Consider the following 57,383-nt stretch of genomic DNA (forward strand, 5'->3'; position numbering starts at 1 on the left):
GGCGACGACCGCCGGGCCCCTAAATGAGGCAAATCCCAAAAAAACCCGTGATCGGATGGCTCATGGTGCTCACCCACACGCTCGACCGTGGCGTACTGGTCGTCACGCTCCACGGCGACGTCATGATCAGTGACCGTGCCACGGTGTCGCAGCAGCTCACAGAGGTCGTCCGGTCCTATCTGCCGCGGGCCGTGGTGATCGAGCTCCGGACGTCCGTGGTGAGCGCGGCGGCGCTCAGCGCGGTGCTGCGGGCGCACCGGCAGTGCGGCCAGGCGGGCGTGACGCTGTCGGTGGTGGCGACGGTGGCGTCGGCCCGGCGACTGCTGAAGGCCGGTACGGACGGCTCCGGCCTGGCCGTCTTCGGCCGCCGGGAGGACGCCGTCACATCCGCCACGACGCCCACGACCCCCACGACGCCTCCGCACACCCCGGCCCCGGCCCCGGCCTGACCGCCGGAACCGGCGCGCGTCGCCCAGGCGTCTCGGACCGCGCCGCCCGGCCCACGGCCGTGGAGGCACGGCGTGCGGCTGCCGGCACTGCCCGGACCGGCGGTGCTCACACCACCGGAGCGCCGGGCAGCGGCGGGAGGAGCTGTTCCGTCCACACCGTCTTGCCCTCCCGCGCATGCCGTGTCCCCCAGCGCTCCGTCAGCTGGGCGACGAGCAGCAGTCCGCGGCCGCCCTCGTCGGTGGAGCGGGCGCGCCGCAGGTGCGGGGAGGTGCTGCTCGGGTCGGTGACCTCGCAGATCAGCCGGTGATGGTGGATCAGCCGCAGGGTCACCGGACCCCCGGCGTAGCGGTACGCGTTGGTCACCAGCTCGCTGACGATCAGCTCCGTCGTGAACGCCAGCTCGTCCAGGCCCCACGCCGTCAGCTGCTCGGCCGTCAGCCGGCGTGCCTTCGAGGGGGCCGTGGCCTCCGCGGTCAGCTCCCACGTGGCGACGAGTTCCGGCGCCAGTGTGCTCGTACGCGCGAGCAGGAGCGCCACGTCGTCGCTCGGCCGCGCGGGCAGCAGCGCGTCGACGACCTCCTGGGCGATGTCGTCCAACGACCGCCCGCCGGACCCGCCGAGTACGGTGCACAGCCGGGCGATCCCGTCCTCCATGTCGTGCTGCTCGCCCTCGACGAGGCCGTTGGTGTAGAGAGCGATCGCGCTGCCCTCCGGCAGCGTCAGTTCCGCGGTCTCGAACGGCAGCCCGCCGAGACCCAGTGGCGGCCCGGCGGGCAGGTCAGGGACGCTCACGACACCGTCCGGAGTCACCACCGCGGGCGGCGGATGCCCGGCCCGCGCGATGCAGCACTGCTGGGCCACCGGGTCGTACACCGCGTACAGACACGTCGCACCCACCACCTGCTCCCCGGGCGTTCCCTCGTCGGCCGGCTCCTGCTCGCCGGCGAGACGGGTGACGAGGTCGTCGAGGTGGGAGAGGACCTCGTCCGGTTCGAGGTCCAGGTCGGCGAGGGTGTGCACCGCCGTGCGCAGCCGGCCCATGGTCGCGGCCGCATTGATGCCGTGGCCCACCACATCGCCGATGACCAGGCCGACCCGCGCGCCGGACAGCGGGATCACGTCGAACCAGTCGCCGCCGACTCCTGCCGCGCCACCGGCCGGCAGGTAGCGATGGGCGACGACGACCGCGGGATGTGCCGGCAATTCCCGCGGCATCAGCCTCCTTTGCAGCGCCAGCGCCGTCCTGCGCTGCTGCGTGAACCGGCGCGCGTTGTCGATGGACACGGCGGCCCGCGCGGCCAGTTCACCGGCGAGCGTGAGATCGTCCGCCTCGAACGGCTCGGGCAGCCGGGAGCGCCACAGGCTCATGCACCCGAGGACGAGGCCCCGCGCGGTGAGGGGCACCACCATCAGGGAATGCACTCCGCGGTGTTCCGCCGCCTCGGGGTAATCCAGACCCGCGAGCGCCTGCGCCACGTCGATGGAGGGTTCGAGGATCGGACGCCGTCCGGACAGACACCGCCCCTGAGGTGTGTGCGGAGGGAACGTGTTGAGCGAGCCCACGGGGAACATCACCCGTTCGGACTCCGGTGCGACGCTGTGCAGCGCCGTCCTGCGCACGGCTCCGCCGCTGCTGCCCGGAGCCGGCTCCTCGCCGCGGCTGACCTGTTCCAGCAGGTCGACCGATACGCAGTCGGCCAGCCCCGGCACGGCCGCCTCCGCGAGCTCGGACGCGGTGGTCCCCACGTCCAGCGTCGTGCCGATCCCGGCGCCCGCGGCGCTGAGCAGCGCCAGCCTGCGCCGGGCCCGGTGCCGGTCGGTGACGTCCTCGACGAGCTGGGTCACGCCGAGCACCCGGCCCGCGGAGTCCTCCATCCGAAATGCCGAGACGTCGACGAACCGTTCCCTGGCGGGCGCGGCGAGCAGCCGGCAGGACTGCTCCGTGAAGATCAGCGGCTCCCCTGTCTCCAGCACCTCCCGCAGCCGGTTCTCGACCGTGTCCGCGTCGACCCGGACCAGGAAGTCCCCGACCCGGAACCCGCGTGCCTGCTCGGCCTCGACGCCACCGACTCGGGCGATTGCCCGGTTGACGCGCAGGATGCTCAGATCGCTGTCGTGGACCGCGAGACCGATCGGGGACCTGCGGAACAGGCCGTCCATCACAGAGCGGTCGATCTCCCACTGGAGGACCTCGTCCGCCGGGGCGCCGACCAGGAACCACTCCTTGTCGCCGCCGTCCCGCATCACGAGCCGGGCACGGACGCCGAGACCCAGCGTGCGCCCTTCCTTGACGCGGACGGGCACCACTCCGAACCAGCCGCGGTCGCGCACGGCCGCGGCCACGGCCCCCAGGACGACGTCCTCGTCCCGCGGGTCCACCAGCAGCTCGGTGGCCTCCCGGCCCAGGGTCTCACGGGCCGAGTATCCGAGCAGCGCCTCGGCGCGGTCGCTCCAGCCGGTGACCCGGCCGTGCCGGTCCAGCACCACGGAGGCGGCGCGACCCAGCGAGAACGGGTCCTCCGGGCTCTCACTGATCAACGTCACGGATCCGGTCATCGCTTCCATCCTCCGCCGGGACCCCGGGCCGCGCACTCGGTGGCCTCCCCGGCAGGCGCGAGGGCGGGCAGCGATGAATTCCGGACGGCCGGGAGGTCTGAACCGGCAGAGACCCGTACGACCCACACGGTCAGGAGAACGACATGCCCCGGATCACGCCCAACCTCTGGTTCGACACGCAGGGCAAGGAGGCCGCCGAGTTCTACGTCTCGGTCTTCCCCAACTCCAAGATCACCAACGTCAGCTACTACGGCGAGGCGGGCCCGCGCGCGGCCGGGACCGTGCTGACCGTGGACTTCGTGCTCGACGGCCAGCCCTGCACCGCGATCAACGGCGGCCCCGAGTTCACCTTCAACGAGGCGGTGTCCTTCCTGATCGACTGCGCCGACCAGGAGGAGGTCGACTACTACTGGAGCAAGCTGTCCGAGGGCGGCCAGGAGGGCCCGTGCGGATGGCTCAAGGACAAATACGGCCTGTCGTGGCAGGTCGTCCCGGCCGTGCTGGAGGAGCTGCTGAATGATCCCGACACGGAGCGCTCCCAGCGCGCGATGAAGGCCATGCTCCAGATGGGCAAGCTGGACGTGGCGGCACTGCGCGCGGCGGCCGACGGGGCCTGAGCGTTGCGGTGGCGGCCGAGGGGCTGTCCGGCGGATCTTGGCCGGGGCCAATATCCGCCGGACAGCCCCCAGGCGCGTGCCGTTCGTCCAACGCCCTTTGCCACAATGGGCATTGACCACGATGCGCGACGGCGCCGCCGACCCGGGGGGACCATGACCACCACAGCCGCACAGGTACCCGGTCCGGCGGGACTGCCGCTGCTCGGGTCGATGCTCGACCTCAAGCGCGACTCCCTCGGCACCTTCCTCGCGGCCCGGCGCGAGCACGGAGACGTCGTCCGCCTCACCGCCGGGCCGCCCGGACTGCGGGCCGAGCTGTACGCCGTGTTCTCCGCCGAAGGCGCGCAGCAGGTGCTCGCCACCGAAGCGGCCAACTTCCGCAAGGACAACGCCTTCTACCAGGAGGTCCGCGAGTCCTTCGGCAACGGTCTGCTGACCAGCCAGGACGCCGACTACCTGCGCCAGCGCCGGCTGGTGCAGCCGCTGTTCACCCGGCGCCGCGTCGACGGCTACGCCGAGGCCGTCACCGCCGAGACGGCGACGATGCTCGCCGCGTGGCGCGCCGCCCCGGACCGGACCGTGGACGTCGTCACCGAAATGACGGGCCTGACCCTGCGCGCGGTCGCCCGCATCCTGTTCGGCGCGGACGTGGAATCCGCAGTCGCCGTCGTCGAGCGCTGTTTCCCGGTCATCGGCGACTACGTCCTGCGCCGGGGCTACTCGCCCGTCAACATCCCGCGCGACTGGCCCACTCCGGGCAACCGCCGCGCCGCTGCCGCGACCGACGAGCTCTACGCGGTGTGCGACCGCATCATCGACAAGCGGCGGGCGGACGCGGACGCGGCGGCAGGCGACGACCTGCTCACCCTGCTCGCCACGGCGCAGAGCGAGGAGGACGGCAGCTTCGACGCCGCCGAGATCCGCGACCAGGTGCTGATCTTCCTGCTCGCGGGCCACGAGACGACGGCGACCTCGCTCGGCTTCGCGCTGCATCTGCTGGCACGCCACCCGGAGCACCAGGAGCGGGCCAGGGCGGAGGCGGCGAGCGTCCTGGCCGGTCGCGTGCCCGGGGCGGCGGACCTGGACTCCCTGCCGTACCTGACCAAGGTCCTCAAGGAGACCATGCGGCTCTACCCGGCCGGTCCGGTCGTCGGCCGCCGTGCCGTCGCCGCCACCGAGATCGGCGGCCACACCGTCCCGGCGGGCGCCGACGTGATCGTGGCCCCCTGGGTGACGCACCGCCACCCGCGGTACTGGCAGGACCCGGAGCGCTTCGACCCCGAACGCTTCACGCCGGAGCGGGAGAAGGAACGGCCGCGCTACGCCTGGTTCCCGTTCGGCGGCGGCCCCCGGGCCTGCATCGGCCAGCACTTCTCCATGCTGGAGTCCGTGCTCGCGCTCGCGATGATCCTCGAGGAGTACGAGCTGACGGCGACCGACGAGACGGTGCCCGTCGACACGGGCATCACCCTGCGCGCCGCCGGTCCGGCACGCTGCGTCCTGCGCCCGGTCTCCTGACGGCAACGGCGGGCGAGGGACCCGCCGGAGCCCGAAATCGGGTGGACCGCGCCCCGTCCGTGCGGGATACGGTCCCGGCATGTCCCCATCAGCCGAAAGCCCGGATCCCTCCACCGTGTCCGCGGACGACGTCGACCGTGCCGTGCGGCTCTGCCTCGACCTCCTCGGCTCCGCGCCGCCCGGCGCCCCGTGGGACGCGCAGGCGGGGACCATCGAGTGGTCCTGCTGGGAGACGGTCGAGCACCTCGCCGACGACCTGTTCGCCTACGCCGTCCAACTCGGCCCGCGCAAGCCCTCCTTGGACCGCGTCGTGCCGTTCGTCTACGACAGCCGCAGGCCCGGCGGCCCCCGCAACACCGTGCACGCCGACCGCGCGGCCGGGCCCGCCGGGCTGCTGGAGGTCCTGGAGGCGTGCGGGGCGCTGCTCGTCGCCATGGTGCGCACGGCACCGCACGGCCTCCGCTCGCACCACGTGTTCGGCAGCTCCGACGCCGAGGGCTTCGCCGCCATGGGCGTCGTCGAGACCCTCGTCCACACCCACGACGTGGCGTGCGGCCTCGGACTGCGCTGGACCCCGCCGGATCGACTGTGCGCGCAAGTGCTCGCGCGGCTGTTCCCGGACGTGCCGGACGGTACGCCGCCCTGGCCCACACTGCTGTGGGCCACCGGGCGGGGCGACCTGCCCGGCCTGGCGCGCCGCACCGCATGGCGCTGGTACGGCGAACCGAGGTCCTGAGACATCCTGGGGGGTGAGCCCTCCCCGACGAGGGCAGGGGGCGACGGGCCGCAAGGAGGACCGTGGACCTGGAGAGCATCCTCGACGAGCTGTACGAACTGCGGCCGCAGGACTTCACCGCCGCGCGCAACGCACGCGCGGCCGAGGCCCGCAAGACCGGCGCCCCCGACCTCGCCGAGCGGATCAAGGCCCTGCGGCGGCCCACCGTCTCCGCGTGGGCGGGCAATCTCCTCGTGCGCCGCGCGCCGGAACGCGTCCAGCCGCTGCTCGGCCTCGGCGAGGGCCTGCGCACCGCCCACCGGGGCCTCGAGGGCGACCGGCTGCGCGAGCTGAGCCGGCAGCAGCACGTCCTGGTCGCCGCCCTCGCCCGGGAGGCACGCGACCTGGCGGCGGCCGAGGGGCAGCAGGTGGGGGAGGCCGCCCTGCGCGAGATCGAGGGCACCCTTCACGCCGTACTGGCCGACCCGGCGGCGGCCGAGGAGTGGGCGGCCGGGCACCTCGACCGGCCGCTGACCCCGCCCGTCGGATTCGCGGCGGCGGTGGCGGACCCGGGGGTCGTGACGAGCCGCGCCCCTGCGCCACGCCCCGGCGGGAAGCCGCAGCCCGCCGGCCCCGGACCCGGCCGGGTGAAGAGCGAGGAGCGGGACCGGGAGCAGCACACGGCTGCACGCGACAAGGCTCGCCGGGACGAAGCTCGGCGGGCCGAGGAGGAGAAAGCCCGCCACGAGGAGCAGGACCGGGCCCGCCGGGAGGCCGAAGAGGCCGAAAGGGACGCACGCGAGCGCGAGGCCGAGCACGCCCGGGCAGCCGAGGAGAGCGCGCGCGCCGAGGCACGGGCCGAGGAGGCCGCCGAACGGGTCGAGGCGCTCGCGGACGAGCTGAAAGAGGCCAAGTCGGATCTGCGTGCCGCCGAGACGGAGGCCCGCGAGGCACGCGAGCGGGCGCGGGTGGCCAACGGCGCGGCCGCGTCGGCGCGCCACCGGGCCCGCCGGGCGGCGCAGCGCGCGGAGCGCCTGACGTCGGGCAGGCGGTGACCCGCGGCCCGTGCGGATGGCGCCCAGCGCGCGCCCAGCTCCGGCGGTCGGCGCTGCGGACGACGCCAGGCCCGGCGACCCGCGCCGCCGACGCTGTGCGGCCCGGGTCCGCCCCCGGCCGGCTCGGTGTCCGCCTCAGCGCTCGCGCGTACGGCGCGGGCCCGGGCCGCCGGCGCCTTCCTGCAGGCCGGGTCGGGCGTCGTCCGCACCCGGCTCAGGGTCGTTCGCCTGCTCGATGCGTGTGTGCTGCTGCCGGGACCGCAGGTAGCCCCACAGCTCGTGCTTCATCTCGTCGTCCATGCGCCGGCTCACACGGTTGCTGCCACGCTCCATCGAGAGAGCACCTCCTTCCATGCGTTCGTACTCTGCCGGGCCCGTACCCAAGGGCGGCAGACCCACACGAAACTCCTTGCTGTTTCTGCCGGCCGCGTGCCCACGGCCGCGCCCGAGCGAAAAGCACTACGGCTTGCACGCCGGATCGCCGATCATGCGGGGTATGTCACCCATCTTCGACGAACTGATCGCCGAGGCCGAGTCGGCGCCGGTGGCCGGCTGGGACTTCTCCTGGCTGGACGGGCGGGCCACGGAGCAGCGGCCCTCCTGGGGCTACCAGCGGCTTCTGGGCGAGCGCCTGGCCTCCGCGTCCGCCGCGCTCGACATCCAGACCGGGGGCGGCGAGGTCCTGGCCGGGGTGCCGGTGCTCCCGCCGACGATGGCCGCCACGGAGTCCTGGCCGCCGAACATCGCCCGGGCGACCGCCCTGCTGCATCCGCGCGGCGCGGTCGTCGTCGCGGATCCCGACGAGCCGCCGCTGCCCTTCGCGGACGCCGCCTTCGACCTCGTCACGAGCCGCCATCCCGTCACCGTGTGGTGGTCGGAGATCGCCAGGGTCCTCGCCCCGGGCGGGACGTATCTCGCCCAGCACGTCGGGCCGGCGAGCGTGTTCGAACTGACCGAGTTCTTCCTCGGACCGCAGCCCGAGGCGCGCACGGCCCGGCACCCCGACGCGGAGTGCGCCGAGGCGCGCGCGGCGGGGCTGGAGATCGTCGATGTGCGGCTCGAACGGCTGCGGATGGAGTTCTTCGACATCGGGGCCGTCGTCTACTTCCTGCGGAAGGTGATCTGGATCGTCCCCGGCTTCGACGTCGGCCGCCACCGCGACCGGCTGCGCGAGCTGCACGCCCGCATCGAGTCCGAGGGCCCCTTCGTCGCCCACTCGTCCCGCTCGCTGATCGAGGCCCGCAAGCCGACGGCATGACGGGGGCACGCGTTCGCCCGGGCAGCGGGGCTGCCCGGGCGAAGCGGACGGACAGGTCGACGGTCGGTCAGGTGCTGCTCGCCGCTCCCGCCGCCCTGGTGCGGTGGACCAGCGCCGAGCCGGCCATGAGCGCCGCGGCCGCCGCGCTGAGCACGGCCGCGGCTCTCGCCCAGGTGAACGACGCGCCGAGGCTGCTGTTCAGCAGGTCGACCGTGCCCACGCTGGCCAGAGCGTGGAGCGCGATGACGCCCACGGCCAGGCCCGCCGCCGCGGCCCACACGATCAGCGTGTCCCGCATCGCGAGCCATACGGCGCACACCAGGCAGAGCACCATGACCGCCACGGACAGCGTCTCCGCGTAGCCGCCGGACCGCAGTCCGGCGAGGTCGGTCGGCAGGTGGATCATCCCGCAGGCGAAGAGCACGACCGCCGCGGGCCAGCGCAGCGCCGAGCGCAGGGCGGGGGAGACGGTGTGACTCCTGGGCCCCGCCGCCAGCGCGCCGTCCAGCGCGGATATCGGCCACTGTGCGGACGCCGACGGTTCCCTCTGCTGCTTCTGCTCCTTCGGCCGCTTCGGCCGTTTCAACTGCTCGGCCTGCGCGGCGAGGGCGGCCGGGGGCACGTTCCCGCCGTCGGCGTGCTCGTCCACGCCCTGCGCGGACCTCAGCTCGGACGCGTCACCGCCCGCCGAGCGCCAGTCGCTGCTGTCGGCGCCCAGGATGCTGACGAGCTGCACCACGTCCTCGATCGGCCGGCCCACGGCCGCGGCACGCAGGGTGGTGTCGGCCTGGTGGAGGTCGCACCCGGACTCGTTGAGAAGGGCGACGAGCTGCCGCACCTCGTCCAGCGGACGCGAGACGGCGGCGGCGCGCAGGGCGACGTCCCCGGGGCTGGACACCTCACCGGTCCGCTTGAGCCGGGCCACCAGCGCGGCCACTTCCTCCACAGGACGTTCCGTGGCGGCGGTCCACAGCAGGGTGTGGATCGGCTCGTCGCCGGACTCGGCCTCCGACGCGGCCTTCAGGTCCGCAGCGGGCTCGCGCTCCTCGACGTCCGGTTGACGAGGCTCCGGTTGGTGACCTTCCGGTTCGTGACGCTCCGGTTCGTGACGCTCCGGTTCGGGTTCATGATTTTCCGCCGCGCGAAGCCGCGCTTCCAAGGTCAGCACCTCAGGAGGCTCAGGCTCACGCAGCTCGGATTCACGCTGTTCCGGCTCAAGATGCTCTGGCTCACGCTGTTCCGGCTCACGCAGCTCAGGCTCACGCTGTTCCGGCTCGAAGCGCGTCGGCTGCCGCAGCTCCGGCTGGTACCGCCCCGGCTCGTACGGCTCGGGCTCATAGAGCTCCGGCTGGTAGCGCTCCGGCCGGTACGGCTCCCGCTCGTACCGCCCCGGCTCGTAGCGCTCCGGCTCGTACGGCTCCCGCTCGTACCGCTCCGGTGCGTCGGTCCGACGCCCGTCGACCTCGGTGAACCGGCGGGGATCGGGCGCGTCGTGCGGGACGGCGGGCTGCTCCGCCGGCACCGTGGCGGCGGCCTGCGGGGCAGGTGGCACGACGGGGGGAACCGTCGGCCGGGGCGGGATGTACGGGGTGCTGGGAGCCGGGTGCGTGGGGACGACGAACTCCGGGTCCGGCGCCGGCGCGGGCCTGGCGGGCTGCTCTATGCCGTGGTCGGCCGGTTCTGGGGTGAAGGGGTCGGGGGTCATGGCGCGGGCTCCGTTCGTGGAACATCCGGTAGGCGTCCACCGTGTCTGTCTCGTGCTGCCTCGTGCTCGTGAGTGGGCGCGCACTTGGTTACATCTAGTGCGCAGTTCCGCGCACTGCGCCATCCGGGATCGGCCCCCGATGGGCCGTCGGGGCGAACGGGACCGTGGACGGCGGGCACCGAGGCAGCGAAGAGGGGCGGGGACACGGTCCCCGCCCCTTGTGGAGCACAACGCGACAAGCGGGCCGCCCGGCCCGCCCCGATCAGCTCCCGCCGCTCCCGTACGGCCGCGTGATGACCTCCATGCCGTGCCCCGCCGGGTCGTGGAAGTACATGCCGCGCCCGCCGTCGTTGCGGTTGATCTCGCCCGGCTGCTTGCCGTGCGGATCGGCGAAATAGGTGACGTCCGCTTCCTCGACGCGCTGGAAGATCCCGTCGAACTCGTCCTCCGAGACCAGGAACGCGTAGTGCTGCAACGGGACTTCGTGGCCGACGGTCGCGAAGTCGAGGGTGACGCCGTTGCCGAGGGCGAGGGGGACGAACGGGCCCCACTCCTGCCCGACTTCGAGCCCGAGGACATGGGCGAGGAACTCGGCCGACTCGCGGTTGTTCCGGGCGAGCACGATGGTGTGGTTGAACTCTACTGACACTGTGGATTGCCTCCGTCGGGCAAACTCACGGGCACCTCCATGCCTCACCCGGTCGGTGACCGACACGCGATGCCGTGCAGGCGAGCGTAGGACGGCTCCCGACTGATTGTCACGCCGTTTCTCCGCCGCGCGGGCAGCTCATGTTGCCTGATGACAGCCGGAGTTGGCGGCCCGGAAGGCGGCATAGGCCGGACGTCGGCGTCGGCCGGTCCGCGGGTTCGCCGCGCGGCAGCGGGCCCGGTGGAGTTCAATGAGAGGCGCGGGGCCGAGCGCACAGCCGTCGCCGGACACGGATGGGACGGGACTTCGGCCGGCGCCGGGCCCGGACCGGCTCCGGGCGGGAACCGACGGATCACGGGAGCGCCTCCTGGGAGTGATCGACGAGTGAGCACCAGCGGCCATGTCCCCGGCAGCGGACCGGACCGCCCGGACGACCGCGCGCTCCTCGTGCTCGACGACGCCGGCACGGTGCTCGCCTGCACCGGAGCCGCCGCCGAGCTGCTCGCAGCCCCCGCCGTCGAGATCAACGGACATGACATCGGCTCACTCCTCGCCGAACCGGGCGACTGGCCGCGGCTGCGGGGGCCCGCACCCGACGACCGCCCCCGCTCCCTGCGCGCCTCGCTGCGCGGGCCCGGCGGTCCGGTGCCCGTACAGCTCGACCTGCTGCCGATCGACGGCATGCTTCCCGCGCGGTTCCTGTTGCGGGTGATGGCAGCGGACCACGCCGACCGGCGGGAGGAGAACGAGGCCCTCGTCGGCGCGCTGTTCTCGCAGTCGGGCATCGGGCTCGCCATCCATGACACGGAACTGCGCCTTCGGCGCATCAATCCGCTGCCGGGGGACGTGCGCCCCGCGTCGGCGCGGCTCGGTCCCTCAGGCGGCGCGCTCGGGCGGCGGATCGGGGAGCTGCTGGTGCCGGAGGACGCGGCGGCCGTCGAGGCCAGGCTCCGCCGCGTCGCCGCCACGGGCGAGCCGCTCATCGACTTCGTCACCTCGGCGCGTCTCGCCAGGGCCCCCGACCGTGACCGCATCATCTCGCTGTCCGCGCTCAGGCTGGCAGGCGCCAAGGGCGCCGTGCGCGGCGTGGCGGTGACGTTCACCGACGTGACAGAGCACGAACGCTCCCGGAAGCGCGCGGCCCTCGTCGGCACGGCCGCCTCCGCGCTCGGCCGGTCGCTGGAGGTCTCGCGCAACGCGCAGGTGCTGGCGGACCTCCTGGTCCCGGCGTTCGCCGACCTGGCCGCCGTGGACCTCACAGAGGCGGTACTCGTGGGCGAGGAACCGGGCGCCTTCGCGACGGGGGCGCCGCTGCGCCGGGTCTCCGCCGTCGCCGCGGACGGGGAGTGGCCCGAAGAGCTGTACCCGTGCGGCTCCGTCATCCGCGTACGGGGCTACGAGAGCGACCGGCTGCGGCTCGGGTCGGCGGTCATCGTCCCCGACCTGGAGGAACTGCGGCCCAGGATCGCCGACGACCCCGACCGGGTGCGTCTGGTGCTCACCGACCGCGCCTCCTCGTACATGGTGGTGCCCCTGCAGGCCCGCGGGCACGTCCTCGGCGCGGTCTCGGTGTGGCGGAGCGGCGAGCGGGTTCCGTTCGACGCGCAGGACGCCGCCGTCGCGGAGGACATCGGCTCCCGCGCCGCGCTCGCCCTCGACAACGCCCGCCGGTACACCCGCGAACGCCGCACCGCCGAGGCCCTGCAGCGCAGTCTGCTGCCGCGCCCGCTGCTGAAGGTGACCGCCGCGGAGACGGCGGGGATCTATGTGCCCGGCAGGACGCTCGCGGGTACCGGCGGCAGTTGGTTCGACGTGATCACGCTCTCCTCGTCACGGGTCGCCTTCGTGGTCGGCAACGTGCGGGGGCACGGTCTCAACGCGGCCGCCGCCATGGGCAGTCTGCGGACCGCCGTGCGCACGCTCTGCGATCTCGACCCGCCGCCGGACGAGCTGCTGACCCACCTCGACGACCTCGTGGTGCGCCTCGCCGAGGACGAGCAGCCGGGCGACGCGGAAGGCACGGTACGCGGGGCCAGCTGCCTGTACGCGGTCTACGACCCGGTCAGCGCCCGGTGCACGATGGCCAGCGCCGGGCACGCGCCGCCCGTGCTGGTGCGGGCATCCGGTGGCGCCGCGCCGGTCGGGCTGCCGGCCGGGCCCGCCCTCGGCAGGGAGGGCGCGCCGTTCGAGCCGGTGGAGCTGGAGCTGCGGCCGGGCGACCTGCTGGCGTTCACCGCCGGATCGCTGTCCGTGGAGGCGGGCGATGCGGGGCATGTGGCCCGGTACCTGGGCGAGGAGACCGTCGGCGGCGGGTCCCGTCCGGTGCCCGAGATCGGGCGGGAGATGCTCGTCCCCTTCCTGGCCGAACCTCCCGACGACGACGCCGCGCTGCTGCTGGCCCGGGTGGCCGTCACCCCCGAAGACGCCGTCGCCACCTGGGAGTTCCCGGCAGACGTCAAGATCGTGGCGGACGCGCGGGCCGAGGTCGCCCGTTGGCTGACCCGGTGGGGGCTCGACGACCTGGTGTTCACCACCGAACTGATCGTCAGCGAGCTGCTCACCAACGCCATCCGGTACGCCGGCGGGCCGGTCGGCCTGCGGCTCATCAGGGACCAGCGGCTCGTGTGCGAGGTGTCCGACCCCAGCCAGACCCAGCCGCACCTGCGCCGGGCGCGCCTGACGGACGAGGGCGGCCGCGGACTGTTCCTGATCGCCCAGCTCACCCACCGGTGGGGGAGCAGGTACACCGCGTCCGGCAAGACGCTCTGGACCGAGCAGCTGCTGCCGCAGCACCTGCGCCCGTGAGCGCTGCCGGTACGGTGCGGGCGACGGCAGGGACGCCGATAGTAGCCATGTACAGTGCCCTGCCATGAGCAAGGCATTCCCGGGCCCGACGCCCGGTTTCCTGGTGTGGCGGCTGTCGATGAAGTGGCGCGTCGCCGTCGACCGCGCACTCGCCCCGGTGGGCCTGACCCACGCCCAGTACTCGCTGATGGGGACGCTGCACGGCCTCGACCGGTCCGGCGTGCGCCCGAGCCAGCGCGAGCTCGCCGACCACACGGGACTCGAAGCGCTCTACGTGTCCAAACTCGCCCGTGCCCTGGAGGCCGACGGGCTGATCGAGCGGGTCCGGGACGCCGCCGACAGCCGCGCCGTACGCCTGTCCCTCACCGATCGCGGACGGGAGGTCACCGGCCGCGCCGTCGTGGTCGTCCAGGGGCTGATCGGCCGGCTCCTCGCCCCGCTCGGCGGCCCGGACAGCGAGCGCACGGACGCGTTCGTCCGCGACCTGACCGCGCTGCTCGACGCCCCGCTGGACCCGCCCGGCGGCTCGTAGTCCGTCGCACCGGGGCCCGTGTGCGTCCTGGGCACCCGGCGTCACGCCGGGGCGGCCGCACGAGCGGTGATCATCCGGTGCATGCGATCCGCCGCGGCCCGGCCGAAGGACGCGCTGTTGATGTCCGCGTCGACGTCGATCACCGTGACCGCGCTGCCCCGCAGCCCGTCGCGCAGCGCGCCGAACAGCGCCGCGTCCGCCGCCGGGTCGTGGTACGGGCCACCCGGGCCGCCCAGCGTCGACAGGCCGCGCAGCGGGACGCACACCTCGGCCGGGCCCGTGGCCGCCCGCAGCTTCGCCGCGATCCGCCGGCCCAGTTCGGCGCACTCCTCCGCCGTCGTGCGCACCACGGTGATCGAGGGGTTGTGCACCAGCACGTGCCGGTCGCGCATCGCGGCCGGAAGCGTGTCCGGCGGGCCGAACTTCACCATGTCCAGTGCCCCCAGGCTCACCACCTGTGGGACACCGTGGCGCCCGGCCGCGGTGAGCCGGTCCGGTCCGGCGGTCAGGATGCCGCCGGCCAGGTCGTCCGCCAGCTCGCTCAAGGTCAGGTCGAGCACGCCGGCGAAGAGCCCCTGCCCGGCCAGCGACTCCAGTGTCCGTCCGCCCGCCCCGCTGACGTGGAACACCAGGACCTCGTAGCCCAGCTCCGTCAGCCGCGCCCGGGCCGCGTCGACGCCGGCCGTCGTCACGCCGGCCATGCTCGTCGCCACCAGCGGCCGCTCGCCCGCGGCCAGATCGGCGGGGCGCAGCGCCCGGCGCCCGGCCGCGAAGCCCGTCGCCATGCCCGCCGCCGCGTCGGCCGCGTTGGCGAGGACCGGGGCGGAGACCGTGTTGATCCCGGCGATGTCGACGACGCTGTACATCATCGTGATGTCCGTGGACCCCACGTACGGCGACACATCGCCCGCCGCCATCGAGGAGACCATCAACTTCGGTATGCCCAGCGGGAGCCCGCGCATGGCGCGGGTCGCGATGGAGGTGCCGCCGCTGCCGCCGATCGCGAGGACGCAGTGCAGACGGCCCGCCTCGTGCAGCCGCGCGACGACCTCCGCCGCGCCGCGGGCCATCGCCGTCACGGCCGTGCCCCGGTCCCCCTGCGCGCGCAGCGCCGCCAGCTCCGTCCCGGCGGCCCGCGCCACCTCCTCGCGCGGGACGTCCGCGGCGAAGTGCGGCTCCCCGATCACTCCCGTGTCGACCACCAGCACATCGACCCCGGCACCGAGCAGCCGCTCGTGCAGCCAGGCGTACTCCACTCCCTTGGTGTCCAAGGTCCCCACCAGCACAACTGTCGCCATGGCACGTACTGTTCGCCACAACGGGCCCGGGGACAAGAGCGCCGCGACGGGTGGGTGGCGCGGGGTGGCGGGCCCCGCCGGGGGGCGATGTGCGCCGCCGTTCGGGCCGCACGGGAATGGATCGACGCGTCGGTGCGCTGATGTACCCGCACAAGATCGGGGTGAGATGCGATCCTCGAAACGGACGCACTCGAAGCCGTTCGCTCAAGGAGGCCTGACCCCCATGTCAGAGAACAGCGGCTGGGCGAATCCGCTGCGGGACCCGCTCGACCGGCGGCTGCCCCGTATCGCCGGGCCCTCCGGACTCGTGATCTTCGGAGTCACCGGGGACCTGTCCCGCAAGAAGCTGATGCCCGCCGTCTACGACCTCGCCAACCGGGGGCTGCTGCCGCCGGGCTTCTCGCTCATCGGCTTCGCCCGCCGGGACTGGGCCGACCAGGACTTCGCGCAGGAGGTCCACGACGCCGTCAGAGAGTACGCGCGCACCCCGTTCCGCGAGGAGGTGTGGCAGCAGCTGGCCGAGGGCATGCGGTTCGTCCAGGGAGACTTCGACGACGACGCCGCCTTCGAGCAGCTGCGGGCGACGGTCGAGGACCTGGACAAGGCGCAGGGCACGGGCGGCAACTTCGCCTTCTACCTGTCGGTGCCGCCCAAGTTCTTCCCCAAGGTCGTCCAGCAGCTCAAGGACCACGGCCTGTCCGGCGCGCCCCGCGGCTCCTGGCGGCGTGCCGTCATCGAGAAGCCCTTCGGCCACGACCTCGCCAGTGCGCGGGAGCTCAACAGCATCGTGCACGAGGTGTTCGCCCCGGACGAGGTCTTCCGGATCGACCACTACCTGGGCAAGGAGACCGTCCAGAACATCCTGGCGCTGCGGTTCGCCAACACCCTCTTCGAGCCCGTCTGGAACCGGTCCTTCGTCGACCATGTGCAGATCACGATGGCCGAGGACATCGGCATCGGCGGCCGGGCCGGCTACTACGACGGCATCGGCGCCGCCCGTGACGTCATCCAGAACCACCTCCTCCAGCTGCTCGCGCTGACCGCGATGGAGGAGCCCGTCTCCTTCGACGCCGCGTCCCTGGTCACCGAGAAACTGAAGGTCTTCAAGGCCGTCAAGGTGCCCGAGGACCTGGGCCGGCACACCGTGCGCGCCCAGTACACGGCGGGCTGGCAGGGCGGCGCGAAGGTCGCCGGCTACCTCCAGGAGGAGGGCATCGCGCCCCGGTCGAGGACCGACACGTACGCCGCGATCAAGCTGGAGATCGACAACCGCCGCTGGGCGGGCGTCCCGTTCTATCTGCGCACCGGCAAGCGGCTCGGCCGCCGTGTCACCGAGATCGCGGTCGTCTTCCAGCGCGCCCCGCACTCCCCGTTCGACTCCACGGCGACGGAGGAACTGGGCCAGAACGCCCTGGTCATCCGCGTCCAGCCGGACGAGGGGGTGACCATGCGCTTCGGCTCGAAGGTGCCCGGCACCTCGATGGAACTGCGCGATGTGACCATGGACTTCGCCTACGGCGAGTCGTTCACCGAGTCCAGCCCGGAGGCGTACGAGCGGCTGATCCTCGACGTGCTGCTCGGTGACGCCAACCTCTTCCCGCGCACCGAGGAGGTGGAGGAGTCCTGGAAGATCCTCGACCCGATCGAGAGCTTCTGGGACACGAACGGCTCCCCGGCCCAGTACCCGGCGGGCACCTGGGGCCCCGAGGAAGCGGACGAGATGCTCGCACGAGACGGACGGAGCTGGCGCAGGCCATGAAGATCGACCTCACGGACACCACGTCCAGCAAGATCAACAAGGCGCTGGTCCAGGCCCGGCGGGCCATCGGCACCCCGGCCGTCGGCATGGTGCTCACCCTCGTCATCGTCACCGACGAGGAGAACGCCTACGACTCCATCAAGGCCGCCGGGGACGCCTCGCGCGAGCACCCCTCGCGCACCCTCGTCGTCATCAAGCGCCACGCCCGCTCCCCGCGCGACCGCCACGACACGCGGCTCGACGCCGAGGTCCGCGTCGGCACCGACGCGGGTGCGGGGGAGACGGTCCTGCTCCGGCTCCACGGCGAACTGGCCGACCGCGCCGACTCCGTCGTCCTGCCCCTGCTGCTCCCCGACGCCCCCGTCGTGGTCTGGTGGCCGGTCGACGCACCGCCGGTCCCCGCCAAGGATCCGCTCGGCGCGCTCGCCCAGCGCCGTATCACCGACGCGTACGCGGTCGAGGAGCCGCTGCGCGAACTGGCCGCCCGCGCCTCCGGTTACGAGCCCGGGGACACCGACCTGGCCTGGACGCGGCTCACCCCGTGGCGCTCGATGCTCGCGGCGGCGCTCGACCAGGCGCGGACGGAGGTCATCGGGGCCGTGGTGGAATCCGAGGCGGAGAACCCGAGTGCGGAACTGCTCGCCCGCTGGTTCGCGGACCGTCTCGCCGTGCCGGTCGAACAGGTCGTCACCGCGGGTCCGGTCGTCACCGCCGTCCGCCTGCGCACCGCCGACGGCGAGATCCACATCGACCGGCCCGAGGGGCCCGTGGCAAGGCTCTCCATCCCCGGCCAGCCGAACCGCGTACTTGCCCTGAAAGTGCGCACCACGGCCGAGCTGATTGCGGAGGAACTGCGCAGGCTCGACCCCGACGAAGCCTACGCGGCAGCACTTCACGCCCAAATCACCCCACCTGAGCCCATGGCCGCCACAGGCGGCTGATTTCCTTCCTTTCCGGCGCGCAGGGCCACTCGGCCCGGCTTGTCCAGAATTTCCTTTCGTCCGAACGCTCCGCAATGGAGCGGTGACGCAATTCATTGTTCGAGGGGTGTGGCGCTCGTGCCGCACCCCTCGGCGCGTGAACGCCCCGTGACGCCCCGTCAAGCGACCTTCGCCTGTCGTGAATCTGCACACCGAATACGCAGGCGGCACACTGTCTCCTCATCGCCGCCCCCGTGCTGACCAGCGATTATCTGAATCTGAGGGGGAATGTCCCCTTCGTCGGCGGGGTACGGGGCGCGCGCATCGGGCCCGCGCAGGGCGATCGTGTGAAGAAGGTGGCACCAATTCATGTAGGGGCGTGCACGCGGCGGTAATACGAGGACCTCTCGCGAGGCGATCCGGCCTTCCGTCCGTCTCCCGCGATTGGCCGCTCAACACGCTTACGTGCTTTGATCCTTCGCACCGCGGGATTCAATTGGGTTCTCGGATCCGGGAATCTCCCCACCCCGCTGGCGGCCGGCAACGCGCTCTTTCCGCGCAACCGGGCGCTGTCATTTCGAAATATCCATCCGAAGGGAAGCTTCTTATGAACTTCGTCCCCACCCAGGAGATCTCCGACAGCGAGCTGGACAACGTGGCCGGCGGTCTGCACAGCGCCACGGTGAGCAACGCCACCGCCGCTCTTGACACGATCGTCCCGGTCTCCGGCACCATCGCCACCGTGACCGGCGTCGTCGAGGGTGCCACCGGCATCAACGCCGCCGCGATCACCGGCCCGGTCAACGGCCTCGTCGCCGGTCTGTAAGACCTCCGCGGCTCGCCGGCCCGCTCTGCCGGCAGCGCCGAGCCGTGTGCCCCGGACCGATCCCGGCTCCGGGGCGCACGGCCGTGCGCAGTTTCCGACCGGGTACATTCGGGGACCCGTACCGTTCAGGCAGTTGAGGGAAGAGTGTCGTGCAGTTCCGCCAACAGGCCCTTTCCAAGCTGCAGTCGCCGGAGGAGATCGACCTTCCGGTGCGCTTCGCCCGGCCGCAGGGCCTGCTCGTCCTGGCCGTGACCGTCGTCGTCATGATCGCCGCCGCCGTGTGGGCCGTCACCGGGACCGTGACCTCCACCGTCTCAGCACCCGGCATCCTCACCCACGGCCAGGGCAGTTACGTCCTGCAGAGCCCGGTCTCCGGGCAGATCACCGAGGTGCTGGCCAAGGAGGGCGAACGCGTCGAGGCCGACGCGCCCCTGCTGGAGGTCCGCACCGCCCAGGGCACCGCCGTCGTCCGCACCATCGCGGCCGGACGGCTCACCACCCTCGTCGCCGCCATCGGCTCCGTCGTCACCACCGGCAGCGACGTCGCCGCCGTGGAACGGATCGACAGGCCCGGCGACCCGCTGATGGCCGTGCTGTACGTCCCCGCGGAGAGCGGCTCGGCCGTGCCCGTCGGCGCCCGCGTCGACCTCACCGTGCAGTCCGTGGCCGCACAGAAGTACGGCGTGCTGCGGGGCCGGGTCAAGGCCGTCGGCCGCACGGCCCAGACCCGTCAGCGCATCACCGCCTTCCTCGGCAGCAGCCAGCTCGGCGAGCAGTTCTCCAAGGACGGCCAGCCCGTGTCCGTGCTGGTCGAGCTGAAGAAGTCCCCCGGCACCGAGTCCGGCTACGACTGGTCCTCCTCGCAGGGCCCTCCGTACGCCCTCGAGTCCATGACCCTTGCCGGCGGCTCCGTCCATCTGGCCGCCCAGCATCCGATCGATTGGCTGCTGCCGTGACCGCACACCGTGACACCGTCCCCGCACAGCGGCAGCTGCCGCCCGCGGGCCGCCGCAGACACCGCCCGGAGCCGGCCCCCAGCGGCCGGCGCGGCGCGCGCCGGGCCGCCCCGCCGCCGCGCCGGCAGCGGAAGCCCAAGCCCGTCCGCACCCCGACCGTCCTCCAGATGGAGGCCGTCGAGTGCGGTGCCGCCGCGCTCGCCATGGTGCTCGCCCACTACGGCCGCCATGTGCCGCTGGAGGAACTCCGCATCGCCTGCGGCGTCTCCCGCGACGGCTCGCGCGCCAGCAACATCCTCAAGGCCGCCCGCAGTTACGGTCTCGCCGCCAAGGGCATGCAGATGGAGGCCACCGCCCTCGCCGAGGTGCAGCCGCCCGCCATCCTGTTCTGGGAGTTCAACCACTACGTCGTCTACGACGGCATGGGCCGCCGTCTCGGCCGCCGCGGCGTGCACATCAACGACCCCGACAAGGGACGCCGCTTCGTTCCGGCGGAGGACTTCGACACCAGCTTCACCGGCGTCGCCCTGGTCTTCGAGCCCGACCGCACCTTCACCAAGGGCGGCCGCCGGCCCGGGATCATGAAGGCCGTGCCCGCCCGGCTGCGCGGCACGACCGGCACCCTGCTCGCCGCACTGCTCGCCAGCCTCCTGCTCGTCGCCGTCGGCGCGGCGGTGCCCGCGCTCAGCCGCACGTACATCGACATGTTCCTGATCGGCGGGCAGACCTCCCTGCTGGGGCCCCTGTTCGCCTCGCTGGCGACCCTCGTGGCGCTCACCGCCGTCCTGACCGGCCTGCAACAGGCGAACCTGCTGCGCGGCCGCATCATCTCGTCCACCCTGGGCAGTGCCCGCTTCCTCAGACACCTGCTGCGGCTGCCGGTCACCTTCTTCGCCCAGCGCAGCCCGGCCGACCTGGTCCAACGGCTCCAGTCGAACGACGCGGTGGCCGAGACCCTGGCCCGCGACCTGGCCGCCGCCGCCGTCGACGGCGTCGTGGTCGTCCTGTACGCCGTCCTGCTGTGGACGTACGATCCCCAGCTCACGGTCGTCGGCGTGCTCATCGCGCTCCTCAACGTGGTCGCCATGCGGATCGTCATCCGGCTGCGGGCCACCCACACGCAGAAGCTGCGCGCCGACAGCGCACGGCTCACCAACACCTCGTACACCGGTCTCCAGCTGATCGAGACCATGAAGGCGACCGGCGGCGAGGACGGCTACTTCCGCCGCTGGGCGGGGCAGCACGCCACCACGCTGGAGGTGCAGCAGCGCCTCGGGGTGCCGAGCGCCGTGCTCTCCGTCGTCGCGCCCACCCTCGCCACCCTCAACAGCGCGCTGATCCTGTGGATCGGCGGACTGCGGGCCGTCGAGGGCCACATCTCCATCGGCCTGCTGGTCGCCTTCCAGGCGCTCGTCGCCCGCTTCACCGCGCCCATCACCCGGCTCAACGGTGTGGCCGGACGCATCCAGGACTTCGCCGCGGACGTCGCCCGGCTCAAGGACGTCGAGAACTTCCCCGTCGACCCGCTGTACTCCCGTGACGAGCCCGACCCGAGCACCCGCAGGCTCAAGGGCCACGTCACGCTGGAGAACATCACCTTCGGCTACAGCCCGCTCGACGCGCCCCTGCTCAGCGGCTTCTCCCTCGCCGTGGGACCCGGCCGTCAGGTCGCCCTCGTCGGAGGATCGGGCAGCGGCAAGTCCACCGTCTCACGCCTGATCTCGGGTCTGTACACCCCGTGGGAGGGCACGATCCGCATCGACGGCGAACGCCTGGAGGACATCTCCCGCAGCGCCGTCGCCGCCTCCGTCGCCTTCGTCGACCAGGACATCTTCCTGTTCGAGGGGACCGTGCGGGACAACATCGCCCTGTGGGACCCCTCCATACCCGACGAGGCCGTGGTCGCCGCGCTGGAGGACGCCGCCGTGCTCGACGTCGTCCGGCGCAGGCCCGAGGGCATCCACAGCCGCGTCGAACAGGACGGCCGCAACTTCTCCGGCGGACAGCGCCAGCGCCTGGAGATCGCCCGCGCCCTGGTGCGCCGCCCGAGCATCCTCGTGCTCGACGAGGTCACGAGCGCCCTCGACGCCGAGACCGAGCGCGTCATCATCGACAACATCCGCCGCCGCGGCTGCGCCTGCGTGGTGATCGCCCACCGGCTGAGCACCGTGCGCGACAGCGACGAGATCGTGGTGCTCGACCACGGCACGGTCGTCGAACGCGGCCGCCACGAGGATCTCGTCGCCGCTCAGGGCGCGTACGCCGAGCTGGTCAAGGAGCACTGACGTGTCAGCCATGCACCCGGACGCCGGGCCGACGGCCGCCACGGGCACGCCGGAGTCGACCGACGCGGTGATCCAGGCATTCGGGGGCCTCGGCGCGCCCGTCGACTGCACCGGTCTGCGCAGCCTCCACCTCGAAGGGCCGCAGGTGCTGTGGCTGGTGGTCGGCGGCTTCCTCGACCTGTTCGCGGTGGACGCCGCCGAGCAGGGCCACTGGCACTTCCTCGGCCGGCTCGAACCCGGCACGCTGCTGCTCGGCCCGGTGGAGGGCCCGCGCCACACCCTCGTCGGCCGCCCCTCCCAGGAGTGCGGGCTTCGCCGCATCGCCCTGCGCGAGTTGTACCAGGACCCCTACGGACAGGACCCGTACGCGACCCAGAGCCTGTACGTGCCCGATCCGTACGCCGCCACCCAGGACCCGTACGGCAACGGTGCCTGGAACCAGCTGGAGCACGCCTTCGCCCTCGGCGTGGGGCGAAGCCTCGGCGTCCTGTTCGAGGCCCCGCTCGACGGCCGCCCCGCCGACGCGGGCGTGACCGACGAGGACATCCTGTGGATGCCCGTCGATCCCGGCAGCGTCCGCTACGGCGCCTCCTACAGCGCGGAGGCGGCGGCCGACCTGCTCGTCGAAGGCGCGATGTGGCAGCGCATGGTCAACCAGCAGTACCGGCTGCTGTCCGCCGTCGACCAGTGGATCGAACAGCTGGAGCGCGCCCACGAGGACCGCGCGGCGGCCGGGATCAAGGCGGGCGAGGACGTCCGTGCACGGGCCGACGAGGCGCTGATCGCCTCCATCGGCAAGCGCGGCGGCACGCGCCGCACGGCCGGCGCGGACGGCGACGACGCCGTGTTCGCCGTGTGCCGTCGGGTCGCCGAGGCCGCCGGGATCACCCTCACCGAGCCGCCGAGAGGCGCCGCCGACGAGGAACGGGTCAGCCCGGTCGAACGCGTGGCGATCGCCTCCCGCCTCCGTACCCGGCCCGTACGCCTCGCCGGGAGCTGGTGGCGCACCGACAGCGGCCCGCTCGTGGGCCACCGCGCCGCGTCCGGCGCACCGGTCGCCCTGCTCTGGCGCCGGGGACGCTACGAGGCCGTCAACCCGCTCACCGGCACCCGCACCCGCATCGGCAAGGACAACGCCGACGACTTCGAACCGCGCGGCGTCATGTTCTACCGGCCGCTGCCCGAACGGCCCGCGAGCCTGTGGCGCCTGATGCGGTTCAGCCTTCGCGGAACGCGCATGGACGTGCGCAACCTGCTGCTCGCCGGTCTGGTCACGGTCGGCCTCGGCGCCCTGGTGCCCGTCGCCACCGGAAAGGTGCTCGGCACCTACGTACCGAGAGCCGAGACGGGCCTGATCGTGCAGATGGCGCTCGCGGTGATCACGGCCGGCGTGGTGTCAGCGGCGTTCATGCTGCTCCAGAACCTCACCATCCTGCGGATGGAGGGCCGGATCGAGAGCGCGCTCCAACCTGCCGTGTGGGACAGGCTCCTCAGGCTGCCGACCCGGTTCTTCACCGAGCGCTCCACCGGCGAACTCGCGAGCGCGGCGATGGGCATCAGCTCGATCCGCCGTGTCCTGTCGGGCATCGGCCCGGTCGCCGTGCAGTCGGGCACCGTCGGCGCGATGAACGTGGCCCTGCTGCTGTGGTACAGCGTGCCCCTCGCACTCGCGGCCATCGGCATGCTGCTGGTGATCGGTCTCTTCTTCCTCGGGATGGGGCTGTGGCAGGTGCGCTGGCAGCGGCGGCTGGTGGAGCTCGGCAACAAGCTCAACAACCAGGCGTTCCAGACCCTGCGCGGGCTGCCCAAGCTGCGGGTGGCCGCGGCCGAGAGCTTCGCGTACGCGGCCTGGGCCCGGGAGTTCGCCCGTTCCCGCGAACTCCAGCAGCGCGTCGGCCGGATCCGGAACCTCACGACCGTGCTGGACGCGGTCTACCTGCCGCTGTGCTCGCTCATCATGTTCATGCTGCTGGCCGGTCCGGCCCGCGGCAGCATGTCGGCCGGCGACTTCCTCACCTTCAACGCCGCCGTGACGATGCTGCTGACCTCGGTCACTCAGCTGACGGGCGTGCTGGTCTCGGCGGTCGCGGTACTGCCCATGTTCGAGCAGGTGCGCCCGATCCTGGACGAGACACCGGAGGTGCGGGGCGCGAGCGCCCAGCCCGGCACGCTGTCCGGCGCGGTCGAGGCGCGCAAGCTGTCCTTCCGCTACACCGACGACGGCCCCGCGGTCCTCGACGACGTGTCGCTCCAGGTGCGGCCCGGCGAGTTCGTCGCGATCGTCGGCCCCAGCGGCTGCGGAAAGTCCACCCTGCTGAGGCTCCTGATCGGCTTCGACCGGCCGGATGCGGGATCCGTGCTCTACGACGGCCAGGACCTCGCCGCGCTCGACCGCGCCGCGGTGCGCCGGCAGTGCGGAGTCGTCCTGCAGAACGCCCAGCCGCTGACCGGATCGATCCTGGACTGCATCTCGGGCGCCGAGACGTTCTCCCAGGAGGAGGTGTGGGCGGCCGCCGAAATGGCGGGACTGGCCGAGGACATCAAGCGGATGCCCATGGGACTGCACACCATGATCGCCAACGGCGGCGCGATCTCCGGCGGGCAGCGCCAGCGGCTGATGATCGCCCAGGCGCTGGTGCGCCGCCCGAGCATCCTCTTCTTCGACGAGGCGACGAGCGCGCTGGACAACGAGACCCAGCGGACGGTGATGGACAGCACCCGCAAGCTGAGCGCCACGCGCCTGGTGATCGCCCACCGGCTCACCACGGTCATGGACGCCGACCGCGTGCTCGTCATGTCCGACGGCCGGATCGTGGAGGAGGGCCGCCCCGCGGACCTGCTCGCGAACCCGAACGGGCGGCTGTACGAGCTGGTGCGGCGTCAGATGGCGTGACAATGGCGGCGAGCCGGCCCCCGGGGACCGGCCAGTGCCTGCGGCGCTGTGGCGGATGTGCGTGCGGGGGACCGGCCCGTTCCTGCGGCGGTGCCGTGGCGGGTGCGTGGCCCGGGGGACCGGCCCTGCCCGCGACGGCTACGACACGCGCTGGGCGGGAGTGCGCCTGCGCGGCGCCGTGCCGGTGCCCTCGGCGAGCAGCGCGTCGGTGATGAGCCTGACGCCGCGCGCCAGGCGGCCCAACTGGTCCAGCTCGACGGCGTACATCCGGATGGTGTTCTCGATGACCGCCTCCGCGACGCCCAGCGTCGGCAGTTCGGCACGGGCGGTCTGCAGCGCCGTGCGCACGGCGCGCGCCTCGTGCTGCAACTGGAACTGCGCGTGCCGCGCGAGCAGCACGGGATGGCGGGTGAGCGGCGAGTATCCCGCGTAGCGGGCCGGCAGCAGGTCCCTGAGCCACCGGGCGGCCGTGCGCTCCCAGTCGCGCGTGCCGGGGGCCTTGACCTGACAGGGCCAGTCCGGTCCGAGCGTGGTGAGGGTCTGGGACATCGTCGTCGCTTCCGGGTCATGCCGATCGGCTCTGATCGAGAGGCTTGTGGCGGTCCCGGCCCAGGGGTTGACCGGGACCGCCAGGGGCATCCGCGGTACGGCGGGTGCCCGGATTGAACATCAGAGTCCGGCGCGAGGAGGGAGCACCGGGCTCAGGATGTTCGGTTCACGGGGCAGGAGGTCGTGCTCGTGGTTGCCGACGACCCGGCTGCCACGAGCAGTAAATATATATACCGTCGAGTAAGCAAGGGTATGAAAAATTTCATGCATACCCGGCCGTGAAAATGTCCGGGAAACAGGCAGGTCACACGGAAAGTCGTCGGCCGCGGCCGTCAGTCCTCGATGAAGAAGTCGTGCTGCTCGGCAACCTGCTCGTACCCCTCGAGACGGGACTGCGTACGCTCCGGATCCGCGTCCGCCATCGCCTGGAGCACGGCGGCCGACAGCACGCCCGGCGCCGAGTACGAGTCGAAGACGAGCCGTGAACCGGTCCCCGCCGTCAGCGACACATCGGCCTCGTCCACGAGCGGGCCGAGCGTCAGGTCCGTGATCAGCGCGACGCGCAGTCCCGTGCTGCGCGCGGCCCGCAGCGCCGCGAGCGTCTCGTTGGCGTGCCGCGGCATCGCGTACGCCAGCACCCACGTCCCGCCCGCCTCGCGCGACTGGAGCAGCGCGTCGTAGGCGACGCTGCCGCCACGTGTCACCAGCCGCACATCGGGATGGATGCGGCGCGCCGCGTACGCGAAGTACTCGGCGAGCGACACCGAGATCCGCAGGCCCAGCACGGTCAGCGGCATCGAGCGGGCCAGCTCGCGGCCGACGTCCAGGACCCGGTCGGTGTCGGCGAACACCCGGCGCAGGCTCTCCAGATTCGCGATCTCGGCGTCGACGGCCGCCTGGAGCTCGTTGTGGCGGATCTGCTTCCGCGTCTCCTGGGCGCCCGCCACCGCGCTCAGCGCGATCGGCTGCAGTGCCTCCCGCAGCGCCGGGAAGCCGCTGTAGCCGAGGGACGTCGCGAACCGGGTCACCGACGGCTGGCTGACGCCCACCCGCTCGGCGAGGTCCGTGATCGACAGGAACGCCGCCTCGGTCAGGTGGTCGATCATGTACTGGGCGATACGGCGCTGCCCCGGCGACAGCCGGTGGCTTCCGAACAGGGCCCGGACCCTGTCCGCGGGCGCGGCCTCGGGCACCGGCGACTGCCGGCCGGGGGTGATCGCCGCCGCCTGCGCCCGTGCCTGCTGCCCTGATGGCACCGTGTGCCTCCTTGTTGTCCGGATCGGGCTCAAATCTAGCTCAACCGCCCAGAGCCGATGCCGGCCTCGCGACCCGGCCCGCGGCCGGGCCGCTGCGGAGGCCACGGAGATGCGGAGCACGGCCGCCGGGGAGCATCCTGGCTAGGTGACCTGGTACGGCGCGGGCCGCCGCCACCCGTCCGCCCGGGCCGGAGCGGGACCCGCGGCGGCGGATGAGGGCGGCCCGGCGCCGGAGGACCTGCCCATGGTGCTGGCCCAGGCGGAAGTGAGCGGCATCGAGTCCGTCGGCGGCTTCGCCGGCGGACTGTACATGCGCTCCCGTACACCCGAGCTGCTGCGTCTCGCCGTGATCGCCGGACTGCCCTCGAAGCTCTTCGGCCAGTGGCGCAACATGCATGTGAACCGGCCCTTCCCGCACTCCGACGTCTACCGTTCCGGGCAGCCCGTCTACCTCCACGACGCGGAGGAGGCCATGCGCCGCTACCCGCAGCTCATGGCCGGCCTGCCCTTCCCCTTCGCCTCGCTGTACGTGCCGATCACCCATGAACGGGAGACGTTCGGGGTGCTCGCGGTGCTGCGCCCCGCCACCCCCGGCCTCCCGGTCGACGAGGCCGACCGCCGCCGCCTCCATGAGGTGGGGGCGAACCTCGCCACCACGCTCGCCGCCATGGCGGCCGACGGGCCGCCCATCGTGTGGGACGACGAGCCGATGTCGGTCACCCTGCCCTCCGTGACCTCGCCCCCGGTACGGATCGGCTCGTTCGACTGGAACCTCGGGGAGGGCACGGTCACCGGCGACGAGGGCTGGTGCGCCATCCTCGGCACCACTCCCGACGAACTGCCCGTCACCGTCGAGGCGCTGGCCGCCCGGATCGAGCCCGAGGACGCGTACGGGCTGTGGGCCCTGGCCCGTCAGGCGGCCGCGTCCGACCGGCCGGTGAGCCGCCGGATGCGATTGCAGGGGGCCGACGGCCGGCCGCATCTGCTGGAACTCACCGGCCGTCGCGGACGCCGGCCGGGCGGCCCGCCGGGCACCCACCTGACCGGATTCCTCATCGACCTCGGCGCCGGACCCGTCGTGGCCGAGTCCGCGGACCGGCTCCCGCACGGCGTGTGCAACATCGACCGCCTCGGCCGCATCACCTACCTCAACCACCGGGCCGAGACGCTGCTCGGCCGGCCGCGGACCGAACTCATCGGCCGCGTCCTGTGGGAGGCCGTGCCCTGGTTCGGACAGGGCGCCTACGAGGACCACTACCGGGCCGCCCTGCTGTCCACCGATCCCGTGCACTTCCTCGTGGGCCGGGGCGCGGACTGGCTCTCGGTCTCCCTGTTCCCCGGGGTCGACGGGGTGACCGTCACGCTCAGCCCCGGCGAACGTCCCGCCTACGCCCCGGAATCCCTCGTCGCCCCCGGCACCGGCCTCGGATCACCGGCCGACCGGGCCGTCGCCCTCTACCGGCCGGTCGCACTCGCCATCGCGCTCACCGAGGCGGTGACGGCACGTCAGGTCTCGGCCGTCGTCACCGAGGAACTGCTCCCGGCCTTCGGCGGCCGGCAGCTCGCCATCTACCTGCTGAGCAGCCGTCACCTCAATCTCGCCTGGGAGACCGGTTTCCCCCGCGGCTTCCTCAACCGGTTCGACGGCGTGGGCCTCGACGCCAAGCTCCCCGGTGTCGAGACGCTGACCTCCGGGCGGCCGCTCTTCTTCGAGTCCATGCAGCACCTGGCCGACGCCTATCCGGGCATCCCTCTCGACGCCCACGTCGGTGCCCGCGCCTTCCTGCCGCTGATCGCCTCCGGCCGGCCCGTGGGCTCCTGCATCCTCGGCTTCGACCAGCCCCGCGGCTTCAGCCCGGAGGAGCGCACGGTCCTCACCGCCCTCGCCGGCCTCATCGCCCAGGCCCTCCAACGCGCCCGGCGCTACGACTCCGAGGCCGCACTCGCCCGCGGGCTCCAGGACGCGCTGCTGCCGCACCGGCTGCCCGTGGTGGACCAGCTCGACACCGTTGCCCGCTACCTCCCCGGCACCCAGGGCATGGAGGTCGGCGGCGACTGGTACGACGTCGTCGAGACGGGCCAGGGGCTCGCCCTCGTCATCGGCGACGTCCAGGGACACGGCGTCTCGGCCGCCGCCACCATGGGCCAGCTCCGCAGCGCCGTACGGGCCCTGGCCGTCAGCGGACACAGCCCCGAGGAAGTGATGAGCGGCACCAACCGGCTGCTCATGGACCTCGACCCCGGCCAGTTCGCCAGCTGCTGCTACATCGTCCTCGACCCCGCCACGGGCAGCGCCCGGGCCGTCCGCGCCGGCCACCTCCAGCCCCTGCTGCGGCACCCCGACGGCCGCACGGACGTGCTCGACCTGCCCGGGGGCATCGTGCTCGGCGTCGACGAGGACGCCGTGTACCCCGTCGAGGAACTCACCCTGGCACCCGGCGCGGTCCTCGCCCTGTTCACGGACGGGCTGGTCGAACAGCCCGGCCTCGACATCGACCAGGGCATCGAACGCCTGCGCCAGACCCTCTCGGACGTGGGCTCGTCCCCGCTCGCCGACACCGCGGACCGACTCATCAACGAGGCACGCCGGAACCCCGACCGGCCCGACGACATCGCCCTCCTCCTCTCCGCGCGCTGGTCCGAACCGTCGGGGACACGGCCTGCCCGGGGCGCCAGGTGACACCCGGGGACAAGCGGCCCCGGCCCGCGGTCGAGGACCCGGACTTTCCCGCCCGTACGGCTCCGCACTGCGCCGATCTCGACGACCTGGACGCGCAGGTCGCACGGTGCCGGGCCTGCCCGCGGCTCGTCGCCTGGCGGGAGGGCGTCGCCGACGAGCGGCGCGCCGCGTTCCGGGACTGGGAGTACTGGGCGCGGCCCGTCCCCGGATTCGGGCCCGACGACGCCGTCCTGGCCGTCGTCGGACTCGCCCCGGCCGCCCACGGCGGCAACCGCACCGGCCGGATGTTCACCGGCGACGACTCCGGGGACGTCCTGTTCGCCGCGCTGCACACCGCCGGACTCGCCTCGCAGCCCACCTCCACCCACCGCGGTGACGGGCTTCGCCTGCGCGGCGTGCGCGTCACCGCCCCCGTCCACTGCGCGCCGCCGCAGAACCGGCCCACACCCGGGGAACGGGACACCTGCCGTCCATGGCTGGCGGCGGAACTCGGGCTGCTGACCGGGCTGCGCGGCGTCGTCGTCCTCGGTGCCTTCGGCTGGCAGGCGCTGCTCCCCGTCCTCGCCGCCGCCGGGTACCGGGTGCCGCGCCCGCGCCCCCTGTTCGGCCACGGCGCCCATGTGAGGCTGCCGGCCGGGGACGGGCCCGGCGAGCTCCACCTCTTCGGCTGCTACCACCCGAGCAGGCGCAACGTGTTCACCGGGCGCGTCACCCTGCCCATGCTCGTCGACGTGTTCCGTCGCGCAGCCCGCGTCACCGGCCTGGACCCGGCACCGTCGCGCTCCGGTGCAGATGGGCCAGGACCTTGTCCGGAGTGAGCGGCGGCTCCCGCAGCCGCACGCCCAGCGCATGGTGGACCGCGTTGCCGATCGCCGCCGCCGTGCCGACGATGCCGATCTCTCCGATGCCCTTGCTCCCCATGGGGTTGAGGTGGGGGTCGTCCTCCTCGATCCAGTCCGCCTGGACCACGGGCACGTCGGCGCTCACCGGCACGTGGTACAGGGCCAGGTCGCACTCGGCGAAGTCGCCGAAGCCGGGGTCCATGGTGCTGCCCTCCGTCAGCGCCATGCCCAGCCCCATCGTCATGCCGCCGATGAACTGCGAACGGGCCGTACGGGGGTTGAGGATGCGCCCGGCGGCATAGATGCCGAGCAACCGCCGTACCCGTACCTCGCCGGTCACCGCGTCGACCTGCGCCTCCGCGAAGACCGCGCCGAACGCGTGCCGCGCGTACGGCGGTTCCTCGGCCGTCTCCGCCTTGGTGTCGGCCGCGACCGTCAGCCCCTCGTCGGGCAGGCCGCCCGGCAGTGAGACGAGCCGTTCCCCGAGCGCCGTGGCCGCCTTGTGCACCGCCCATCCCCACGACGCCGTACCCGCCGAGCCGCCCGCGAGCATGGCCGCGGGCAGGTCGCTGCTGCCGATGTCGATCCGTACCGCGTCGAGCGGCGCATCCAGCGCGTCGGCCGCGATCTGGGCCAGCACGGTCCGGGCACCGGTGCCGATATCGGTCGCGTTGACGGCGATCCGGTACGTGCCGTCGGCGGCCGCGTGCGCGGTGGCGCGCGAGGGAGCGATGTAGACGGGGTAGGTGCTGGAGGCGACGCCCGTGCCCAGCAGCAGATCGCCCTCCCGCCGCACGCCGGGCCGTGGATCGCGGTCCTGCCACCCGAAGCGGCGCGCCCCCTCGCGCAGGCAGGCGACGAGACCGCGGCTGCTGAAGGGACGGCCGCTCTCGGGCTCCGTGTCCGGCTCGTTGCGGATCCGCAGCTCCACCGGATCGATCCCGGCCGCCGAGGCGAGTTCGTCCATCGCCGACTCCAGCGCGTACATCCCGGACGCCTCTCCGGGGGCCCGCATCCACGACGGGGTGGGCACGTCGAGGGCCGCGACCCGGTGCACCGTACGGCTGTTGGGGGAGGTGTACATGACGCGGGCGGGCACCGCGGCCTGCTCCACGAACTCCCGTACGCGCGACGTGTGCGTGACCACGTCGTGGTCCAGCGAGGTGATCACCCCGTCGGCCCCGGCCCCGATCCGCACCCGGTGCAGCGTGGGCGCCCGATGCCCGACGACCGCCGCCATTTGCCGCCTCGGCAGGGCGAGCGTCACCGGCCGCCCCGTGTGCCGGGCGGCCATCGCGGCCAGCACCACCTGGGGGCGCGGTGTCCCTTTGGAGCCGAAGCCGCCGCCCACGTGCTCGGAGATCACCGTGATGTCGTGCCGGTCCATCCCGAACATCCCCGCCAGCACATCGCGCACCACCCCGGCGCCCTGGCTGGAGTCGTGCACCGTCAGCCTGCCTTCGCTCCACTCGGCGGTCGAGGCGTGCGGCTCCATCGGGTGGTTGTGCAGCGCGGTGAGCGCGTACGTGGCATCCACGCGCACCTCGGCCGCCGCGAACGCGCCGTCGGCGTCGCCGCGTTCGCTCGCGCCGGCATAGCCGCCGTTGGCCTCCTTCGGGACGTACAGGTCCGGACGGTCGCGCGTGAGCCGTACGTCGTGGTCCTCGGCCGCGTACGTGATCCGGACGGCGGCCGCTCCGGCGCGGGCGTTCTCCAGCGTGTCCGCCACGACGAGGGCGACGTACCAGCCGCGGTGCGGGACGCGTGCGTCCTGGAGGACGGAGAGCGTCGGGTCGTCGGAGGGCGTCAGCCGGGGCGCGTTCTCGTGCGTGAGGACGGCGAGGACCCCGGGCAGCGCCCGTGCCCGGTCGCTGTCGATCGCCGTGATGCGTCCGCACGGGATGCCCGCCGCGACGGGCCATGCGTACGCCCGGCCCGGAGGATTGGCCTCCGCCGCGTAGCGCGCCCGCCCGGTGACCTTGTCCCGTGCCTCCCTGCGGACGGCGTCCGCGCCCAGGGCGCGCCCGGACCCGTTCATGACTCCTCCTCCGACGGCACGAGACGTGACAACAGGTCGACGGCCAGGTCGCCCGCGAGCCGCACCTTGAAGGCGTTGTCGCGCAGCGGCTCGGCGGCGTCCAGCTCCGCCTCCACCGCGTGCTCGAAGGCTGCCGCCGAGGCCGGCGCGCCGAGCAGCCGTTCCTCGGCCGTCCAGGCCCGCCACGGCCGGTGCGCGAGGCCGCCGAAGGCGAGCGCCGCATGCCGGATCCGGCCGTCCTCCACGGCGAGCACCGCCGCCACGGAGACCAGCGCGAAGGCATACGAGGCACGGTCGCGCACCTTGCGGTACGCGGAGCGGGCACCGTGCGGCGGGGGCGGCAGCTCCACCCCGGTGATCAGCTCGCCGTCCTCGATCTCGGTGTCCCGCTCGGGACGGTCGCCCGGCAGCCGGTGGAAGTCCGTGACGGGGACGGTGCGTTCGCCGCCCGTACCGCGCAGCCGGACCGAGGCGTCGAACACCGCCAGGGCGACCGCCATGTCGGAGGGATGCGTGGCGACGCAGTGCGCGGAGTGCCCGAGGACGGCGAGATCGCGGTGCACCCCCTCCCGCGCCGGGCACCCGGTCCCCGGCACCCGCTTGTTGCAGGGCTTGGAGACGTCCTGGAAGTACGTGCACCTGGTGCGCTGCAGCAGGTTGCCGCCGGTCGTCGCCGCGTTGCGCAGCTGCCCCGAGGCGCCGGCGAGCAGCGCCTGCGACAGGGCGGGATAGCGGGAGCGCACGGCGCGGTGGGCGGCGAGATCGCTGTTGCGGACGGTCGCGCCGATCAGCAGACCCCCGTCCGGTGTGTCGTCGACGGTGTCCAGCGGCAGCCGCCGGACGTCCACCAGCACGTCGGGCGCCGTGACGCCGAGTTTCATCAGGTCGACGAGATTGGTGCCGCCGGCGAGGTACTGGGCCCCGGGACGCGCGGCGTACGCCTCGACGGCCTCCTCGGGGCTCGTGGCGCGCACATAGCCGAACGGTTTCACGGCCTCACGTCCTCGACGACGTCCTCGATCGCGGCCACGATGTTCGTGTACGCACCGCAGCGGCACACGTTGCCGCTCATCCGCTCGCGGATCTCCTCGCGCGTGAGCACGACGGCGCCGCCGGCGTGGTCGGCCGCCGTCACCTGGGAAGGGTGACCGGCCGCGGCCTCGGACAGCATGCCGGCGGCGGAGCAGATCTGGCCCGGCGTGCAGTACCCGCACTGCAGGGCGTCGCGTGCCACGAACGCCTCCTGGAGCGGATGCAGCCGCTCACCGCCGGCCAGCCCCTCGGCCGTGGTGATCCGCGCCCCGTCCCAGGCCACGGCGGGCAGCAGACACGGGAGCATCCGCCGGCCGTCGACCAGCACCGTGCACGCCCCGCACTGGCCGTGGTCGCAGCCCTTCTTCGGCCCGATCACGTCCAGCTGCTCCCGCAGGGCGTCGAGCAGGGTCGTGCGATGGTCGAGGGCGATCGTGTACGCGACGCCGTTGACATGGAGGGTGAGGACGGAGCTCTGGGTGTCCGCACCGGCGGCCGCGGCCACGCTCCCCTGTGGGCTGCTTCGATCCACGCCTGGCGCCTTTCCGTGTCCCGTTCACCGAACCGAGCGCCGCCGACGGCGGCTCTTCCAGCGTGTGGCGGATCGCGCCGTCCCGCTCGTCGAACGCGCCGGGGGGTGCCCCCGCCCGGGTCAGGTCTCCTCCGTGCCCGGCGTCTCCGGGCCGTCGACGTCACGCTGTTCGAGGGGGCGTACGGCCGGTCCCTGGAGCACCGATCCGTCGACGCCGAAGCGGGAGCCGTGGCACGGGCACTCCCAGGTGCGTTCCACGGAGTTGAACGACACCAGACAGCCCAGGTGCGTGCAGCGTGCCGAAACGGCGTGGCACGCGCCCGCGTCGTCGCGGTACACGGCGCTGCGCCGTCCGTGGAGGCGTACGACCGCTCCGGTGCCGGGCGGGATGTCGTCCACCGAGTCCACATGCGTCGTGCGCAGCCGGTCGCCGACGAAGTGCTGGGCGACCTCGGCCTGCTGGGAGAGCATGGTCGGTGCCTCGCGCAGGGCGCTCCACAGCCTGCGGGGGTCGTACAGCCGTGTCCAGGGGGGAGTGAGGGCGCAGATCAGATCGGTGATCAGCCGTCCGGCCATGACGCCGCTGCTCATGCCCCATCCGCCGAAGCCGGTCGCCACGAAGGTGTGGCGGGCGCCCGGATGGAAGGCGCCGACCAGCGGGACCGAGTCGCTGGGATCGTTGTCCTGCGCGGCCCAGCGGTAACGCGTCTCGGTCACCGGGAAATGGGCGTGCATCCAGTCGTCCAGACGGCGCAGTCGCTCGCCCGTGTCGGCGGTGCCGGGCGTGAAGCTCTCCCCGGTCACGATGAGCAGCCGGCCGCCGTCGGCGAGCGGCGCGGTGCGTACGGACCGCTTGGTCCCCTCATCGCAGATGTACATCCCACCCGGATCGCGGTCGGCGGGGAGGGGACCCGCGACGACCAGTTCCCGGCGCGGTGACATCCGGGCGAACAGCAGCGCCCGGTCGAACACGGGGAAGTGGGTCGCGACCACGACGTCGCGTGCCGTGACCGTGAAGCCGCTCTCCGTCGTGACCTGGCACGGGGTTCCCTCCCGCAGCCCGGTCACCCGCGTGCGCTCATGGATGGTACTGCCGTACGCCGTGAGATCGGCGGCCAGCGCGAGCAGGTACTTGCGCGGGTGGAACTGGGCCTGGCCGTCGATCCGCACGGCGCCGGCCAGCGTGAACGGCAGATCCGTCACCTCGACGTACGAGGCGTCCAGACCGGCCTCCCGGGCGGCCTCGGCCTCGGCCCGCAGCGCCGGGCGCTGCGCGTTGTCGCGGGAGTAGGCGTACGCGGGGACGCGCTCCAGCTCGCACTCGACGTGCAGTTCCGCGCAGATCTCCGCCACGCGCTCGACCGCCGCCTGCTGCGAGCGCGCGTACAGTGCGGCGCCCTCGCGTCCGCGCGTGCGGCGCAGCCGGTCGTAGCGCAGCCCGTGCTGGGAGGTCAGCTTCGCGGTCGTGAAGCCGGTGACCCCGGCGGCGATGCGGTCCGCCTCCAGGACGGCGACCGAGCGCCCGGCCCGGGTCAGCTCCCAGGCGGTGCTGAGCCCCGCGATCCCGCCGCCGACCACGACAGCGTCCACCGTCGTGTTCCTTGCCAGCGGTGGGTACGCGGTGGTGCCGGTCGTGCGCAGCCAGTGCGATTCGGTGGTGCGCGGCGGGGAGGTCGGCGGCGGGGTGGTGCGTGCGTCGTTCGGCATGCCGGGCGAGTGCCCCGTCCCGGGCGGCCGATACGTCTGTACAGCCTTTCGTCCCGCCCGCGGGACTGACGCGCCGCGTTCCGGGTACCCGCCTTCCACGGGAAACGACCATGCGGCGCGCCGCTGGGGCTCGCCGGTACCGAGGGACCAAGGAGGTGTCAGTCGTGGACCCCCACGTCGACACCGAACCGATGAGCAGCGACATTCCCGAGCACGAACGGGTGCGCACCTGCCGGCCCGCCGTCGTCCGACAGGACGGCGAAGCGAAGGGCGGCGACAGCGGCACCGAGATGACCATCGTCCGGGGCGAGGACTGACCCCCGGGAAACCGCGTGACTGCGTATGGGAGGCGCGGGCCATGGACGGACCGGGACTGTCGCACAGGGAGCGCGCGATACTCGCCGGAATCGAACGGGACCTGCGAGCCGACGAGGGACTCGACCGCCGCCTGCGGACGATGCGCCCCGGACCGCCGCTCACAGAAGCCCCGAGCCTGCTCCGCGGGCATTTCCTCGGTACCGGCACCTGCCTCGCAGGCGCCGTGACGGCGGTGCTGCTGGTGATGGCCGCATCGTCCTCGTCGCCCGGCCTGATCTGGGCGTTCGCCGGATCATGGGTGCTGACGCTGACCGGGCTGGGCCTGCTGGTATGCCGCTGGTCGCAGCGGTTCGCCGCCGGGCACCACGGCACGGACCGTCCGGCGGACGAGGGAAAGGGCGATGACGGAATGGGCGGAGCCCGCTGATCAGCCCTCGACGCCCGTCGATCAGCCCTCGACGCCCGTCGCGTCGTGGGACGACCCCACCGGCTTCGACTCCGGTGAACCCCGCTGGCGGAGATAGACGGACAGGATCACCATCGACGCCACCGCCAGCAGCTCCGACTGCCAGTTCTGCAGCGTGCGGTCCCAGAAGTCCGCCGACAGGACGTACTGTCCCCAGCTCATCGGCGCCTGCAGCCCGCGCAGCTGCTCCTCGTTGTAGGCGACCAGGCCCGTGATCGACTGGGCGGCCCACGAACCCAGGAAGATCGTGCCCATGACGAGGCCCAGTGAGCGCGAGTACAGCAGCTGGCGCAGACCACCGGTGAAGGCCGAACGCGGCGAGTCCGGCCGCGCGAAGGCGCCCATCCGCTGCTCCCGGTCCGATTCGGTGCCCGCCTTGTGGAGCTGCTTGGACTCGGGCGATCCCAGTTGCAGCAGCCACACCGTGAGGAAGATGAAGAGGAAGAACTGGAGGTACTCCGACTGCCAGTTCTCCGTCACGTCCACCGCGAACCGCGACGAGGCGATGTACTGCCCGAATCCGATGGGGTGGAGGTGTTCGGCGGTGAGTTCGCTGTTGAACTTGGCGTGTCCCGCGAAGGCCTGGCCCACGAGGGTGATCAGGAACGCGCCGCCGAACACCAGGGTCAGACCGTTCTGCTGAAGGGTCCTGAGGAAGGTGCCGCGCGAGGCGGACGGCCGAGCGGTCACCGGTGCAGCACCCCCAGCGCGGTGAAGTACACGAGTCCCAGCCCCACCACGGCGAGGCAGAGGATGAACAGGATCCGTGTCATCGGCTCATTCCCCCTTGACCTCGCACGTGTAGGGCAGGCCGCCCGTCCGGGGTTCGCAGCCGGCCGCCGTGATCCGCCAGCCGCCGGGGAACGTGGACAGGAAGAGGGTGTCGTGCCGCAGGACCACCATGGCCTCGCGGCCGTAGACGTCGACCCGCTCGACGGCGCCGCCCGCGGGCAGCCCGGCTTCGCTCAGCGCGGTGGGACACGCGGTTTCCGCGGAGTCCTCGAGTTCCTCCAGGGTCCCGGGCGCGAGCAGGGCGCAGGCGCGCTCCGCCGCGCCCGAGCGCAGCGCCTCCTCGAACCGCGCGACCGCACCGGACGCGGAGCTCTCACGCTCGGTGACCGATGCGCACCCGCTCAGCAGCAGCAGTCCCACGACAGCGGCGGCGGGCAGCAGGACCGCACGGTACTGCACCGTCAGCCGCCGTGGCCGCCGCTGCCGAAAGCGCCGCCGCCCTGGTCGGAATCGCGCGGCGGTTCCTTCTCGGGGGCGGGCCGGGACGGCATGTTCCCGTAGCCGTGCAGTTCGTGCGGTGTCAGGCGGCCGGGGGCCTGGTGGCCCTGGGTGGGATCGATCTCGTCGGGCTCGAGACGGCTCTCGTAGTGGGTCTGGTGCGCGGGCGGAACGGGCTGCTCCTCCCGCGTGGGAGGTGTGTCGCGCCGCCTTCGGGCGCCCACCTGCCAGACGATCCACACGAGCAGGATCAGCAGGCCGAGCACCACGAGGCTGAAGACGATGACCGCCGGCGCTCCCTCGCCCGCGGCGAGCACCGTGGCGGCGTCCTGAGCCGTTTGACTGTAAGTAGCCATGGCTATCGGGTACCCATTCTGGCCGTGTTATGAGCCAGTATGGACCCGGACGCCCTAATTGACGCTGCCGCAGGGCGGGACCCCCGCCTCGTGAGGTGGGTGCGGCCGGGCGCGGACGCTCCGCCGGCGGCTTCCGTGCCGGTCAGGGCCGGGGCGGGCGGGCCGGCGCCGTACTCTCCCGCTCGATCAGCTCCGGCAGCGGCACCTGCACCGAGCGGGCCGTACCGCCGTCGAGCAGCGCCCCGAGCTCCTGCGCCGCGATCCGTCCGAAGACGACCGGATCGCGGGAGAGTGCGGTGAGGAAGGGGTGCACCATGCGGCAGAGGACGGAGTCCTCCCACGACACGATCGACACGTCCGCCGGCACGGCCAGGCCCAGGCCCGTGACGGCGGCGGCCCCGGCCGCGGCCATCACGTCGTTGTCGTAGACCAGCGCCGTGGGTGCGGCCTCCGACGCCAGGACGCGCCGGGTGACCGCGGCGCCTTCCGTGTCGGAGTAGTCCGTGGTCACCGACCGCACGCCCGTCAGCCCGCGCCGCTCCGCCTCGTCCCGCAGCGACCGGATGCGCCGGTCGGTGTGGGCCAGCGAGGGCAGGCCCGCGATGTGCACGATGCGGCGGTGGCCGAGGTCGTGCAGGCGGCCCACCACGTGCGCCATGGCGCCGCTGTCGTCGGCCCGCACCTCCGAGAGGTTGGGGTGCCGGTCGGGCAGCCCGCCGATGACCACGCCCGGCAGACCCAACTCGTCGAGGAGGGCGGGGCGGGGGTCGTCCGTACGGGGGTCGACCACCAGGACGCCGTCGACCCGGTGCTCGGCCCACCAGCGGCGGTAGACCGCGCACTCGGCGGTCACGTCGTCCACCATCTGGAAGAGCAGGCCCAGCTGACGCTCCGCCAGGACCTCCTGGATGCCGGAGATCAGCTGGAGGAAGAACGAGTCCACCCCGAGCGTGGTCGCCGGGCGGGCCACCACCAGGCCGACGGTCGCCGCGCCTTCCCCCGACAGGGCGCGCGCGGCGGTGCTCGGCCGCCAGCCGAGCTGCGCGGCGACGCGGCGGACGCGGTCGCGGGTGATCTCCGAGACGCCCGGGCGGTCGTTGAGCGCGAAGGACACGGCGCTCTCCGAGACGCCGGCGCGCTGCGCGATGTCCTTCATCGTCGGCCGCCGGGCGGGAGTGCGCCTCGGCTGCGAAGTGTCCCTGGCGGACGGGGTGTTGGCAGTCACCCGGACCCCTTCCCAAGTCTCCGTGCCTGCGTGGGCAGGCCGGTACAGCGGCATCCTATGGCCTGCGCCGGGCCGGTCGAAACAGTTGCCGATCGATCACTAAAGCGCTTGAGCCCACCCATCCTAAAGCGCATTAGTCGCTCTCGACAAGAAGGCATTTTCACCTCGCTGACCTGGCCTGATGGCAGCAGGGTGGAATTACTTCGGCGAATCTGTTGACTTAATCCCGCGGGTCCGTGCAAGGTCTGCTGGGCGTGCGCAGCCGGCCGCCTTGCGAAGCCGGCCGCCGTGTCCCCCCGTGCGTCTGTGCCGACCAAAGGAGCCGTTCACCGTGCGCATCAACCGCAGGGCCATCGCCGCTGCCGCCGTCATCGCCGTCGTCCTGCCGCTGAGTGCGTGCGGCGGCGGTTCCGGTACGGACGCGGCCGACGCCTCGGGCAAGGTCGAAGGCAAAATCGAAGGCGAGATCACCTTCCAGACCTGGAACCTCCAGGCCAACTTCAAGGACTACTTCAACGGGCTCATCGCCCAGTTCGAGAAGGAGAACCCCGGCACCGACGTCAAGTGGGTCGACCGGCCGGCCGAGGGCTACGCCGACAAGATCAGCGCCGACGCGGCCGGCGGCACCCTGCCCGACGTCGTCAACGTCTCGCCGGACCTCGTCGCCCCGCTCGCCAAGGCGGGCCTCGCGCTCGACCTCGACAAGGCGGCGCCGCAGTACAAGAAGGAGTACCTGCCGGGCGCGTGGCAGGCCCACGAGGTGCCGGGCGTCGAGGGCACGTACGCCTTCCCCTGGTACCTCAACACCGGGCCGCTCTTCTACAACAAGCGCCTCCTCAAGGAGGCCGGGCTCGACCCGGAGAAGCCGCCCACGACCTACGACGAGGTCTTCGACTACGGCCTGACGATGGCCGAGCAGAGCAAGGGCAAGGTCGCCACCCTCGCGAACGTGCCCACCATCGAGGACTTCGGCCGCTACGGCGTCCCCCTGATGAACGCCGAGGGCACCGGCTTCGCGTTCAACGACGCCAAGGGTGTCGAACTGCTCACTCTTTACAAGGAGTTGTTCGACGCGGGCGCCCTGGACCCGCAGGCGCTGACCGCCACCCCCGAGTCGTCGGGCCACAAGTTCCTCACCGAGTCCGTGGCCATGAACCCCGGCAGCGCGCTCGACCTCGCCAAGTTCAAGAAGGAGGCCCCGAGCCTCTACAAGAACATCGGCATCACCGACCAGATCACCAGCACCGGCAAGGCCAACATGTACGTCATGGGCGTGATGGTCAACGCCCAGACGAAGCAGAAGCCGGCCGCGGTCGCCTTCGCGCACTTCGTCACCGACGCGACCCGCCAGATGGAGTTCGCCAAGCAGGTCGCCATCTTCCCGAGCACCGCCGGCTCCCTCGACGACCCGTACTTCACCAAGGAGGACGGCACCGACGAGACGCGGGTGCGGATCGCGGCGGCCAACTCCCTGAAGACCGCGGTCAACTACACGCCCGTGCTGTTCAGCGAGCAGATGAAGACCGAGCTGCGCAACGCGGTCGCCCGCGCCCTGCAGGGCAAGCAGAGCCCCCAGGAAGCGCTTGACAACGCTGTCAAGGCGTGTGACCGGCTGCTGAAGCAGAGCTGATCGGCACCTGCCATGAAGACTTCCACCGCCTCCGAGGCGATCTCGTCCGACCCGGCCGGCTCCGGCCCGGCGCCCGGGAGCCCCGGCTCCCCGGAGCGCCGGCCCGGCGGCGCGGTCCGCCGCCACCTGCCGTCCAGCCCCTGGCTGTTCGCGGCGCCCGGCCTGCTGGTCATCGGCGCGTTCGTCCTGTACCCGTTCCTCAGCACCCTGGTCAACGCGTTCACCGACCGGCGCACGCTCGTCCCCGGCCAGTTCGTGGGTCTCGCCAACTTCCGCGAACTGCTCGACGACGAGATGTTCTGGATCGGCCTGCGCAACAGCACCCTCTACGTCCTCGGTGTCGTGCCCGCGCTGGTGATCCTGCCGCTGCTCCTGGCGATGCTCGTGCAGCGCCACATCCCCGGCATCACCTTCTTCCGCTCCGCCTTCTACACCCCGGTCGTCGCCTCCATCGTCGTGGTCGGCCTCATCTGGGTGTGGATGCTGGACGACCGCGGCCTGGTGAACGCGGCACTGGAGGCGGTGGGCGTCGGCCGTATCGGCTTCCTCAGCGACCAGTGGCTCCTGCTGCTGAGCGCGATGGCCGTCACGGTCTGGAAGGGCCTCGGCTACTACATGATCATTTATCTGGCGGCGCTGGCCAACGTCCCGCGCGAACTGCACGAGGCCGCCGCCGTCGACGGAGCGGGCCCCGTACGCCGCTTCTTCTCCGTCACCGTCCCCGCCGTCCGCTCCACCATGGTCCTCGTCGCGGCGCTCTCCGCCGTCGCCGCCTTCAAGGTCTTCTCCGAGGTCTACCTGATGGCCGGGCCCACCGGCGGCCCCGCGGGCGAGGACACCACCCTGGTCATGCTCGTCCAGCGCGTCGGCACGGGGCTGTCCGGCCGCGTCGGGTACGCCTCCGCCATCTCCGTCGTCGTCTTCGTCGTCACCGTCGCGCTCATGCTCCTCGTGCTGCGCGCCGACCGGAAGGAGGACGCGTGAGCAACCGGGGCATCACCGACGCCGAGGGCAAGCGCATCCCCGCCACCCACCTCGTCCTGCGCTACGTCCTGCTGCTCGCCGTGCTCGCGCTGACCGTCGGGCCGTTCCTGTGGCAGCTGTCCACCTCGCTCAAGGGTCCGCACGAGGACATCTTCAGCTCGCCGCCGCGGTTCCTGCCGAGCGACCCGACGTTCGGCAACTACACGCGCGTCGCCGAGACGATCCCCGTGTGGGACTACGCGTTCAACTCGCTCAAGGTCGCCGTCGCCAACGTCGTCACCAACTGCGTCGGCGCCGCCCTCGCCGGCTACGCGCTCGCCCGCCTGCGCTACCGCGGCCGCAGGGCCGCCACGCTGGCGTTCATCCTCGCCATGCTCGTCCCCGTCGAGGGCATCATCATCGCCCAGTTCACCACCATGCGGGACCTCGGTCTCAACAACACCCTGCTCGGTGTACTGCTGCCCGGATCGATCGCCGCGCTGAACGTCCTGCTGATGCGCAACGCCTTCCTCAACATCCCCCAGGAGGTGGAGGACGCCGCCTTCGTCGACGGCGCCAACGTCTGGCAGCGGTTCGTGCGCATCGCGCTGCCCGCCGTCAGGGGCACCCTCGCCGTGGTCGCGATCTTCGCCTTCATGGGCGCCTGGGACGACTTCCTGTGGCCCCTGATCGTGCTCAGCGACCCGGAGAACTTCACCCTCACCATCGGCCTCAACTACCTGCACGGCACCTTCGCCAACGACGAACGCCTCGTCGCGGCGGGCACGATCATCGCCGTGCTGCCGCTGATCGTCCTCTTCGCCTGCCTCCAGCGGTTCTTCTTCCGGGGCGTCGGCGAGGGCGCCGTCAAGGGCTGACCGACACCACGACGAGACTTGGGACACCGCCTCTCCATGAGCTCCGCCCCCCTGCGCTTCGGCGCCAACTACACGCCCAGCGAGGGCTGGTTCCACCACTGGCTGGACTTCGACATCGACGCCGTGCGCGCCGACCTCGACTCCATCGCCGGCCTCGGCCTCGACCACATCAGGGTCTTCCCGCTCTGGCCGCTGTTCCAGCCCAACCGCACCCTCATCCGCCCCCGCGCCGTCGAACAGCTCGTCCGGCTCGCCGACGCCGCCGCCGAACGCGGCCTCGACGTCAACGTCGACGGACTCCAGGGACACCTGTCCAGCTTCGACTTCCTTCCCGCCTGGACCCAGACCTGGCACCGGCGCAACATCTTCACCGACCCCGACGTCGTCGCCGGACAGGCCGCGTACCTGCGCACCCTCGCCGAAGCGCTCGCCGACCGGCCCAACTTCATCGGCATGACCATCGGCAACGAGATCGCCCAGTTCGCCGCCGGGCCCCACCCCGACCCTGACCGCGTCACCCCCGAACAGGCCGGCGACTGGCTCGAGCGGCTGCTCGCCGCCTGCGAGGAGGGCGCGCCGGGCCGGATGCACCTGCACGCCGAGTACGACGCCTCCTGGTACCAGGACGACCAGCCCTTCACCCCCGCCCACGCGGCCCGCATCGGGCCCGTCACCGCCGTCCACTCCTGGGTCTTCAACGGCACCGCACAGCGCCACGGCCGCACCGGCACCGCCACCGAGCACCACGCCGCCTACCTCATCGAGCTGTCCAAGGCGTGGGCGCTGGACGCCCGCCGGCCCGTGTGGCTCCAGGAGGTCGGCGCACCCGCGCCGCACATCCCGGCCGAGCACACGGCCGCCTTCACCGAGGCGACCGTCGCGGGCGCACTGGACTGCCCCGGCGTGTGGGGCGTGACCTGGTGGTGCTCCCACGACGTCTCGCGCTCGCTCGCCGACTTCCCCGAACTCGAGTACAGCCTCGGCCTGCTGAGCAACGACCGGCAGGTGAAACCGGCCGGGCAGGCCATCGCGCGCATCGCCGCCGCCTGGCGCGGCCGCGAGCACCGCCCCGCCCCCCGTACGACCGCACTCGTCGTCGACGCCGGTGACGAGGACACCGCCCCCACACGCTCGGTGTGTGCACCCGGCGGTCCCGTCTTCGAGGCCTTCGCGCGCCTGACGGCCGACGGGGCACGCCCCACCACCGTCCTCGCGAGCCGCGCCGGAGACCGGGCGCATCTCGCCGCCCGCGGCATCACCGAGGTCGTCACCCCCGAACAGGCCGGCGTCACCGCCGAGCCCGTCTCGCGCACCGCACCGTGAGCCGAGACCGCACCGCAAGCCGCACCGCCCGCTACCGCACCGCACCGTAAGCCGTCCACGACACGATACGGAGCACAGCCATGACCCCCCGCCTGAGCAGACGAGCCGTCCTCGCCGCATCCGCGGCGGCCGCACTCGCCCCGGTCCTCGTCCCGGTCCTCGTCCCCGGCACGGCCGCCGCCGCGAGGAAGAAGGCGCTCGGCGCGCCGTACGCCTCCTACTGGTACCCGGACTCCCTGCCCTCCGGCAGTCCCGGCGAGGGCATCACCTGGCGCAGCCTGAAGTCCTGGCGCGCCGAGCAGGACAGGGACCTGCCGTTCAACAGGTCCGCCGTCCCGCTCGCGCGCCGGTTCACCCCGACGCCGGTGAACCGCACAGCCCGCGCCCGCCAGGCCCGCATCCAGTCCCTCGTCTCCTTCGCACCCACGGCCTCCAACCCCTCCCAGGGCGCGCCCACCGCCGACTACTACGCCACCGCCCACTGGGGCTACGTCGACGAACTGGTCTTCTGGGGCGGCTCGTCGGGCGAGGGCCTGATCCTCGCGCCCAACGCGCCCGTCGTGGACGCGGCGCACCGCCACGGCGTGCCCGTACTGGGCAACGTGTTCCTGCCGCCCGTCGCCTACGGCGGCCAACTCCGCTGGACCCGCGACCTCGTGCAGAAGGACGCCTTCGGTCGCTACCCGCTGGCCGCGCAGCTCGTGGCAGTGGCCGTGGCGTACGGCTTCGACGGCTGGTTCGTCAACGCCGAGACCGACGGCGGGGACCGTGCGCTCGCCGCCGACATGCGGGGATTCCTGGCGGAGTTGAAGAGCCTCGGCACCGCGAAAGGTCTGCGCGTCACCTGGTACGACTCGATGACGGTGGACGGGTCGGTGAACTGGCAGGACGCGCTGAACGACCGCAACCGGACGTTCTTCGAGGCCGCCGACTCCATGTTCCTCAACTTCAACTGGACGCGCACCGACCTGACCTCCTCCGGGCAGCTGGCCCAGCAGATGGGCCGCAGCCGCTACGAGCTGTGGGCCGGCGTCGACGTGGAGGCCAGTGGCTGGAACAAGTCCGTCGACTGGGACGCCGTCCTCCCCGAGACCGAGGACGACGTCGTCTCGCTGGGCTTCTACCGGCCCGAGTGGACCCTGCGCCACCTGCCGTCCGGCCGCACCCCGGCCCAGTTCCACGCCGCCGACGACCGCTTCTGGAGCGGCCGGTCGCTCGACCCCTCCCGGCCGGACACCTCCGACACCTGGCGCGCCCCCGCGCTCGCCGTCGCCGACCGCTCGACCGTGACCGGCCTGCCGTTCGCCACCACCTTCAACACCGGGCACGGCCTGCGCTGGTACGAGGCGGGCACGGTCGTGTCGGACACGGCATGGAACCACCTCGGCCTCCAGGACCGGATGCCGTCCCGCCAGTGGGTCGTGCGCACCGACGGCGCCAGGCCCTCGGTCGGCTTCGACTTCGCCGACGCCTGGCACGGCGGCAGCAGCCTGAGGGTCGAGGGCGCCCTCGACGCCCCTGCCACGCTCGACCTGTACGCGACCCGGCTGCCACTCGCCGCGGACACCGTCGTCGAGCTGACGCACCGAGCCGACGCCGGCGAGGTCACCGTCGAACTGGCCGTTGCCACGGCCGAACCCGCGGGACCGGGCGAGCCCCAGCCGTACACCTACCTTCCCCTGGGCACCGCCGGAGGCGGATGGACCACCCGGACCGTACGGCTCACGGGCCTGACCGGGACCGTGCACGCGCTCGGCGTACGGCTCACCGGCAGCGGCGGCCCGGTGACCTGGCGCCTCGGCGCCCTCGCGGTGCGCGCCGCCGGGACCGTACCCCGGCCCGCCGCCCCGACGGCCCTGCGCGTCACCGACGCCTCGGCGGCGGGCCTGCGCTTCGCCTGGCAGCCCGCGCCCGGCGCCGTCCGCCACTACACCCTGCACCGCATCCTGCCCGACGGGACGCGGCGCTTCATCGGCGCCACCTGCCAGCGGGCCTTCTACGTCCCCGGCCTGAAGCCCGAACAGGGCGAGCGGGCGGCCCGGTTCGAACTCCGCGCGGTGGGGGAGCTGTACAGCGTGTCCACCGCCGCGACGACCGACCACCCCTGGTAACTCACCACCGACCCCCGGAGCACCCCTCATGCATGACGACCGCACCCTCGTCGAAGGCCGTCTGAAGCGTGTCCTCGACGAACGCATCCGCCCCGCCGTGTACCCCGCATCCGTGCCGCTCGACATCGCGGTGTGGAACGCGCCGGGCGAGCCCGTCCCGGTCGCCGAAGGACTCGCCGCGACGCCCGCGCCGATCGCGGCCGGCGACCGGTGGGGTGCTCCGTGGGGCACCAGCTGGTTCACCGTCACCGGGACCGTGCCCGACGAGTGGGCCGGCCGCACGGTCGAGGCGATCCTCGACCTCGGCTTCGACGAGAACATGCCCGGCTTCCAGTGCGAGGGTCTCGTCTACCGCCCCGACGGCACCCCGGTGAAGGGGCTCAACCCGCGCAACCAGTGGGTCCGCATCGGCGCGCCCGTCGCCGGCGGCGAAGAGGTCAGGCTGCACATCGAGGCCGCGTCCAACCCGGTGATCCTCGACTACCACCCCTTCGTGCCGACGCCGCTCGGCGACAAGGAGACCGCGGGCAGCGAACCGCAGTACCGGCTCGCCCGCATGGACCTCGCCGTCTTCGACGAGACCGTATGGCAGCTCGTGCTCGACCTGGAGGTGCTCGGCGAGCTCATGCACGAGCTGCCCGTCGACAGCGCCCGACGCCACGACATCCTGCGCGCCGTGGGCCGAGCCCTGGACCGCGTCGACCTCCAGGACGTGAACGGCAGCGCCGCCGCCGCCCGCGCCGAGCTCGCCGGCGTCCTCGCCACCCCCGCCCAGCCCTCCGCCCACCGCATCAGCGCCGTCGGCCACGCCCACATCGACTCGGCGTGGCTGTGGCCGCTGCGCGAGACCGTGCGCAAGGTCGCCCGCACGACGTCCAACATGACGGCACTGCTGGAGGACGAGCCGGACTTCGTCTTCGCCATGTCGCAGGCACAGCAGTTCGCCTGGATCAAGGAGCACCGGCCCGAGGTCTACGCCAAGGTCAAGAAGGCGGTCACGGACGGCCGGTTCGTGCCGGCCGGCGGCATGTGGGTCGAGTCCGACACCAACATGCCCGGCTCCGAGGCCATGGCACGGCAGTTCGTGCACGGCAAGCGGTTCTTCCTCGACGAGTTCGGCATCGAGAACGACGAGGCCTGGCTGCCGGACACCTTCGGCTTCGCGGCCGGACTGCCCCAGATCATCAAGGCCGCGGGCTCCAAGTGGCTGCTCACCCAGAAGATCTCCTGGTCCCAGACCAACAAGTTCCCCCACCACACCTTCCTGTGGGAGGGCATCGACGGCACGCGCATCTTCACGCACTTCCCGCCCGTCGACACCTACAACTGCTCGATGAAGGGCAGCGAGATCGCCCACGCGGCGAGGAACTTCAAGGACAAGGGCGTCGCCCGCCACTCGCTCGCGCCGTCCGGCTGGGGCGACGGCGGCGGCGGCACCACCCGCGAGATGGTCGCCAAGGCGGCCAGGCTGCGCGACCTCGAAGGCTCGGCCACCGTGACGTGGGAGACCCCCAAGGAGTTCTTCGCGAAGGCCGAGGCCGAGTACCCCGCTCCGCCCGTGTGGGTGGGCGAGCTCTACCTGGAGCTGCACCGCGCCACCCTGACTAGCCAGGCGAAGACCAAGCAGGGCAACCGGCGCAGCGAGCACCTGCTGCGCGAGGCCGAGCTGTGGGCCGCCACCGCCGCCGTACGGACCGGATTCGCCTACCCCTACGAGCAGTTGGACCGCATCTGGAAGACCGTCCTGCTGCACCAGTTCCACGACATCCTGCCCGGCTCGTCCATCGCCTGGGTGCACCGCGAGGCGGAGAAGACCTACGCGGCCGTCGCCGGTGAACTGAACGGCATCATCGACGCGGCGCAGCGGGCCCTCGCAGGGGACCCGGCCGCCGGCCGCGAACTGGTCTTCAACGCCGCCCCGCACCCACGGCACGGCGTCGCCGCCGGCGGTGCCGCCGTGCCCGCCGAGTCCGGCAGCACTGGGATGACCGGCCGCGCCGGCGGCGGCTTCGTCCTCGTCAACGGGCTCCTGCGGGTCGGCATCGACGCCCGGGGCCTGGTCGTCTCCGTGTACGACATCGCCGCCGAGCGCGAGGCCGTCGCGCCCGGCCGGGCGGCGAACCTCCTCCAGATCCACCCCGACTTCCCGAACATGTGGGACGCCTGGGACGTCGACGCGTTCTACCGGAACACCGTCACCGACCTGACCGACGCCGACGAGGTGTCCCTGGCCGACGCCGGGTCGTCCGCCGCCGTGCGCGTCGTGCGCACCTTCGGAGACTCGAAGGTCACGCAGGTGCTCACCCTCGCTCCGGGGACGAAGCGCCTCGACATCGACACCGAGGTCGACTGGCACGAGACGGAGAAGTTCCTCAAGGCGTCCTTCCCGTTCGACATCCACGCCGAGCGGTACGCCTCCGAGACCCAGTTCGGCCACTTCCACCGGGCCACGCACACCAACACCAGCTGGGAGGCCGCCAAGTTCGAGGCGTGCAACCACCGCTTCGTCCACATGGAGGAGCCGGGCTGGGGCATCGCGCTGGTCAACGACTCGACGTACGGCCACGACGTGACCCGCACCGTCCGCGCCGACGACTCCGGCACCACGACCACCCTGCGGGTCTCCCTGCTGCGGGCGCCCCGCTTCCCCGACCCGGAAACGGACCAGGGTGTGCACCGCTTCCGCCACTCCCTCGTGCCCGGCGCGTCGATCGGCCACGCCGTCCGCGAGGGCTACCGCATCAACCTGCCCGAGCGGCGCGTCACGGGTGACACCGCGGTCGCACCGCTCGTCACCGTCGACAACGACGCCGTGGTCGTCAGCGCCGTGAAGCTCGCCGACGACGGCAGCGGCGACGTGGTGGTGCGGGTCTACGAGTCGGCGGGCGGCCGTGCCAGGGCGCGGGTGGTCCCGGGCTTCACAGCGGCCTCCGTCACGGCGACGGACCTGCTGGAGCGGCCTCTGGCCGATGCGCCGCGGCACGAACTCGAGGACGGAGCGGTCCGGTTGACCCTGCGTCCCTTCGAGCTCGTGACGCTGCGTCTGACGCGCGGCGCCTGACGGCCGCGCGCACGGCCCGCCGCCTCACGCTCCCTGGAGAGCCGTGAGGTGGCGGGCCAGTGTGTCGGCCGACTGGAACGTCGCCCCGAACAGGCCCACGTGCTTCCAGTGCAGCGTCCCGTCGGCGGCCACCAGGAACACCGCACGGCGCAACCCGATCCCCGGTGCCGCGATGCCGAACGCCCGCGCCACCGCCCGGTCGGTGTCGGCGAGCAGCGGCATCCGCAGCCCGTGCCGGCGGGCGAACGCCTCGTGGCTGTCCACGTCCTGCGGGCTGATCGCCCACACCTCGGCGCCGACGTCGGTGAACGTCTCCAGACCGCTGGAGTACGAGCACAGCTGCTTGGTGCACACGGGGGTCTCGTCCCCGGGATAGAAGGCGAGGACCAGCGGCCGCCCGCGCTGCTCGCTCAGGGTGAAGTCGCGACGTGCGAACGTGCCGTCCGCGCCGCCGGTGAGGACCCCGCCAGGGAGGGTGAAGTCGCCGACGGGGGCGCCGATGTCGGGTGAGGATGCCATGGGCAGCATTCTTACCCCCCGGTAACCATCGGCGCCAGAGGCGCGAGCCCCGCTCAGCCGCCCAGTGAACAGCGGCTGACCAGATCGCGCCCGTCGCCCTCGCCCGCCCTCGGCAGCGGCACGGTACGGCTCGGCGCGGGCGCCCTGCCCTCCCCGATCCAGTCCTCCAGGGCGGTGAACGCCGAACGGTGGCACGGCGTCAGCGGACGCAGCCGGTCCGGGAACGCGTCGTACAGCGAGTCCACATGCGTGCCGCCCTCGACGCGGTAGTACCGCATCAGCTTCCCGCGGCCCGCGTCGCGCACCATCCCCGCGTACACGTCGGAGTCCTTCGAGATGGGCAGCAGCACGTCGAGCGTGCCGTGCAGGGTGATCAGCGGCTTGCCGATCCGGCCCGTCAGCGCGATCCGCTCGACCGCGTCGGTCACCTCGCGGGGCCGGTCCCCGTACACGTAGTCGGCGTCGCACGCGGGTGTGCCGGGAGCGCAGAACGGGGTGCCCGCCTCCGTCGCACCGTCGAAGTGCGGATCGAGCTCCTCGCGGTAGATACGCTGGGTCAGGTCCCAGTAGTACCGGTGGTGGAACGGCCACAGGAACTCGGAACCCGCCGGGTACCCGGCGGCCACCATCCGGCGGTGCGCCTCCTCGGCCCCCGCGCCGCCCGCCGCGTACACGGGATAGCTGCGCATTGCCGGGGGCAGGAAGGTGAGCAGGTTCGGACCCTGCGCACGCCACAGATTGCCCTCCCAGTCCACGCCGCCGTCGTACAGCTCCGGATGGTTCTCCAGCTGCCAGCGCACCAGGTAGCCGCCGTTGGACATCCCGGTGGCCAGCGTCCGCGACGGAGGCCGGTGGTAGCGCTGGGCGACGACCGCGCGGGCGGCCCGGGTGAGCTGGGTGACCCTCTCGTTCCACTCGGCGATCGCGTCGCCCGGACGGTCGCCGTCGCGGTGGAACGCCGTGCCGGTGTTGCCCTTGTCCGTCGCGGCGAACGCGTAGCCGCGGGACAGCACCCAGTCCGATATCGCCCGGTCGTTCGCGTACTGCTCGCGCACACCCGGCGAACCGGCCACGACGAGACCGCCGTTCCAGTGGTCGGGCAGCCGGACGACGAACTGCGCGTCGTGGCCCCACCCGTGGTTGGTGTTGCCCGTGGAGTCGTCGGGGAACCAGCCGTCGATCTGGATGCCCGACACCCCGCTCGGCGTGGGCAGCCCCGCCGGGGTGAGGCCGGCCCAGTCCGCCTCGTCGGTGTGACCGGACGCGATCGTGCCCGCCGTCGTCAGCTCACCGAGACACGAGACCTCCTGATGCCCGGCTCCCGGTACGCGCAGGGCGCCGACCCCGGCGCAGTGTCCGCCGCCCGAGTCCTGGGCGGCGGTGGCCGGGACGGCGGTGGACCCGAGCAGCAGCGTGGCCACCGCCGCCGCGCGCACGACCCGGTGGGGCAGCGCGGGCGCGCGGCGGCGCGAGCGGACGGACGCGGTGCCTGGCGGTGGAGCGGACAGCACGAGGGACCTCCTGCGGGGTCGGGGGGACTCAGGGACAGGAGCCGTCGGCGAGGACGAAGTACCCGGCCGGCGACTCCTTGAGCGTGTGGGTGACGAACGTGTTGTTGAGGCCCATGTACTGGCCGGCCCCCTTGGCGTAGGCGTGGCCGCCGGACGTGGTCGCCCGGCCGGCCTGGACGTGCGCGTAGTTGCTGCTCGTCCAGCAGGCCGCGGTCTGCCCGGTGGTCGACGCGGTGACCGCGCCGGAGCGCGCCCCCTCGGCGCCCTGCGCATCCCGTGCGGCCACGCTGTAGGCGTACGTGGAGCCGGGCGCCAGACCGGTGTCGGTGAACGCGGTGCCCGCGGGGGCGGCGACCCGGACGCCGTCGCGATAGAGGGCGTAACCGGCCGCGCCGTCGACCGCGTCCCAGCGCAGCGACACCGAGCGGTCGTCCGCCCCCGTGACCACCAGCCCGGCCGGCGCGGGCAGACCGCCCGGGTCCGGATCTCCGCCGCCCGTCAGGCCGAAGAACTCGCTCACCCACAGGCTGGAGCAGATCGAGTCGATGAAGTGCGGTGTGCCGGTCGCCCCGCACTGCTCTGTGCCGCCGCCCGGGTCCACCGGCGTGCCGTGCCCGATCGCCGGTACCCGGTTCACCTCGACGACGGCCTCGCCGCCGCCCAGGTACTGCTCGCGCCGCGTCCCGTTCGGCCCGATGACGGCGGTCCGGTCCGGGACCTGGCCGAGCCCGTGCACGGCCGTCCACTGGTCCCTGAGCTCACGGGCGTTCATCGGGGCGACCGTGGTGTCGTCGTCCCCGTGCCAGATCGCCACCCGCGGCCACGGCCCGGTGTACGACGGGTACGCGTCGCGCACCCGCTGCGCCCACACCGCGGGCGTCCGGTCGGTACCGGGGCTCATGCAGGTGAACGGCCCCGTGTCCCGCGTGCAGTCGTACGGGATCCCGGCGATGACCGCCCCCGCCTCGAACACGTCCGGGTAGGCGGCGAGCATCACGGCGGTCATCGCACCGCCCGCCGACAGCCCGGTGACGAAGGTGCGGGACGGGTCGGCGCCGTAGGCGCTCTCGGCGTGCGCGACCATCTGCCGGACGGAGGCGGCCTCGCCCTGCCCGCGGCGGTTGTCCGCCGCCTGGAACCAGTTGAAGCAGCTGCTCGCGTTGTTCGCCGCCGTCGTCTGGGGGAGGACCAGCAGGAAGCCGTGGCGGTCGGCGAAGGTCGCGAGCCCCGAGTTGTCGGCGTAGACCTGGGCGCTCTGCGTACACCCGTGCAGGGCCACGACGACCGCGGGGTTCACCGGAAGGGACGCGGGCCGGTGGACGTACATTGCGAGACTGCCCGGGTTGCTGCCGAACGACGTGACGCGTTCCAGGGGCACGGCGGCGTGCGCCGCGGGGACCGACCACAGGCAGCCGAGCAGCACGGCGAGCACCGCGACGAGCCGTGCGGCGGACACCGCGCCCCCGTGCCGAGGACTCCTGCGCAGCGACATCGGAACCTCCCACCGGTCGGTTGATGCAGGTCACCGTAGAAACGGCCGCGCGCGGGAGGAATGGTGAGGCGGCCCATAGCCACGCCCGCCGACAGCGGCTCACGGCCCCTTGCGTGGAGGGCAGTTGTGCTCTACGGACGGGGACCGGGCGGTACGGGAAGCCGGGCGCGGCCTCCGCTCGCTCACCGAGCGGCCGGCACCTCGCCGCGCCGGTGGAGCCGAGAGGCGAGCAGGCCCCCGATGAACCCGGCCACGAGCCCCCAGCCCGCGCCGAGCCCGACCGTCTGCCACAGGTGCGGCCGCAGGAACACCTCGCCCGCGAGGTCGCCGCCGAGGTCCCCGATGCCGAGGAGCGACAGCCCGTAGTGCGCGGACAGGCGTACGAGCAGACAGACACTCAGGACCGTGAGCGCGAGGGCGAAGGCCATGTGCAGGGCGTGCTCGACGGGCCGCATCCGGGCCGGTGAGCGCACCGCCATCAGGACCGAGGCGGCCAGGACGAGCATGGCGGCGACGACGAGCAGCCACCAGGCGCGGCCGTCGCGTTCGGTGAGCGCCCCGAGATCGAGGGCGGAGACGTCCCCCCTGCGCAGCACCTCGTCCAGGAGCCTCGGCATCGGCAGCCCGAACGGGCCCTGCACCGTGCCCTCCCACGAGCCGCCGAGGCCGATGGTGAAGGCGAGCCACATGAGGTTCGGCAGGCCGAGCAGGATCACGGCGAAGGTGTCGGCCGGATGACCACGGGTCGCGGCGACGACCAGACCGGTGACCACGCCGATGGCGAGCGTCGCGAGCAGCAGGGCGACCATCGCGTACGCGGCAGGGCGCACCGCTTCCTGGTAGCGCAGCAGACGGGCGGGCAGCGGCGCGCCGCGGGAGACGAGCAGGGCCAGGGCCAGCACGCCCAGGAGCCACAGCAGTCCGATGACCAGGGTCTGCGGCACCTCGGTGCGGAAGCCGACGCGTGGCGTCGCGTCGAAGAGGTCCTCGATCAGGCCGCCGATGGGGTCCTCGATCGGGATGGTGAAGGTGTGCCGGGCCAGTGCCGCGAGGCCGATGAGGGCGAGGAGCCACGGAACGGCGAGCCGCAGCGCCCAGCCGGCCAGCTCGGGCGCCGAGGCGACGGCCCGGTGGCGCAGGGGCCGCACGAAGCCGGCGCCGACGGTGAGGGCGCCGACGACCGTCACGGACAGCGGCACGGCGGTGACGGCGGCGTCCGTCTCGGCGATCGTCCCGGCCTCGCCTGCGACCTCGATGGAGCCGCCGACGGCCATGACGACGGTGGCCGCGAGGACCTTGACGAAGGCGCCGTCGGGCAGGTCCGCCGCACCGGCCGCCCACAGCCCGAGGGCGGCGGTGACGACCATGGCCACCAGGCCGCCGACCACGACCAGGAGCGCGTGCAGCCAGCCGTGGGCAGCGCGACCCGTGCCGGCCGCCTTCGTCGTTGCTTGCTGACTCACGCTGCCACGCTAAGCAGGGCGGGACGGGTGCGCGCCCCGGGTGGGCCGACCGCGTCGGCCTGCCGGACCGCGTCGAACGGACGTACTGGCCCGAGCAGGTGGGGGCCGGTTCCGCAAGCGGCCCCGCCGCGCGCTACCCCCAGCCGGCGCAGTGGTCCGGCGGAACGGGGCAGGCCGTGGGCGGGCTTGCGCCGAGCGGGCGCCCGCCGCGCGTGTTGCGGGGTGCGCCGGGTCCAGGCACCCTGATGGTGACCCAGAAGCGACAAAGGCTCACTCTTCGTACTCGGGGGTCCATCCTGCGAATGAAGGGCCGTCGCGGTGAGGAGCCACGGTCATGGATGTTCCTGTTGCCTGTCACTACAGAGTCGAAGTGGCGGCATCGTCAGAGCGCATTCCCCAGATCCGGCGCATTCTCGCGGCGCATCTGCGGTACTGGAGTCTTGAGCACCATGTGAAGCCCGTCTGCCGGGCCGTCGACGAACTCGTCGACAACGTCGTGCAGCATGTCAGCGGCGACAAGACCTGTGTGGTCGAGCTGCGCATGACCGGCCGCCGGCTGATCGCGTCCGTCTCGGACCGGGACCGGCGCCTGCCGCCGGTGCGCACCTCGTCCCCGTCGCGGGGAGGACTTGCCCAGGTCGCCAAACTCAGCGACAGCTGGGGCACCTGCGGTACGGACGAGGGCAAGGTCGTCTGGTTCAGCAGGCGGGTCAAGGAGGCCGAGCGCATCCTGACCGGCCCCCGTGCCCCGAGGCGGCCCGTCGTGGAGTTCAGGCCGCTGCCGCTGTCCCTGCCCGCGCACCGGTCGGACGTGCCCGTCCTCGAGGTGGACGCCGTGCGGTGAGCCGCCCCTGTCACTCCGGCCGGCGCGTGCCCGTGCCGGGCATACGCGCACCGGCCCCGGCGCCGGTCCCGCGTATCCGCACGCGGGACCGGCCGCCGGATGGGGTGACGGGGCGTCTCAGGCAGCGCTCCTGTTCGGCCGGGCGGCCGTGTGCAGGTCCGCCACCAGGCGGAAGAATCCGGCCTCGTTGCCCGCCAGTCCGGCCGCGCTCAGTGCCTCGTCCGCCTCCGTCATCGGCGCGGACAGCACCGGCAACGCCATCGGGGCCCGGTGGGGATCGGCGAGCACGGCTCTGGTGGTCTGCAGAAGCCGTACGTACGCCTGCGCGGCGGCGAGCTCGGGATCGTTCATCTCGCGGTTCCCCTCGTGAAGGTGTCGTACCGTCAAGCATCTCGTGAGGCACTGACAACGCCCTCGCGCCCATGCTTCCCGGGACCCGCGAACACGACCGGCGACCCGCCCGGAGGCGGGCCGCCGGCCCGGATGACGTGCTGAACCGCCGTACGGCGGCGGGTATCAGAAGACGCTCACGCCGTACGCGCTCAGCGCCTCGGTGACCGGCTGGAAGAACGTGGTGCCGCCCGAGGAGCAGTTGCCGCTGCCGCCCGAGGTGAGGCCGAGCGCCGTGCTGCCGGAGAACAGCGCGCCGCCGCTGTCGCCGGGCTCGGCGCAGACGTTGGTCTGGATGAGGCCGTAGACGATGTCGCCGTTGCCGTAGTTGACGGTCGCGTTGAGACCGGTCACCGTGCCGCCGCGCAGGCCCGTGGTGGAGCCGCTGCGCTGCACGGACTGGCCGACGTACGCGTTGCCGGCCGACGTGATGTCGCGGTAGCTGCCGTTGTACAGGTACACGCGGCCGTCCGCCGCCGAGGCGTTGGCGTGGCGGATGATGCCGTAGTCGTTGCCCGGGAAGCTGGACCCGGTCCGGGTGCCGAGCAGCGTGGTGTTGGACGAGTTGGTGTACCAGGTGCTGCCGATGTTGGTGCAGTGACCGGCGGTCAGGGCGTAGTAGGTGCTGCCGCTGCGGACGTTGAAGCCGAGCGAGCAGCGTCCACCGCCCGCGTAGATGGCCTGGCCGCCCGCGATGAGCTTGCTGAAGGTGCCGGGCGTGCGCTTGATCTCGAGGGTGTCGGCGGTGTCACCCGCGGCCTTCTTGATGCCGGCGATCTCGGCGGCCGAGACGGTGGAGTCCGCCGTGACGACCACCTTGCCGGTCGCCTGGTCGGTGTACCAGGCGGTGCCGGGCACGTCGGCGTCGAGCACCGCGCCGTGCGCCCGGGCGAGCTCGGTGGTGGTGGCCTTGGCGGCCGGCGAGGATTCGGCCACGGCCGAGGGGGCCGCAAGCGCGGAGACGGCCAGGAGGGCCGACGCGACGGCGATCAGCCGCGCACCTCTCGCCACGCCGCCGAGGGGGGACAAGCGCTTGATGTTCACTGCATCCTCCGGTGGGGGTATCCGGGGTCCGCTGGGTGGGCGGGCCCGTGGGAGCAAGGGCTGCCGGGCGGGCGACGGAAGCGCTTCGACGTCATGTGCCTGTCAACTCTTGTGGAAGGAATCCTGGTCTGCGGCCGGTGCCGGCGGCAAGATCGGCTTTCGGCCGCTCTATGCGCGTCCATCGGGAATGAGGACCCGGCGGTCGACTGCACGCGGAGGCGCGGTGCGCAAGGGGGCGGGGGAGCGGGCGAGTGATCCAGCGTGCTGCAAAGTCCTGCATTCGTTTGCTGATCAGGCGTCAGGTGGCCGGCGGTGGAAAGCGCTTGCGTCCTTGTCGGGGGGCGTCTCGGGTGCGTAAGCGGAATAGGTGATGCCGTTTTGGCTGTTCAGCGCCGGGCCCGGCGGGGGCGCCCGTCCGCACGGTCCACCGGGGCGGGCGGCCCGGCCGCCCGCCTTCGCGGCGCCGCGTTGCAGTGGCGCTCGCACACACCGGGCCGCCTGCCCGCCGCCGCGCGCAGCCCGCGCAGGCCCATGCCGGCCCATGCCGGTCACCGTGCCCAGCGGCCGGCGTCCTCCCGTCGGCCCACCACGCGGCGCCCTTATGCCGCGATCACTCCCGTTCGCCCAGCGCGATCCGGTGTCCGGATCACGACCGTCCGTACGGCGACCCGTGTGCTGGAGTGCCCCGGCCGACCTCACGGCCGGTGCGCCGTAGGGGGCCGAGCGGCCGGCCGGTCAGCCGCGTGCCGGTGACTGTCAGGCGCGGCCGTGGGGCGGCACATGCGCGTCGAGCACTCGGCCGCGGTGCCCGTCGGCCTTGCGCGTGGCGAACGGCCCGCGGGCGCAACGGCCCGCCGCCGCTGCCCTCCGGCGGAGGCTTGTCATCCGCCCGCGGGGATACCCGGCCGTGCTCGGGCCCGTAGCGCAGTGCCCGAGGCATCGAGCACTCGGCCGCGGTGCCCGTCGGCCTTGCGCGTGGCGAACGGCCCGCGGGCGCAACGGCCCGCCGCCGCTGCCCCCCGGCGGAGCCTTGTCATCCGCCCGCGGGGATACCCGGCCGTGCTCGGGCCCGTAGCGCAGTGCCCGAGGCATCGAGCACTCGGCCGCGGTGCCCGTCGGCCTTGCG

46 protein-coding genes are annotated in these 57,383 nt (G+C 72.8%); 25 read left to right on the forward strand and 21 right to left on the reverse strand.

The window, feature by feature from the left end; translation table 11 throughout:
• Positions 1-47: 47 nt before the first annotated feature.
• Positions 48-449 (forward strand): STAS domain-containing protein, encoded by a 402-nt coding sequence (locus tag ACF08N_RS28085; RefSeq protein ID WP_392327486.1) that lies wholly within the window; start codon positions 48-50, stop codon positions 447-449.
• Between the two features lie 106 nt (positions 450-555).
• Here the strand turns inward: ACF08N_RS28085 and ACF08N_RS28090 are convergent, their stop codons facing one another.
• Positions 556-3,006, reverse strand: coding sequence for a SpoIIE family protein phosphatase (locus ACF08N_RS28090; protein ID WP_392327487.1), 2,451 nt, complete (start codon positions 3,004-3,006; stop codon positions 556-558).
• A 143-nt stretch (positions 3,007-3,149) separates the two neighbouring features.
• Between ACF08N_RS28090 and ACF08N_RS28095 the strand changes: the two genes are divergently transcribed.
• The 4 genes from ACF08N_RS28095 (at position 3,150) to ACF08N_RS28110 (ending at position 6,911) form a co-directional block, all read left to right on the forward strand.
• The gene (locus ACF08N_RS28095; protein ID WP_392327488.1) at positions 3,150-3,623 is read left to right on the forward strand and encodes a VOC family protein; all 474 of its coding nucleotides are present in this window, start codon (positions 3,150-3,152) and stop codon (positions 3,621-3,623) included.
• A 153-nt stretch (positions 3,624-3,776) separates the two neighbouring features.
• On the forward strand, positions 3,777-5,141 hold the full coding sequence (locus ACF08N_RS28100; protein WP_392327489.1) for a cytochrome P450: 1,365 nt from the start codon (positions 3,777-3,779) through the stop codon (positions 5,139-5,141).
• Between the two features lie 79 nt (positions 5,142-5,220).
• A complete protein-coding gene (locus ACF08N_RS28105) occupies positions 5,221-5,877 on the forward strand; it encodes a maleylpyruvate isomerase N-terminal domain-containing protein (protein WP_392327490.1) in 657 nt (218 codons plus the stop codon).
• Between the two features lie 62 nt (positions 5,878-5,939).
• On the forward strand, positions 5,940-6,911 hold the full coding sequence (locus ACF08N_RS28110) for a hypothetical protein (RefSeq protein WP_392327491.1): 972 nt from the start codon (positions 5,940-5,942) through the stop codon (positions 6,909-6,911).
• Between the two features lie 135 nt (positions 6,912-7,046).
• Here ACF08N_RS28110 and ACF08N_RS28115 read toward each other — a convergent pair whose 3' ends face one another.
• A complete protein-coding gene (locus ACF08N_RS28115) occupies positions 7,047-7,244 on the reverse strand; it encodes a hypothetical protein (RefSeq protein ID WP_392327492.1) in 198 nt (65 codons plus the stop codon).
• Positions 7,245-7,407: 163 nt separating this feature from the next.
• On the opposite strand from ACF08N_RS28115, the gene ACF08N_RS28120 reads away from it, so the two are divergent.
• Complete coding sequence (locus ACF08N_RS28120; protein WP_392327493.1) at positions 7,408-8,169, forward strand: class I SAM-dependent methyltransferase; 762 nt, start codon at positions 7,408-7,410, stop codon at positions 8,167-8,169.
• A 67-nt stretch (positions 8,170-8,236) separates the two neighbouring features.
• Here ACF08N_RS28120 and ACF08N_RS28125 read toward each other — a convergent pair whose 3' ends face one another.
• Together ACF08N_RS28125 and ACF08N_RS28130 are read right to left on the reverse strand one after the other, a co-directional pair.
• Positions 8,237-9,874 carry a hypothetical protein gene (locus ACF08N_RS28125; RefSeq protein ID WP_392327494.1) on the reverse strand — a complete coding sequence of 546 codons (1,638 nt, stop codon included), beginning with the start codon at positions 9,872-9,874 and terminating at the stop codon, positions 8,237-8,239.
• Between the two features lie 262 nt (positions 9,875-10,136).
• Positions 10,137-10,523, reverse strand: coding sequence for a VOC family protein (locus tag ACF08N_RS28130; protein WP_392327495.1), 387 nt, complete (start codon positions 10,521-10,523; stop codon positions 10,137-10,139).
• A 384-nt stretch (positions 10,524-10,907) separates the two neighbouring features.
• Here ACF08N_RS28130 and ACF08N_RS28135 point away from each other — a divergent pair, with 384 nt between their 5' ends.
• On the forward strand, positions 10,908-13,328 hold the full coding sequence (locus ACF08N_RS28135; RefSeq protein WP_392327496.1) for a SpoIIE family protein phosphatase: 2,421 nt from the start codon (positions 10,908-10,910) through the stop codon (positions 13,326-13,328).
• 64 nt (positions 13,329-13,392) lie between these two features.
• Positions 13,393-13,860 carry a MarR family winged helix-turn-helix transcriptional regulator gene (locus ACF08N_RS28140; RefSeq protein ID WP_392327497.1) on the forward strand — a complete coding sequence of 156 codons (468 nt, stop codon included), beginning with the start codon at positions 13,393-13,395 and terminating at the stop codon, positions 13,858-13,860.
• Positions 13,861-13,901: 41 nt separating this feature from the next.
• Here the strand turns inward: ACF08N_RS28140 and ACF08N_RS28145 are convergent, their stop codons facing one another.
• Positions 13,902-15,158 (reverse strand): Tm-1-like ATP-binding domain-containing protein, encoded by a 1,257-nt coding sequence (locus ACF08N_RS28145; RefSeq protein ID WP_392327498.1) that lies wholly within the window; start codon positions 15,156-15,158, stop codon positions 13,902-13,904.
• Positions 15,159-15,381: 223 nt separating this feature from the next.
• Here ACF08N_RS28145 and zwf point away from each other — a divergent pair, with 223 nt between their 5' ends.
• The 6 genes from zwf to ACF08N_RS28175 all read left to right on the forward strand — a co-directional run bounded on the left by zwf (position 15,382) and on the right by ACF08N_RS28175 (position 24,797).
• Positions 15,382-16,917 (forward strand): glucose-6-phosphate dehydrogenase, encoded by a 1,536-nt coding sequence (zwf, locus tag ACF08N_RS28150; protein ID WP_392327499.1) that lies wholly within the window; start codon positions 15,382-15,384, stop codon positions 16,915-16,917.
• The gene (gene opcA, locus ACF08N_RS28155) at positions 16,914-17,858 is read left to right on the forward strand and encodes a glucose-6-phosphate dehydrogenase assembly protein OpcA (RefSeq protein ID WP_392327500.1); all 945 of its coding nucleotides are present in this window, start codon (positions 16,914-16,916) and stop codon (positions 17,856-17,858) included. Before zwf ends, opcA begins: the two co-directional genes overlap by 4 nt.
• Before the next feature lie 586 nt (positions 17,859-18,444).
• A complete protein-coding gene (locus ACF08N_RS28160) occupies positions 18,445-18,663 on the forward strand; it encodes a type A2 lantipeptide (protein WP_392327501.1) in 219 nt (72 codons plus the stop codon).
• Positions 18,664-18,812: 149 nt separating this feature from the next.
• Positions 18,813-19,619, forward strand: a complete 807-nt coding sequence (locus ACF08N_RS28165; protein ID WP_392327502.1) for an HlyD family efflux transporter periplasmic adaptor subunit — start codon at positions 18,813-18,815, stop codon at positions 19,617-19,619.
• Between the two features lie 167 nt (positions 19,620-19,786).
• Positions 19,787-21,904, forward strand: coding sequence for an NHLP family bacteriocin export ABC transporter peptidase/permease/ATPase subunit (locus tag ACF08N_RS28170; RefSeq protein ID WP_392327565.1), 2,118 nt, complete (start codon positions 19,787-19,789; stop codon positions 21,902-21,904).
• A 10-nt stretch (positions 21,905-21,914) separates the two neighbouring features.
• Positions 21,915-24,797 carry an NHLP bacteriocin export ABC transporter permease/ATPase subunit gene (locus tag ACF08N_RS28175; RefSeq protein ID WP_392327566.1) on the forward strand — a complete coding sequence of 961 codons (2,883 nt, stop codon included), beginning with the start codon at positions 21,915-21,917 and terminating at the stop codon, positions 24,795-24,797.
• A gap of 138 nt (positions 24,798-24,935) precedes the next feature.
• On the opposite strand, the gene ACF08N_RS28180 is transcribed toward ACF08N_RS28175, so the two are convergent.
• Positions 24,936-25,346, reverse strand: coding sequence for a hypothetical protein (locus ACF08N_RS28180; RefSeq protein ID WP_392327503.1), 411 nt, complete (start codon positions 25,344-25,346; stop codon positions 24,936-24,938).
• Positions 25,347-25,678: 332 nt separating this feature from the next.
• Positions 25,679-26,602 carry a MurR/RpiR family transcriptional regulator gene (locus tag ACF08N_RS28185; protein WP_392327504.1) on the reverse strand — a complete coding sequence of 308 codons (924 nt, stop codon included), beginning with the start codon at positions 26,600-26,602 and terminating at the stop codon, positions 25,679-25,681.
• Between the two features lie 145 nt (positions 26,603-26,747).
• Here ACF08N_RS28185 and ACF08N_RS28190 point away from each other — a divergent pair, with 145 nt between their 5' ends.
• Positions 26,748-29,282: a SpoIIE family protein phosphatase gene (locus ACF08N_RS28190; RefSeq protein ID WP_392327505.1), complete on the forward strand. Its 2,535-nt coding sequence runs from the start codon at positions 26,748-26,750 to the stop codon at positions 29,280-29,282.
• The gene (locus ACF08N_RS28195) at positions 29,279-30,100 is read left to right on the forward strand and encodes a uracil-DNA glycosylase (RefSeq protein ID WP_392327506.1); all 822 of its coding nucleotides are present in this window, start codon (positions 29,279-29,281) and stop codon (positions 30,098-30,100) included. Before ACF08N_RS28190 ends, ACF08N_RS28195 begins: the two co-directional genes overlap by 4 nt.
• Here the strand turns inward: ACF08N_RS28195 and ACF08N_RS28200 are convergent.
• The 4 genes from ACF08N_RS28200 to ACF08N_RS28215 all read right to left on the reverse strand — a co-directional run bounded on the left by ACF08N_RS28200 (position 30,036) and on the right by ACF08N_RS28215 (position 35,433).
• Positions 30,036-32,162, reverse strand: coding sequence for a xanthine dehydrogenase family protein molybdopterin-binding subunit (locus ACF08N_RS28200; RefSeq protein ID WP_392327507.1), 2,127 nt, complete (start codon positions 32,160-32,162; stop codon positions 30,036-30,038). The genes ACF08N_RS28195 and ACF08N_RS28200 overlap by 65 nt on opposite strands.
• Positions 32,159-33,154 carry an FAD binding domain-containing protein gene (locus ACF08N_RS28205; RefSeq protein WP_392327508.1) on the reverse strand — a complete coding sequence of 332 codons (996 nt, stop codon included), beginning with the start codon at positions 33,152-33,154 and terminating at the stop codon, positions 32,159-32,161. The genes ACF08N_RS28200 and ACF08N_RS28205 overlap by 4 nt, the downstream gene beginning before the upstream one ends.
• Positions 33,151-33,726, reverse strand: coding sequence for a (2Fe-2S)-binding protein (locus ACF08N_RS28210; RefSeq protein ID WP_392327509.1), 576 nt, complete (start codon positions 33,724-33,726; stop codon positions 33,151-33,153). The genes ACF08N_RS28205 and ACF08N_RS28210 overlap by 4 nt, the downstream gene beginning before the upstream one ends.
• 120 nt (positions 33,727-33,846) lie before the next feature.
• Entirely contained in the window at positions 33,847-35,433 is a 1,587-nt protein-coding gene (locus tag ACF08N_RS28215) for an FAD-dependent oxidoreductase (protein WP_392327510.1), read from the reverse strand.
• Between the two features lie 164 nt (positions 35,434-35,597).
• Between ACF08N_RS28215 and ACF08N_RS28220 the strand changes: the two genes are divergently transcribed.
• Both ACF08N_RS28220 and ACF08N_RS28225 read left to right on the forward strand, forming a co-directional pair.
• Positions 35,598-35,750, forward strand: a complete 153-nt coding sequence (locus ACF08N_RS28220; protein ID WP_392327511.1) for a hypothetical protein — start codon at positions 35,598-35,600, stop codon at positions 35,748-35,750.
• Positions 35,751-35,791: 41 nt separating this feature from the next.
• A complete protein-coding gene (locus ACF08N_RS28225) occupies positions 35,792-36,178 on the forward strand; it encodes a hypothetical protein (protein ID WP_392327512.1) in 387 nt (128 codons plus the stop codon).
• A 21-nt stretch (positions 36,179-36,199) separates the two neighbouring features.
• On the opposite strand, the gene ACF08N_RS28230 is transcribed toward ACF08N_RS28225, so the two are convergent.
• The 4 genes from ACF08N_RS28230 to ACF08N_RS28245 form a co-directional block, all read right to left on the reverse strand.
• Positions 36,200-36,907 (reverse strand): DUF6766 family protein, encoded by a 708-nt coding sequence (locus ACF08N_RS28230; RefSeq protein WP_392327513.1) that lies wholly within the window; start codon positions 36,905-36,907, stop codon positions 36,200-36,202.
• Between the two features lie 87 nt (positions 36,908-36,994).
• A complete protein-coding gene (locus tag ACF08N_RS28235) occupies positions 36,995-37,408 on the reverse strand; it encodes a hypothetical protein (RefSeq protein ID WP_392327514.1) in 414 nt (137 codons plus the stop codon).
• A gap of 2 nt (positions 37,409-37,410) precedes the next feature.
• On the reverse strand, positions 37,411-37,803 hold the full coding sequence (locus ACF08N_RS28240; protein WP_392327515.1) for a DUF6479 family protein: 393 nt from the start codon (positions 37,801-37,803) through the stop codon (positions 37,411-37,413).
• Between the two features lie 142 nt (positions 37,804-37,945).
• A complete protein-coding gene (locus ACF08N_RS28245; RefSeq protein WP_392327567.1) occupies positions 37,946-38,959 on the reverse strand; it encodes a LacI family DNA-binding transcriptional regulator in 1,014 nt (337 codons plus the stop codon).
• A 400-nt stretch (positions 38,960-39,359) separates the two neighbouring features.
• Here ACF08N_RS28245 and ACF08N_RS28250 point away from each other — a divergent pair, with 400 nt between their 5' ends.
• From ACF08N_RS28250 to ACF08N_RS28275, 6 genes are all read left to right on the forward strand, one after another.
• Positions 39,360-40,658 carry an ABC transporter substrate-binding protein gene (locus ACF08N_RS28250; RefSeq protein WP_392327516.1) on the forward strand — a complete coding sequence of 433 codons (1,299 nt, stop codon included), beginning with the start codon at positions 39,360-39,362 and terminating at the stop codon, positions 40,656-40,658.
• Positions 40,659-40,670: 12 nt separating this feature from the next.
• Complete coding sequence (locus ACF08N_RS28255) at positions 40,671-41,642, forward strand: carbohydrate ABC transporter permease (protein WP_392327517.1); 972 nt, start codon at positions 40,671-40,673, stop codon at positions 41,640-41,642.
• A complete protein-coding gene (locus tag ACF08N_RS28260; protein ID WP_392327518.1) occupies positions 41,639-42,499 on the forward strand; it encodes a carbohydrate ABC transporter permease in 861 nt (286 codons plus the stop codon). The genes ACF08N_RS28255 and ACF08N_RS28260 overlap by 4 nt, the downstream gene beginning before the upstream one ends.
• A 36-nt stretch (positions 42,500-42,535) precedes the next feature.
• Positions 42,536-43,822, forward strand: coding sequence for a glycosyl hydrolase (locus ACF08N_RS28265; RefSeq protein WP_392327519.1), 1,287 nt, complete (start codon positions 42,536-42,538; stop codon positions 43,820-43,822).
• 80 nt (positions 43,823-43,902) lie between these two features.
• Entirely contained in the window at positions 43,903-45,933 is a 2,031-nt protein-coding gene (locus tag ACF08N_RS28270; protein WP_392327520.1) for an endo-beta-N-acetylglucosaminidase, read from the forward strand.
• Positions 45,934-45,961: 28 nt separating this feature from the next.
• A complete protein-coding gene (locus ACF08N_RS28275; RefSeq protein WP_392327521.1) occupies positions 45,962-48,994 on the forward strand; it encodes an alpha-mannosidase in 3,033 nt (1,010 codons plus the stop codon).
• A 24-nt stretch (positions 48,995-49,018) separates the two neighbouring features.
• Here the strand turns inward: ACF08N_RS28275 and ACF08N_RS28280 are convergent, their stop codons facing one another.
• The 4 genes from ACF08N_RS28280 to ACF08N_RS28295 form a co-directional block, all read right to left on the reverse strand.
• The gene (locus tag ACF08N_RS28280) at positions 49,019-49,513 is read right to left on the reverse strand and encodes a peroxiredoxin (RefSeq protein WP_392327522.1); all 495 of its coding nucleotides are present in this window, start codon (positions 49,511-49,513) and stop codon (positions 49,019-49,021) included.
• A gap of 53 nt (positions 49,514-49,566) precedes the next feature.
• The gene (locus tag ACF08N_RS28285) at positions 49,567-51,024 is read right to left on the reverse strand and encodes a tannase/feruloyl esterase family alpha/beta hydrolase (protein ID WP_392327523.1); all 1,458 of its coding nucleotides are present in this window, start codon (positions 51,022-51,024) and stop codon (positions 49,567-49,569) included.
• A gap of 28 nt (positions 51,025-51,052) precedes the next feature.
• Positions 51,053-52,516 carry a PHB depolymerase family esterase gene (locus ACF08N_RS28290; protein WP_392327524.1) on the reverse strand — a complete coding sequence of 488 codons (1,464 nt, stop codon included), beginning with the start codon at positions 52,514-52,516 and terminating at the stop codon, positions 51,053-51,055.
• 182 nt (positions 52,517-52,698) lie between these two features.
• Positions 52,699-53,979 carry a streptophobe family protein gene (locus tag ACF08N_RS28295; RefSeq protein ID WP_392327525.1) on the reverse strand — a complete coding sequence of 427 codons (1,281 nt, stop codon included), beginning with the start codon at positions 53,977-53,979 and terminating at the stop codon, positions 52,699-52,701.
• Between the two features lie 370 nt (positions 53,980-54,349).
• Between ACF08N_RS28295 and ACF08N_RS28300 the strand changes: the two genes are divergently transcribed.
• On the forward strand, positions 54,350-54,823 hold the full coding sequence (locus tag ACF08N_RS28300; RefSeq protein ID WP_392327526.1) for an ATP-binding protein: 474 nt from the start codon (positions 54,350-54,352) through the stop codon (positions 54,821-54,823).
• Between the two features lie 117 nt (positions 54,824-54,940).
• Here the strand turns inward: ACF08N_RS28300 and ACF08N_RS28305 are convergent, their stop codons facing one another.
• Both ACF08N_RS28305 and ACF08N_RS28310 read right to left on the reverse strand, forming a co-directional pair.
• The gene (locus ACF08N_RS28305; protein WP_392327527.1) at positions 54,941-55,174 is read right to left on the reverse strand and encodes a hypothetical protein; all 234 of its coding nucleotides are present in this window, start codon (positions 55,172-55,174) and stop codon (positions 54,941-54,943) included.
• Between the two features lie 165 nt (positions 55,175-55,339).
• Entirely contained in the window at positions 55,340-56,257 is a 918-nt protein-coding gene (locus ACF08N_RS28310; protein ID WP_392327528.1) for a S1 family peptidase, read from the reverse strand.
• Positions 56,258-57,383: the final 1,126 nt, after the last annotated feature.

This window comes from Streptomyces sp. NPDC015127, assembly GCF_043080095.1.
Taxonomy (GTDB): Bacteria; Actinomycetota; Actinomycetes; order Streptomycetales; family Streptomycetaceae; genus Streptomyces.

Coding starts and splice junctions, on each gene's coding strand:
- ACF08N_RS28090 (WP_392327487.1), bottom strand. CDS start 3,006: ATGACCGGATCCGTGACGTTGATCAGTGAGAGCCCGGAGGACCCGTTC.
- ACF08N_RS28095 (WP_392327488.1), top strand. CDS start 3,150: ATGCCCCGGATCACGCCCAACCTCTGGTTCGACACGCAGGGCAAGGAG.
- ACF08N_RS28100 (WP_392327489.1), top strand. CDS start 3,777: ATGACCACCACAGCCGCACAGGTACCCGGTCCGGCGGGACTGCCGCTG.
- ACF08N_RS28105 (WP_392327490.1), top strand. CDS start 5,221: ATGTCCCCATCAGCCGAAAGCCCGGATCCCTCCACCGTGTCCGCGGAC.
- ACF08N_RS28115 (WP_392327492.1), bottom strand. CDS start 7,244: ATGGAGCGTGGCAGCAACCGTGTGAGCCGGCGCATGGACGACGAGATG.
- ACF08N_RS28120 (WP_392327493.1), top strand. CDS start 7,408: ATGTCACCCATCTTCGACGAACTGATCGCCGAGGCCGAGTCGGCGCCG.
- ACF08N_RS28125 (WP_392327494.1), bottom strand. CDS start 9,874: ATGACCCCCGACCCCTTCACCCCAGAACCGGCCGACCACGGCATAGAG.
- ACF08N_RS28140 (WP_392327497.1), top strand. CDS start 13,393: ATGAGCAAGGCATTCCCGGGCCCGACGCCCGGTTTCCTGGTGTGGCGG.
- ACF08N_RS28145 (WP_392327498.1), bottom strand. CDS start 15,158: ATGGCGACAGTTGTGCTGGTGGGGACCTTGGACACCAAGGGAGTGGAG.
- zwf (WP_392327499.1), top strand. CDS start 15,382: ATGTCAGAGAACAGCGGCTGGGCGAATCCGCTGCGGGACCCGCTCGAC.
- opcA (WP_392327500.1), top strand. CDS start 16,914: ATGAAGATCGACCTCACGGACACCACGTCCAGCAAGATCAACAAGGCG.
- ACF08N_RS28160 (WP_392327501.1), top strand. CDS start 18,445: ATGAACTTCGTCCCCACCCAGGAGATCTCCGACAGCGAGCTGGACAAC.
- ACF08N_RS28170 (WP_392327565.1), top strand. CDS start 19,787: ATGGAGGCCGTCGAGTGCGGTGCCGCCGCGCTCGCCATGGTGCTCGCC.
- ACF08N_RS28175 (WP_392327566.1), top strand. CDS start 21,915: ATGCACCCGGACGCCGGGCCGACGGCCGCCACGGGCACGCCGGAGTCG.
- ACF08N_RS28180 (WP_392327503.1), bottom strand. CDS start 25,346: ATGTCCCAGACCCTCACCACGCTCGGACCGGACTGGCCCTGTCAGGTC.
- ACF08N_RS28200 (WP_392327507.1), bottom strand. CDS start 32,162: ATGAACGGGTCCGGGCGCGCCCTGGGCGCGGACGCCGTCCGCAGGGAG.
- ACF08N_RS28215 (WP_392327510.1), bottom strand. CDS start 35,433: ATGCCGAACGACGCACGCACCACCCCGCCGCCGACCTCCCCGCCGCGC.
- ACF08N_RS28225 (WP_392327512.1), top strand. CDS start 35,792: ATGGACGGACCGGGACTGTCGCACAGGGAGCGCGCGATACTCGCCGGA.
- ACF08N_RS28240 (WP_392327515.1), bottom strand. CDS start 37,803: ATGGCTACTTACAGTCAAACGGCTCAGGACGCCGCCACGGTGCTCGCC.
- ACF08N_RS28245 (WP_392327567.1), bottom strand. CDS start 38,959: ATGAAGGACATCGCGCAGCGCGCCGGCGTCTCGGAGAGCGCCGTGTCC.
- ACF08N_RS28255 (WP_392327517.1), top strand. CDS start 40,671: ATGAAGACTTCCACCGCCTCCGAGGCGATCTCGTCCGACCCGGCCGGC.
- ACF08N_RS28265 (WP_392327519.1), top strand. CDS start 42,536: ATGAGCTCCGCCCCCCTGCGCTTCGGCGCCAACTACACGCCCAGCGAG.
- ACF08N_RS28270 (WP_392327520.1), top strand. CDS start 43,903: ATGACCCCCCGCCTGAGCAGACGAGCCGTCCTCGCCGCATCCGCGGCG.
- ACF08N_RS28275 (WP_392327521.1), top strand. CDS start 45,962: ATGCATGACGACCGCACCCTCGTCGAAGGCCGTCTGAAGCGTGTCCTC.
- ACF08N_RS28280 (WP_392327522.1), bottom strand. CDS start 49,513: ATGGCATCCTCACCCGACATCGGCGCCCCCGTCGGCGACTTCACCCTC.
- ACF08N_RS28290 (WP_392327524.1), bottom strand. CDS start 52,516: ATGTCGCTGCGCAGGAGTCCTCGGCACGGGGGCGCGGTGTCCGCCGCA.
- ACF08N_RS28305 (WP_392327527.1), bottom strand. CDS start 55,174: ATGAACGATCCCGAGCTCGCCGCCGCGCAGGCGTACGTACGGCTTCTG.